This window comes from Marinimicrobium agarilyticum DSM 16975 (assembly GCF_000423345.1).
In the GTDB taxonomy this organism is placed as follows: Bacteria; Pseudomonadota; Gammaproteobacteria; order Pseudomonadales; family Cellvibrionaceae; genus Marinimicrobium; species Marinimicrobium agarilyticum.
This window is the reverse complement of record NZ_AUHU01000014.1, coordinates 1-57671: the sequence shown is the minus strand read 5'-3', so window position 1 is coordinate 57671 and position 57671 is coordinate 1. Positions and strand designations below refer to the sequence as shown.

General features: G+C 57.5%; 53 protein-coding genes (1 of these 53 running past the window's edge). 22 read left to right on the top strand and 31 right to left on the bottom strand.

The features are described from left to right. From aroK to G547_RS0113845, 3 genes are all read left to right on the top strand, one after another. Positions 1–376, top strand: partial view of a shikimate kinase AroK gene (aroK, locus tag G547_RS0113855; protein ID WP_027330369.1) — the 3' portion only. The gene continues 137 nt to the left of window position 1, outside the view; only the last 376 of its 513 coding nucleotides appear in the window; its start codon lies beyond the left edge, outside the window; its stop codon occupies positions 374–376. Positions 377–446: 70 nt separating this feature from the next. Then, entirely contained in the window at positions 447–1553 is a 1107-nt protein-coding gene (gene aroB, locus G547_RS0113850; RefSeq protein WP_027330368.1) for a 3-dehydroquinate synthase, read from the top strand. 33 nt (positions 1554–1586) lie between these two features. Next, positions 1587–3134: an AAA family ATPase gene (locus G547_RS0113845; RefSeq protein ID WP_051235483.1), complete on the top strand. Its 1548-nt coding sequence runs from the start codon at positions 1587–1589 to the stop codon at positions 3132–3134. A 90-nt stretch (positions 3135–3224) separates the two neighbouring features. On the opposite strand, the gene G547_RS21550 is transcribed toward G547_RS0113845, so the two are convergent. Then, positions 3225–5162 carry an Ig-like domain-containing protein gene (locus G547_RS21550; protein WP_051235481.1) on the bottom strand — a complete coding sequence of 646 codons (1938 nt, stop codon included), beginning with the start codon at positions 5160–5162 and terminating at the stop codon, positions 3225–3227. Positions 5163–5648: 486 nt separating this feature from the next. On the opposite strand from G547_RS21550, the gene gltB reads away from it, so the two are divergent. From gltB to G547_RS0113815, 4 genes are all read left to right on the top strand, one after another. After that, positions 5649–10103: a glutamate synthase large subunit gene (gene gltB, locus G547_RS0113830; RefSeq protein WP_027330366.1), complete on the top strand. Its 4455-nt coding sequence runs from the start codon at positions 5649–5651 to the stop codon at positions 10101–10103. Positions 10104–10201: 98 nt separating this feature from the next. Continuing rightward, entirely contained in the window at positions 10202–11620 is a 1419-nt protein-coding gene (locus G547_RS0113825; RefSeq protein ID WP_027330365.1) for an FAD-dependent oxidoreductase, read from the top strand. A gap of 10 nt (positions 11621–11630) precedes the next feature. Beyond that, a complete protein-coding gene (gene hemE / locus G547_RS0113820) occupies positions 11631–12695 on the top strand; it encodes a uroporphyrinogen decarboxylase (protein ID WP_027330364.1) in 1065 nt (354 codons plus the stop codon). A gap of 200 nt (positions 12696–12895) precedes the next feature. Next, on the top strand, positions 12896–14266 hold the full coding sequence (locus G547_RS0113815; RefSeq protein ID WP_027330363.1) for a cyclic di-GMP phosphodiesterase: 1371 nt from the start codon (positions 12896–12898) through the stop codon (positions 14264–14266). Here the strand turns inward: G547_RS0113815 and asd are convergent. Next, positions 14263–15138, bottom strand: coding sequence for an archaetidylserine decarboxylase (asd, locus tag G547_RS0113810; protein ID WP_027330362.1), 876 nt, complete (start codon positions 15136–15138; stop codon positions 14263–14265). The genes G547_RS0113815 and asd overlap by 4 nt on opposite strands. Positions 15139–15212: 74 nt before the next feature. Here asd and G547_RS21545 point away from each other — a divergent pair, with 74 nt between their 5' ends. The 4 genes from G547_RS21545 to G547_RS0113790 are packed head-to-tail and all read left to right on the top strand — an operon-like array spanning position 15213 to position 19018. Continuing rightward, positions 15213–16778, top strand: coding sequence for a Na/Pi cotransporter family protein (locus G547_RS21545; RefSeq protein ID WP_036188737.1), 1566 nt, complete (start codon positions 15213–15215; stop codon positions 16776–16778). Between the two features lie 5 nt (positions 16779–16783). Continuing rightward, positions 16784–17908, top strand: a complete 1125-nt coding sequence (locus G547_RS0113800) for a GNAT family N-acetyltransferase/peptidase C39 family protein (RefSeq protein ID WP_036188735.1) — start codon at positions 16784–16786, stop codon at positions 17906–17908. A gap of 27 nt (positions 17909–17935) precedes the next feature. After that, positions 17936–18619: a M48 family metallopeptidase gene (locus tag G547_RS0113795; RefSeq protein WP_051235479.1), complete on the top strand. Its 684-nt coding sequence runs from the start codon at positions 17936–17938 to the stop codon at positions 18617–18619. 36 nt (positions 18620–18655) lie between these two features. Then, the gene (locus G547_RS0113790) at positions 18656–19018 is read left to right on the top strand and encodes a DUF2750 domain-containing protein (RefSeq protein WP_027330359.1); all 363 of its coding nucleotides are present in this window, start codon (positions 18656–18658) and stop codon (positions 19016–19018) included. 23 nt (positions 19019–19041) lie between these two features. On the opposite strand, the gene G547_RS0113785 is transcribed toward G547_RS0113790, so the two are convergent. Both G547_RS0113785 and G547_RS0113780 read right to left on the bottom strand, forming a co-directional pair. Then, complete coding sequence (locus tag G547_RS0113785; RefSeq protein WP_027330358.1) at positions 19042–20169, bottom strand: FAD-dependent oxidoreductase; 1128 nt, start codon at positions 20167–20169, stop codon at positions 19042–19044. A gap of 66 nt (positions 20170–20235) precedes the next feature. Further along, positions 20236–20580, bottom strand: a complete 345-nt coding sequence (locus G547_RS0113780) for a hypothetical protein (RefSeq protein WP_027330357.1) — start codon at positions 20578–20580, stop codon at positions 20236–20238. 397 nt (positions 20581–20977) lie between these two features. Between G547_RS0113780 and G547_RS0113775 the strand changes: the two genes are divergently transcribed. The 4 genes from G547_RS0113775 to G547_RS0113760 are packed head-to-tail and all read left to right on the top strand — an operon-like array spanning position 20978 to position 25129. After that, positions 20978–21406, top strand: coding sequence for an LEA/WHy family protein (locus G547_RS0113775; protein WP_051235478.1), 429 nt, complete (start codon positions 20978–20980; stop codon positions 21404–21406). A 22-nt stretch (positions 21407–21428) separates the two neighbouring features. Beyond that, positions 21429–23681, top strand: a complete 2253-nt coding sequence (parC, locus tag G547_RS0113770) for a DNA topoisomerase IV subunit A (RefSeq protein WP_027330355.1) — start codon at positions 21429–21431, stop codon at positions 23679–23681. 52 nt (positions 23682–23733) lie between these two features. Further along, positions 23734–24000, top strand: coding sequence for a PilZ domain-containing protein (locus G547_RS0113765; protein WP_027330354.1), 267 nt, complete (start codon positions 23734–23736; stop codon positions 23998–24000). 10 nt (positions 24001–24010) lie between these two features. Then, positions 24011–25129 carry a polysaccharide deacetylase family protein gene (locus G547_RS0113760; RefSeq protein WP_084646030.1) on the top strand — a complete coding sequence of 373 codons (1119 nt, stop codon included), beginning with the start codon at positions 24011–24013 and terminating at the stop codon, positions 25127–25129. A 120-nt stretch (positions 25130–25249) separates the two neighbouring features. On the opposite strand, the gene G547_RS21540 is transcribed toward G547_RS0113760, so the two are convergent. The 3 genes from G547_RS21540 to G547_RS0113745 all read right to left on the bottom strand — a co-directional run bounded on the left by G547_RS21540 (position 25250) and on the right by G547_RS0113745 (position 27928). Further along, entirely contained in the window at positions 25250–26125 is an 876-nt protein-coding gene (locus G547_RS21540; RefSeq protein WP_051235476.1) for a glucosaminidase domain-containing protein, read from the bottom strand. 77 nt (positions 26126–26202) lie between these two features. Further along, positions 26203–26874 carry a replication protein P gene (locus tag G547_RS0113750; protein WP_027330352.1) on the bottom strand — a complete coding sequence of 224 codons (672 nt, stop codon included), beginning with the start codon at positions 26872–26874 and terminating at the stop codon, positions 26203–26205. Then, positions 26786–27928 carry a DnaT-like ssDNA-binding domain-containing protein gene (locus G547_RS0113745; protein WP_027330351.1) on the bottom strand — a complete coding sequence of 381 codons (1143 nt, stop codon included), beginning with the start codon at positions 27926–27928 and terminating at the stop codon, positions 26786–26788. The genes G547_RS0113750 and G547_RS0113745 overlap by 89 nt, the downstream gene beginning before the upstream one ends. Positions 27929–28013: 85 nt before the next feature. Here G547_RS0113745 and G547_RS21535 point away from each other — a divergent pair, with 85 nt between their 5' ends. Next, complete coding sequence (locus G547_RS21535) at positions 28014–28811, top strand: class I SAM-dependent methyltransferase (protein ID WP_157209883.1); 798 nt, start codon at positions 28014–28016, stop codon at positions 28809–28811. A gap of 98 nt (positions 28812–28909) precedes the next feature. Here the strand turns inward: G547_RS21535 and cfa are convergent, their stop codons facing one another. Next, entirely contained in the window at positions 28910–30088 is a 1179-nt protein-coding gene (cfa, locus tag G547_RS0113735; protein WP_051235472.1) for a cyclopropane fatty acyl phospholipid synthase, read from the bottom strand. A 173-nt stretch (positions 30089–30261) separates the two neighbouring features. After that, the gene (locus G547_RS0113730) at positions 30262–31035 is read right to left on the bottom strand and encodes an EAL domain-containing protein (protein WP_027330349.1); all 774 of its coding nucleotides are present in this window, start codon (positions 31033–31035) and stop codon (positions 30262–30264) included. A 296-nt stretch (positions 31036–31331) separates the two neighbouring features. Between G547_RS0113730 and G547_RS0113725 the strand changes: the two genes are divergently transcribed. Then, positions 31332–31529: a DUF2061 domain-containing protein gene (locus G547_RS0113725; protein WP_027330348.1), complete on the top strand. Its 198-nt coding sequence runs from the start codon at positions 31332–31334 to the stop codon at positions 31527–31529. Positions 31530–31571: 42 nt separating this feature from the next. Here G547_RS0113725 and G547_RS0113720 read toward each other — a convergent pair whose 3' ends face one another. The 9 genes from G547_RS0113720 to G547_RS0113680 form a co-directional block, all read right to left on the bottom strand. After that, positions 31572–32471 (bottom strand): substrate-binding periplasmic protein, encoded by a 900-nt coding sequence (locus tag G547_RS0113720; protein ID WP_051235470.1) that lies wholly within the window; start codon positions 32469–32471, stop codon positions 31572–31574. Between the two features lie 11 nt (positions 32472–32482). Continuing rightward, on the bottom strand, positions 32483–33973 hold the full coding sequence (locus G547_RS0113715; RefSeq protein ID WP_027330346.1) for a methyl-accepting chemotaxis protein: 1491 nt from the start codon (positions 33971–33973) through the stop codon (positions 32483–32485). A gap of 117 nt (positions 33974–34090) precedes the next feature. Then, entirely contained in the window at positions 34091–34846 is a 756-nt protein-coding gene (gene tatC, locus G547_RS0113710) for a twin-arginine translocase subunit TatC (protein WP_027330345.1), read from the bottom strand. 8 nt (positions 34847–34854) lie between these two features. After that, positions 34855–35340: a Sec-independent protein translocase protein TatB gene (gene tatB / locus G547_RS22785; RefSeq protein WP_084646028.1), complete on the bottom strand. Its 486-nt coding sequence runs from the start codon at positions 35338–35340 to the stop codon at positions 34855–34857. A gap of 35 nt (positions 35341–35375) precedes the next feature. Continuing rightward, positions 35376–35648 (bottom strand): twin-arginine translocase TatA/TatE family subunit, encoded by a 273-nt coding sequence (gene tatA, locus G547_RS0113700; protein ID WP_027330344.1) that lies wholly within the window; start codon positions 35646–35648, stop codon positions 35376–35378. 11 nt (positions 35649–35659) lie between these two features. Further along, on the bottom strand, positions 35660–36028 hold the full coding sequence (locus G547_RS0113695; RefSeq protein ID WP_036188728.1) for a phosphoribosyl-ATP diphosphatase: 369 nt from the start codon (positions 36026–36028) through the stop codon (positions 35660–35662). A 30-nt stretch (positions 36029–36058) separates the two neighbouring features. After that, positions 36059–36466, bottom strand: a complete 408-nt coding sequence (gene hisI, locus G547_RS0113690; RefSeq protein WP_036188725.1) for a phosphoribosyl-AMP cyclohydrolase — start codon at positions 36464–36466, stop codon at positions 36059–36061. A 147-nt stretch (positions 36467–36613) separates the two neighbouring features. Further along, entirely contained in the window at positions 36614–39085 is a 2472-nt protein-coding gene (locus G547_RS0113685) for a YbcC family protein (RefSeq protein ID WP_027330341.1), read from the bottom strand. After that, positions 39082–40662, bottom strand: a complete 1581-nt coding sequence (locus G547_RS0113680) for an NADH-quinone oxidoreductase subunit L (protein WP_027330340.1) — start codon at positions 40660–40662, stop codon at positions 39082–39084. The genes G547_RS0113685 and G547_RS0113680 overlap by 4 nt, the downstream gene beginning before the upstream one ends. A gap of 100 nt (positions 40663–40762) precedes the next feature. Between G547_RS0113680 and G547_RS0113675 the strand changes: the two genes are divergently transcribed. After that, positions 40763–41662 carry a LysR family transcriptional regulator gene (locus G547_RS0113675; protein WP_027330339.1) on the top strand — a complete coding sequence of 300 codons (900 nt, stop codon included), beginning with the start codon at positions 40763–40765 and terminating at the stop codon, positions 41660–41662. 57 nt (positions 41663–41719) lie between these two features. Beyond that, positions 41720–42988: a lipid IV(A) 3-deoxy-D-manno-octulosonic acid transferase gene (waaA, locus tag G547_RS0113670; protein ID WP_027330338.1), complete on the top strand. Its 1269-nt coding sequence runs from the start codon at positions 41720–41722 to the stop codon at positions 42986–42988. A 1-nt stretch (position 42989) separates the two neighbouring features. Here waaA and G547_RS0113665 read toward each other — a convergent pair whose 3' ends face one another. The 4 genes from G547_RS0113665 to G547_RS0113650 form a co-directional block, all read right to left on the bottom strand. Beyond that, complete coding sequence (locus tag G547_RS0113665; RefSeq protein WP_027330337.1) at positions 42990–43601, bottom strand: flavin prenyltransferase UbiX; 612 nt, start codon at positions 43599–43601, stop codon at positions 42990–42992. Between the two features lie 162 nt (positions 43602–43763). After that, positions 43764–45128: a UDP-N-acetylmuramate:L-alanyl-gamma-D-glutamyl-meso-diaminopimelate ligase gene (gene mpl, locus G547_RS0113660; RefSeq protein ID WP_027330336.1), complete on the bottom strand. Its 1365-nt coding sequence runs from the start codon at positions 45126–45128 to the stop codon at positions 43764–43766. Between the two features lie 92 nt (positions 45129–45220). Further along, a complete protein-coding gene (gene msrA, locus G547_RS0113655) occupies positions 45221–45790 on the bottom strand; it encodes a peptide-methionine (S)-S-oxide reductase MsrA (RefSeq protein ID WP_051235467.1) in 570 nt (189 codons plus the stop codon). 147 nt (positions 45791–45937) lie between these two features. Further along, on the bottom strand, positions 45938–47038 hold the full coding sequence (locus G547_RS0113650; protein ID WP_027330334.1) for a histone deacetylase family protein: 1101 nt from the start codon (positions 47036–47038) through the stop codon (positions 45938–45940). Between the two features lie 136 nt (positions 47039–47174). On the opposite strand from G547_RS0113650, the gene G547_RS23460 reads away from it, so the two are divergent. Continuing rightward, positions 47175–47456 (top strand): hypothetical protein, encoded by a 282-nt coding sequence (locus G547_RS23460; protein ID WP_157209882.1) that lies wholly within the window; start codon positions 47175–47177, stop codon positions 47454–47456. A 163-nt stretch (positions 47457–47619) separates the two neighbouring features. Here G547_RS23460 and G547_RS23690 read toward each other — a convergent pair whose 3' ends face one another. From G547_RS23690 to G547_RS0113615, 7 genes are all read right to left on the bottom strand, one after another. Then, the gene (locus G547_RS23690) at positions 47620–49380 is read right to left on the bottom strand and encodes an RICIN domain-containing protein (RefSeq protein WP_084646026.1); all 1761 of its coding nucleotides are present in this window, start codon (positions 49378–49380) and stop codon (positions 47620–47622) included. Positions 49381–49866: 486 nt separating this feature from the next. Beyond that, a complete protein-coding gene (locus G547_RS0113635) occupies positions 49867–50127 on the bottom strand; it encodes a DUF2164 domain-containing protein (RefSeq protein ID WP_027330332.1) in 261 nt (86 codons plus the stop codon). Between the two features lie 350 nt (positions 50128–50477). Continuing rightward, positions 50478–50894 (bottom strand): GFA family protein, encoded by a 417-nt coding sequence (locus G547_RS23440; RefSeq protein WP_211224563.1) that lies wholly within the window; start codon positions 50892–50894, stop codon positions 50478–50480. A 472-nt stretch (positions 50895–51366) separates the two neighbouring features. Continuing rightward, positions 51367–51867 carry a hypothetical protein gene (locus tag G547_RS21520; RefSeq protein WP_051235465.1) on the bottom strand — a complete coding sequence of 167 codons (501 nt, stop codon included), beginning with the start codon at positions 51865–51867 and terminating at the stop codon, positions 51367–51369. A 39-nt stretch (positions 51868–51906) separates the two neighbouring features. Next, positions 51907–52380: a hypothetical protein gene (locus G547_RS21515; RefSeq protein ID WP_051235463.1), complete on the bottom strand. Its 474-nt coding sequence runs from the start codon at positions 52378–52380 to the stop codon at positions 51907–51909. Positions 52381–52456: 76 nt separating this feature from the next. Beyond that, positions 52457–52948, bottom strand: a complete 492-nt coding sequence (locus tag G547_RS0113620) for a hypothetical protein (RefSeq protein WP_027330331.1) — start codon at positions 52946–52948, stop codon at positions 52457–52459. A 131-nt stretch (positions 52949–53079) separates the two neighbouring features. Then, the gene (locus tag G547_RS0113615; protein WP_027330330.1) at positions 53080–53736 is read right to left on the bottom strand and encodes a hypothetical protein; all 657 of its coding nucleotides are present in this window, start codon (positions 53734–53736) and stop codon (positions 53080–53082) included. A gap of 579 nt (positions 53737–54315) precedes the next feature. Between G547_RS0113615 and ltrA the strand changes: the two genes are divergently transcribed. Together ltrA and G547_RS23850 are read left to right on the top strand one after the other, a co-directional pair. Continuing rightward, on the top strand, positions 54316–55227 hold the full coding sequence (ltrA, locus tag G547_RS21510; RefSeq protein WP_245573487.1) for a group II intron reverse transcriptase/maturase: 912 nt from the start codon (positions 54316–54318) through the stop codon (positions 55225–55227). Positions 55228–55239: 12 nt separating this feature from the next. Continuing rightward, positions 55240–55641, top strand: a complete 402-nt coding sequence (locus G547_RS23850) for a group II intron maturase-specific domain-containing protein (protein WP_281167776.1) — start codon at positions 55240–55242, stop codon at positions 55639–55641. A gap of 68 nt (positions 55642–55709) precedes the next feature. Here G547_RS23850 and G547_RS0113605 read toward each other — a convergent pair whose 3' ends face one another. Together G547_RS0113605 and G547_RS0113600 are read right to left on the bottom strand one after the other, a co-directional pair. Further along, complete coding sequence (locus tag G547_RS0113605) at positions 55710–56051, bottom strand: ribonuclease E inhibitor RraB (RefSeq protein ID WP_027330329.1); 342 nt, start codon at positions 56049–56051, stop codon at positions 55710–55712. A gap of 93 nt (positions 56052–56144) precedes the next feature. Next, on the bottom strand, positions 56145–57263 hold the full coding sequence (locus G547_RS0113600; protein WP_027330328.1) for a hypothetical protein: 1119 nt from the start codon (positions 57261–57263) through the stop codon (positions 56145–56147). Positions 57264–57671: the final 408 nt, after the last annotated feature.

Sequence of the window (57671 nt, the reverse complement as noted above, 5' to 3'; positions counted from 1 at the left end):
GTGGATTTTCGACGTCGAGGGCGAGTCCGGCTTTCGCGATCGTGAGTCGGCGGTACTCGCGGAGCTTGCCGAGGAACCCGGTGCGGTCATTGCCACTGGTGGTGGCATTGTGCTTCGGCCGGTCAATGGCGAAGTGATGCACCGCTCGGGTCGGGTCTGCTATTTGACCGCGTCCATTGAACAGTTGGTTGAGCGCACCGCCAAGGACAAGAAGCGCCCGCTGCTGCAGGTCGACAACCCCCGGCAGAAAATCATCGATCTTCTCAATCAGCGCGACCCCATCTACCGGGAGGTGGCAGACTGGGTGGTGAGCACCGACCGTCGTCCCCCCAAGGCCGTTGCCCGGGACATCGCCGAGCGTATGAGCCACGCCTGAGACGCCGCCCCAGACGCGGGCGGTATGCTAAGATGATGGCTTGTCTTACCACTCAGATGCCGTGTGAATTATGCAAACTCTGACCGTCGATCTGGCCGATCGTAGCTATCCGATTTACATTGGCGAGCAGCTCCTGGAAAACGGGGAATTGCTGCTCCGCCACCTGCGCTCCAATCAAGTCTATATTGTCACCAACGAGACGATCGCGCCGCTGTACTTGCCCGAATTGATCAAACGCTTCGAAGCCTACGAAGTGGATACCACCGTGCTTCCGGACGGTGAGGCGTTCAAGAACCTCGAAACGTTGAACCAGGTGTTTGACGGTCTGCTCGAAGCACGTCATAACCGCACCACTACGGTTTTGGCGCTCGGCGGCGGCGTTGTCGGCGATATGGCGGGTTTTGCCGCCGCCTGTTACCAGCGGGGCGTTGACTTTATTCAGGTACCCACCACGCTGCTCTCGATGGTCGATTCCTCCGTGGGCGGTAAGACCGGCGTCAATCATCGCCTGGGTAAAAACATGATCGGCGCTTTCTACCAGCCCAAGGCGGTGATTGCGGACATGTCGGTGCTCGAGACTCTGCCTCCGCGCGAGCTGTCTGCTGGCATTGCCGAGGTGGTGAAGTACGGTCTGATTGCGGATAAGGAATTTTTCCAGTGGCTGGAGTCCAATATGCCGGAGCTTCTGGCCAAAGACCCGAAAACCCTGGCGTATGCGGTAAAGCGCTCCTGTGAGAACAAAGCGAGAGTGGTGGCTCGGGACGAGAGAGAAGGGGGCTTGCGCGCCATTCTGAACCTGGGGCACACCTTCGGTCACGCCATTGAGACCGCCCAGGGCTATGGTGTCTGGCTTCATGGGGAGGCCGTGGCGGCCGGAATGGTCATGGCGGCGGATCTTTCCTGGCGCCGCGGTGCCATCAGCGAAGACGAACTGAACCGAATTATTCGTTTGCTGGAGCGTGCTCACCTGCCGGTCAAAGCGCCCGCGAATATGGCACCGGAGGACTTCCTGAGACTGATGGGCGTGGACAAAAAAGTCGTGGACGGGCGGCTTCGCCTGGTCCTGCTCAGCAAGCTCGGTGAGGCGCTGATTACCAGCGATATTGAACAGGATTTATTGCAGGAAACCTTTGCCGCCTGTCGGGCGGATGAGCGAGATGCGCCGCCGGGCGCCTGATCGCAGTCACAAACCCCGGGGAGTAGCACCATCATGCACAGCGCCGATACCGAAGCCTCGGACACCGCTTTAGCCGACTATCGGCAGTATTACGGTTTGACCGAAGACCCCTTTCAGGACGATGTGGAGTTCACGTTCTTCGGAGGTGCCGGCCGTCGCGCGCTGCTGGAGCAGCTTCAACACCTGTGCCAATTCAGCGCCAGCTTTCTTGCGGTACTCGGCAAGCCCGGCGTGGGTAAAAGCCGAGTCGCGCTAGAGCTGGCGAACAGCTTCGAACCGGATGACGAGATCTGTCTACTCAACGCCGAACCCGGGGTTGAGGCCGCTGATGTGCTCGGGCAGATGGTGCGCCACTTCTCGTTGCCGTTGGAAGGCGAGCCATCGATTGGGCGGCTGTTGGCCGCGCTTCGGCACTTTGCCCAAGTGGCCGACGAGGAAGACCGGCTCGCGCTGACCATCATCGATGACGCTCATCACCTGGACGAGAAAACCCTCGGGGCGTTGATCAGTCTTCTCCAGGGGCAGGACGCCAGCGGTCGTCGCCTCCATATCGTGTTGTTTGCCGAGCCGGAAATGGTGACGCGACTCGATCAGTTCAATATGCACGATGTTCTGATCCACGACTTTGAACTTGCGTCCTTCTCTCTGGAAGAAGCCACCGACTATCTCAATTTTCGCATGGAAATGTCGGATTACATGGGACCGGAGGTTTTCACGGAAGAGCAGGTGGAGCCCTGGTGGCGGCGGGCGGAAGGTCGGTTGCCCCGGCTTCATCACCAGGCGCGACAGTGGCTCCTCGAATCTGTGACCCCCCGGCAGAGCAAACCAGGCGGTCGTCCGCCCCTGCCGGTGGTGCACATCGTGGTAGTGGCGGTATTGTTGGGGGTGCTGCTGATGGTCTTTCTCTACAGGGGCGACGCTGAAGAGGAGGCCACCAGGGAGACGGTATCTGCGCCGAGAGAGGCTCAGCCGGTGACGCTGCCCGCCAGAGAAAAGCGGCTGGAGGCAGACGCGGGCGCCGATGTGGTGGTGCCTGCGGAGGAGAACCATAGTCTCACATCGCTGCCGTCGGAGATGCCGTCCCCCGAGACGATTGAGGTCGAACCCAGTACGTTACCATCAGAAGGAACGGATGGTGACTCTTCAGCTGAAGCATCGGAGGCGCCCGTCGATAAGACGGTACAGAGCCAGCGGAGTGCTGCTTCCAAGCCCGGCTCCTCCGAATCTTCCGCCGCACCCGCCCCCAAGGCATCGGCCTTGCCCGATATTCCGGAAGACGAGCAGGTCATTCTCTCCTGGCGCCCCTCGGACTACACGCTCCAGCTGTTGGGCGCCAGCTCCCGGGAGTCGGTTCAGCGTTACTTGTCTGAGCAGCCCAACCGTGCGCAATTGCTGAGCTTTGAAAGCCGCCGCCAGGGAGAGCCCTGGTTTGTCGTTGTGACCGGTCGATACAGTAGCTCCGAAGCAGCCCGCCAGGCGATCACTCAGTTGCCTTCGACCCAACGCAGCGCTGGACCCTGGCCGCGTGTGGTGGAAGATATACAGGGTGAGATCAAGGCTCTGAGAAATCTTTCCAGATAAAACTGTTGTTTTATAGCTTTTGGTTAATTGTTTGATGATACAAAAACGGGGCTTTTGAGCCCCGCTTGGAAGTCGTTCATAACTTTTAGTTTAGGGGCTTGGAGCCGGCGCCGCCGAAACACCAATCGCTGCTGGAATAGTGCCTACATCTCCGCCTGGAGTGGGAGCGGTAATCTCCATCAAGATCGCTCCACTGGCAGGTTCTTCGTCGTCCGCAGTGATGAAAATGGTCACAGTGGCTGGTTCAGAGCTGCCCACGAGTTCGTTGCTCAGACTGGTATCTGCTTCGAAACCATCCCCCTGAATGTTGAGGTCCATGGTCGTTCCTGCAGGCATGCCATTACCGTTGCAGTCTGCCAGCAACACGGTCACCGTGGTCGTCTCCCCTGGGGAAAGTGTCACGTCGTTTTGTCCGGGAAGGCGGCCGTCGGCCATGGTGTAAGGAGTGTGACAGCTCATCACTAGCATCAAATCATCGCGAATGGTTACAGCGTCGCGATTGCACTCCCCTGCTTGTTGGGATGCGTCGCTGCACAATACACCGTTATAAATACCGTCTCCGGCTGCGTAACTGGAGCCATCGCTGGCTTCGGTGTCCGACAATACTACGATTTCTTCGTTACTGTCATAGTCCTCATTAAAGTTCTTATCAAGATACGCGCTTCCCAGGTCATCGCACCCGTCTTCGTCAACTTCGGCGTATGGGGCAGGGCGGTTGGGGGCACATTGGCCCTCGCTATTGTCTGACAGGAAAATGTCGGTGCTGTGATCGTAAATACCATTACTATTCAGATCGGTAAACGATTCATTGCCCAAGGCTGTAGCGAGAACTTTTACACGTCCGGGGCGGCAAGCGCCATCTGCTGTTGGTCCACAGATAATGGCCATGTCATCAGTAATCTCGAAGCCTGCGGAAGGGCGCGGGCGAGGGCTTTGGCTGCGCCAAGTCACTGTGCAAGCACCTCCTTCAGTGGTGCAACTCGAATCGATGGCACCGCCGCTACTGGTAAACGTCACGGCTGTGCCGTCTGGGGCAGGGTTGTTAAATGCGTCGGCCAAGCGAATGGTAATTTGACTTTCTACGCCGTCATAGTTCCAGGAGACAGGGTGAAGGTCTGATGCGGCTACACTGATACTGTTTTGATCGGGTATCCCTGTAGATACCACCAGGCGACTGGACTGTGTGGAGATGTTGCCCGTCTCTGCCTCGATAGTGGCTGTGACCCGCACGCTGGTAGCAAACGTCCCGGACTGCACCGTGGTGCTGACTTCGCCCGCCGCATTGCTGGTAGCAGTGGTGTTCACCAGTGATAAGCCGCCTATTCCCGCAGGTGTCAAAGAGAAGTCAACGTCGACATCCCGAACTGGGCTTCCGGTAGAGCCAAGTACCCGAAACGTTACAGTGGAGGTTTCTTGTGTGCCGGTGCCTTTCAAGCCGATCACTTCGGGCTCTGCTCCAACAAACTCCACGGTCTGCACTGTGTCCGAGGCCACATCAATCGTTGCCCTAGCGCTGCCCGCGCTAAGTCCCTCATATGTAGCGCGTGCGGTAATCTGATCGGCTCCGACACAGCCATTAGCTGAGTACGTTACCTCGGCTCGGCCATTGTTGGTGCTAACGGTGGTGCCCACTTCCTCTCCGTTGGAGGTAAGTACTGATCGACCAGATGCTAGACAGTCGGAGTTGAAACTGACATCTACGGCACTCGTAACCAGCTCCCCATTATTATTTACCATCGTCACGACGAGCGTTGTCGTGCCTCCAGGGGCGAGCGAGCTTCCCTCAGGGAGTCCAACTTCTATCTCTCCGGCTACAAAGCTATCGGCACTGCCTCGGCCGAGTTGCGCTGGCTCATTTTCACCCACAGGGCCGTCGTCTCCCCCGCCATTGCCGCCGCCGGTATTGCCGTCATTGATATTGTCCAACCGCGAGCCGCTGTCGCCTCCGCCACAGGCGGTGAGGGTCAGCCCCAAGAGCAGGGCGGCGAGGGTTTTCAGGGGGAGGGTCCGAGATTCTGGTTTATGCATGGTGTCTTCCTGAAGTGCCAGTTCTTTATGATGGTTAAAGATGTGTCTAACTTAGCCCAGTTTGGCGTCGGAATAAAGCGCGTTGGCCCCGGATTACGGGCCTTTCGGCGGATTATAGGTATTTTCCTGGAATTGTGATACGTTGATGCTGTGTTCCTATCAAGGCGCCGGCCGGGCAGGCCGAAGATATGTCGCTGATATAGGGAAACAATCCGGTCGGGCGGTCGCTCGGACGGTTCACTGGAAGCCCATCACTATAAGCAGGTGTTTGCTGATAAATGGCAACATATCCCAGCATTTGGCGTTGATTTCGCCGATTTTTGTCTAAATTGTTCGGCGCTAAGTAACTCGCTCGTCTTGCCATCGGGGCGACTTGCGGGTAATATGCTGCGCCCATTTGCCCGGCCCCTTTATGCAGGGGCTTTTTTGTCTGGAATGTGAGCTGTGTCACACTCCGGGTTCTATCGGTATCGAGAGAGACAGCGTATGACCACGGGCCTCTACAGGTTAGATGAGTTTAAAGACAACTGCGGATTTGGTTTGATTGCCCATTTGAAGGGCAAGGCCAGCCATCGCCTGTTGGAAACCGCCATTGAATCCTTGACCTGCATGACCCACCGCGGTGGTATTGCCGCCGATGGGAAAACCGGGGATGGGTGTGGCCTCTTGCTGCAGAAGCCCGACGGCTTCCTGCGTGAGGTGGCCAAAGAGGCCTGCGGCGCTGAGTTGACCGATGTTTACGGTGTGGGCTCCATCATGCTCAGCACCGACGACGCCCAAGCGCAGAAAGCGCGGGAGGTCGTCGAGGAGGAGCTGCGTGCCCAGGATTTGAGCCCGGTGGGCTGGCGTGAAGTCCCCGTGGACAGCAGTTGCCTGGGCCCCATCGCGCTGGAATCCCTGCCGCGCTTCAATCACCTGTTCATTAACAATGACAGTGATATCAGCAAAGAAGAGTTCAGCGCGCGTCTGTTCCTGGTGCGCCGTATGGCCGAGAAGCGTCTGGCCGATGACAAAACCTTCTACATCGCCAGTTTCAGTGCCAGCGTTATCTCCTACAAAGGCCTGATGATGCCGGTGGACCTGCCCCGCTTCTTCGCCGACCTGGCGGACGAGCGGCTGGAAACCGCCATCTGTGTGTTTCACCAGCGCTTTTCCACCAACACGCTGCCCCAGTGGCCGCTGGCCCAGCCGTTCCGGATGCTGGCTCACAACGGCGAAATTAACACCGTCATGGGCAACCGCAACTGGGCGCAAGCTCGGACCTCCAAGTTCAGCACCCCGCTGTTGCCGAACCTTGAGCGAGTCGATCCGCTGGTCAACCGGGAAGGTTCGGACTCCTCCAGTCTGGATAATATGCTGGAAGTTCTTATTACCGGGGGCATGGAACTGCACCGTGCGGTACGCATGCTGATACCGCCAGCCTGGCAGAATGTCGAGCACATGGACCCCCAGCTGCGCGCCTTCTACGAATACAACTCCATGCACGTCGAGCCGTGGGACGGCCCGGCGGGTCTGGTCATTACCGATGGCCGCTATGCGGTCTGTACTCTGGATCGCAACGGCCTGCGTCCGTCGCGCTGGGTCATTACCAAAGATGACATTATTACCGTGGCTTCGGAAGTGGGCGTGTACAAGTACAAGCCCGAGGACGTGGTGGCCAAAGGGCGTCTCGGTCCCGGTCAGATCCTGTCGGTGGATACCGAAACCGGCAAGCTCTTCCACACCAAGGACATTGATGAACTGCTCAAGGGACGCCAGCCCTACCAGCAGTGGCTGAAAGAAAAGGCGCTGCGGATCGAGTCCACTCTGGAAGAGGATGTGGCCGAGAACGGGCTGGATGAAGCTGAGTTGAAAGCTTTCATGAAAATGTACCAGGTCACCTTTGAAGAGCGTGACCAGGTGCTGCGCCCCTTGGCGGAAGGTGGTCAGGAAGCGGTTGGCTCCATGGGTGACGACACCCCGATGGCCGTGCTTTCTGCCAAGCAGCGTCCGTTATACGACTATTTCCGCCAGCAGTTTGCCCAGGTGACCAACCCGGCCATTGACCCGTTGCGCGAAGCGATCGTCATGTCTCTGGAGACGTGCCTCGGTCGCGAGCTGTCGGTTTATGAAGAAACAAAAGAACACGCTGATCGCGTGATTCTGCGCTCACCGGTGCTCTCTCCGGCCAAGTTCCGGGCGTTGCTGGATGTTTCTCGCCCGGGCTACGAGTCTACGATTCTCTCCCTCAACTACGACCCCGAGCAGTACAGTCTCAAGCAGGCGATTGCCAAGCTTTGTGATGATGCGGCTGAACGGGTGAAAGCAGGTAAGGTGCTGCTGGTGTTGAGTGACAACCACCTGGAAAAAGGCCAGTTGCCGATACACGCCCTGCTGGCGACCGGCGCAGTGCATCACCACCTGACCAAGGTGGGTCTGCGCTGCGATGCCAACATCATTGTCGAGACCGGCACCGCACGTGATTCGCATCAGTTGGCGACGTTGATTGGTTACGGCGCCACGGCGGTTTACCCGTACTTGAGCTACTACGTGCTCAACAACCTGATGGATACCGGTGAACTGCAACTGGACACCGACAAGGCCTATAAAGGCTATCGCAAGGGCGTTGATAAAGGTCTGTTGAAAATCCTGTCCAAGATGGGGATTTCCACCATCACCTCCTACCGTGGCGCCCAGCTGTTTGAAGCGGTGGGCCTTGCGGACGAAGTGGTGGACACCTGCTTTACCGGGACCCAGTCCCGCATTCAGGGTGCCGGCTTTGAAGACCTCGAAGCGGACCAGAAGATCATTGCCCAGACCGCGTGGCTGCCTCGCAAGCCTCTGGTTCAGGGTGGGATTCTCAAGTACGTCCACGGGCAGGAATATCATGCCTTCAATCCGGATGTGATTCAGACTCTGCAGCGCGCCGTGCAGACCGGCGAATACGCCCTGTGGCGCGACTACTCGGGCCTGGTTAACGAGCGCCCGGTGGCGACTCTGCGCGACCTGTTGAAAATCAAAGAGGGCGACGCCAAGCCGATTTCACTGAGTGAGGTCGAGCCGATGGAGGCGATCATCAAGCGCTTTGACTCCGCGGGTATGTCCCTGGGGGCATTGTCTCCCGAGGCGCACGAGTGCCTGGCCGAAGCCATGAACCGTCTGGGCGGTCGCTCCAACAGTGGTGAGGGTGGTGAAGACCCGGCCCGCTTTGGCACCAACCGAGTCTCCAAGATCAAACAGATCGCGTCCGGCCGCTTTGGTGTTACCCCGCATTACCTGGTAAACGCCGAAGTACTGCAGATCAAGGTCGCCCAGGGCGCCAAGCCCGGTGAAGGCGGCCAGTTGCCCGGTGGCAAGGTCAATGAATTGATTGCCCGGCTGCGTTACTCCGTGCCCGGTGTGACTCTGATTTCGCCACCGCCGCATCACGATATCTACTCGATTGAGGATCTGGCGCAGCTGATTTTCGACCTCAAGCAGGTCAACCCGGATGCCCTGGTGTCCGTGAAGCTGGTGTCCCGGCCCGGCGTGGGTACCATTGCCGCGGGCGTGGCCAAGGCCTATGCCGACCTGATCACTATTTCCGGTTACGACGGTGGTACCGCCGCGAGCCCGCTGACGTCCATCCGTTACGCCGGTTCGCCCTGGGAGCTGGGGCTGTCCGAAACCCATCAGATGCTGCGGGCCAACGACCTGCGTGACAAAGTCCGCGTTCAGACTGACGGCGGTCTCAAAACCGGTCTGGATGTCATCAAGGCCGCCATGCTCGGGGCCGAGAGCTTCGGTTTCGGGACCGGGCCGATGGTTGCGATGGGCTGCAAGTATCTGCGGATCTGCCACCTGAACAACTGTGCCACCGGTGTGGCCACCCAGCGCGATGACTTACGCCGGGATCACTACATCGGCACCGTCGATATGGCGATGAACTTCTTCAAATTTGTGGCCGAGGAAACCCGCGAGTGGCTCGCGCGTCTGGGTATGCGCAGTCTCTCGGAGCTGGTCGGTCGTGTGGACTTGCTGGAGGCCATCGAAGGTCAGACCAGCAAACAGAAGCGCCTGGATCTGAGCCGGATTACCCATACCGACGACTTCCTCAAGACCAAACCCCAGCAATGCGGCGTGAGCCGCAACGAGCCGTTTGACAAGGGTGAGTTGGCTGAAGCAATGGTGAAAGAAGTGCTCCCGGCCATCGAAAACAAAACCGGTGGCGAGTACCGCTTTACCGTCACCAACTGTGACCGTTCCATGGGAGCGCGTATCAGTGGTGAAATTGCCAAGCGTCACGGCAACCAGGGCATGGCGGATAAGCCTATTACCCTGAACCTGACCGGCGTGGCCGGGCAGAGTTTCGGTGTCTGGAATGCCGGTGGCCTGTATATGTACCTCGAAGGCGATGCCAACGACTACGTCGGCAAAGGCATGGCCGGGGGCAAGCTGGTATTGCGGCCACCACGCAACTCCAGCTTCAAGTCTCACGAGACCAGCATCATGGGCAACACCTGCCTGTATGGGGCGACCGGCGGTAAGCTGTTCGCGGCCGGTCAGGCGGGTGAGCGCTGCGGCGTGCGCAACTCCGGTGCTCACGTTGTGGTGGAAGGCGCCGGTGATCACTGCTGTGAGTACATGACCGGCGGTATGGTAGCTGTTCTGGGTCGCACCGGCGTCAACTTCGGCGCGGGTATGACTGGTGGTTTTGCCTATGTGCTGGATGAAGACAACAGCTTTGTGGACCGTTACAACCACGAGCTGGTGGATATTCACCGGGTCGACGGCGAGTCACTCGAGGCGCACCGCAACCATCTGCGCGGAGTCATCACCGAGTTTGCCGGCGAAACCGCCAGTGAATGGGGCCAGCACCTGCTCGATAACTTCGATGATTACGTGGGTAAATTCTGGCTGGTTAAGCCCAAGGCGGCGAACCTGTCCAGCCTGCTCGACGACATGAAAAAACGCGGCGAGTAAGCAGCAGGGGCGTCTTTGCGCGCACACGCAGATACTAGAACGAAAGAGGGCCCGGCTGACTGATGCCGGGCCCCAACCGATTAGCTGAGGCAGTGATTATGGCCGGACGTTTGAACAACAACTTCCAGTTTATTGATGTAGGCCGCCAGGATCCGGCGAAAAAAGACATGGAAGTGCGCAAGCACGAGTTTGTGGAAATCTACGAGCCTTTCGATGAAGAGCAGGCGGCCAGCCAGTCACACCGTTGTCTGCACTGTGGTAACCCTTACTGCGAGTGGAAGTGCCCGGTTCACAACTTCATTCCCAACTGGCTGAAACTGATTTCCGAAGGCAACATTTTCGAAGCGGCGGAGCTGAGTCACCAGACCAATTCCCTGCCGGAAGTCTGTGGTCGCGTTTGCCCCCAGGACCGTCTGTGTGAAGGCGCCTGTACGCTGAACGATGGCTTCGGTGCGGTCACCATCGGCAACGCCGAGAAGTACATCACCGACACGGCCTTTGCCATGGGCTGGAAGCCCGATATGTCCAAGGTCGCCTGGACCGATAAAAAGGTCGCCATTATTGGTGCCGGCCCCGCGGGTCTGGGCTGCGCTGACGTGCTGGTGCGTAACGGCGTCAAACCGGTGGTGTTCGATCGTTACCCCGAAATCGGCGGCCTGCTGACTTTTGGTATTCCCGAGTTCAAATTGGAAAAGGGCGTCATGAGCCGTCGCCGGGAAATCTTTACCGAAATGGGTATGGAGTTCCGTCTCAATACCGAAGTCGGCAAAGACATCAGCATCGATGAGATCATGAACGAGTTCGACGCAGTCTTCATGGGTATGGGTACCTACACCTACATGAAGGGCGGTTTCCCGGGTGAGGACCTGCCGGGCGTGCATGACGCCTTGCCGTTCCTGGTGGCCAGCGTCAATCGCAACCTGGGCTTTGAAAAAGACCCTAGCGAGTACATCAGCGTGAAAGGCAAGCGGGTGGTGGTGCTCGGGGGTGGTGACACCGCCATGGACTGTAACCGTACCTCCATCCGCCAGGGCGCCGAAAGCGTTACCTGCGCCTACCGTCGCGACGAAGAAAACATGCCGGGCTCGCGCCGTGAAGTGGCCAACGCCAAAGAAGAAGGCGTACAGTTCCTGTTCAACCGCCAGCCGGTCGCCATTGTCGGGGAAGACAAGGTCGAGGGTGTGAAGGTGGTGACCACCGAGCTGGGTGAGCCGGATGAAAATGGCCGTCGCCGCCCCGAGCCCATTCCGGGCAGTGAAGAGGTTCTGCCGGCGGATATGGTCCTGATCGCTTTTGGCTTCCGTCCGAGTCCCGCCCCCTGGTTTGACGAGCACAATATCAACGTGTCCGATTGGGGCGGTGTGGAAGCGCCGGAAACCCAGGAATTCAAGTTCCAGACCTCCAACCCTAAGGTCTTCGCCGGTGGCGATATGGTCCGGGGTTCCGACCTGGTGGTTACGGCCATCTGGGAAGGCCGCGAAGCGGCGGACGGCATCATGGACTACTTAAAGGTATAAACCCCCGATTATGACCGAATTGAAAAACGACCGCTTCCTCCGCGCTCTGGCGAGAGAGCCCGTGGATGTCACGCCCGTGTGGATGATGCGCCAAGCCGGTCGTTACCTGCCCGAGTATCGCGCCGCGCGCGAGCGGGCCGGCAACTTCATGGGCCTGTGCGGTAACCCGGACATGGCCTGTGAAGTCACGCTTCAGCCCCTGGAGCGTTACCCGCTGGATGCGGCCATTCTGTTTTCCGATATCCTCACCATCCCCGATGCCATGGGGCTGGGGCTCTATTTCGAGCCCGGTGAAGGGCCCAAATTCAGGAAACCGGTGCGCACCGAGGCGGACATCAATGCGTTGAAGGTCACCGATCCCGACGCCGACCTGCCCTATGTGCTTGATGCGGTCAAAACCATCCGCCGGGAGCTGAACGGGAGCGTGCCGCTGATCGGTTTTTCCGGCAGTCCCTGGACGCTGGCGACCTACATGATTGAGGGTGGCTCCAGTCGAGACTTCCGCCGGGCCAAGCAGATGCTGTATAACCAGCCCGAGCTGATGCACCAGTTGCTAGATACCCTGGCACAGTCGGTTATCGCCTATTTGAACGGCCAGATTCGGGCGGGCGCCCAGGCCGTGCAGATTTTTGACACCTGGGGCGGTGCCCTCTCACACAATGCCTATCACGACTTCTCGCTCCGCTATCTGAGAAAGATCGTCGGTGGGCTGATTCGTGAGCAGGAAGGCCGTAAAGTGCCGGTGATTCTGTTCACCAAGGGTGGCGGCCAGTGGCTGGAAGCCATGGCGGAGACCGGCGCCGACGGCCTGGGCCTGGACTGGACGACCGATATCGGGCGAGCCCGAGAGAGAGTGGGGCACAAGGTGACCCTCCAGGGCAATATGGACCCGACCATTCTTTATGCCAGCCCGGATCGCATTCGGGCGGAGGTGGCGGATATCCTGGCTTCCTATGGTAAGGGGCCCGGCCATGTGTTCAATCTGGGCCATGGCATCACCCCGGAAGTGGATCCGGAGCACGCTGGCGCATTTATTCGCGCGGTTCATGAGCTCTCAGCGCCATACCACGAGTGAGCGATGCCCTCTTGGCGAGGGATTGAAAGCAGGCTTTAATGTGGGGTTTGGTGTCACGCGTATCGGTGTCAGACTTCCCGACAGGGGCTTGACTCCCGCCAATCCCTTGCCCCACTATCTGTGGTATCCGGCCTGGTTTTTGTCTAAACTGGCGCCATAGACGGATTTGACGCCGCCGCGCCGGCAGCTGAGGGCACACCGTGGGAATCAAACAAGTCAAAGTTGACGTCAACGAAGTGACGGTGGGCATGTATGTCTCCGGTTTGGACCGCCCGTGGACTCAGACGCCCTTCCCGCTGCAAGGCTTTTATGTCCGGGACCTGGACGAAATCAAACAACTCAAAAGCCTGTGCAAGCACGTCTATATCGACGTCATCAAAGGTCGCCCGCCGGTCTCCTCCGATTTAAAAACCCTTCACGCCGAGAGCCTTCGCAGCCGTATCAGCGCCCGCGAGAACGCCCAGACACCGGCCAATGTCAAAGTGGCCCCGCTACGCATTCAGCGCAACCAGTATCCGCCTGCTCAGCCTCTGAAAAAGGAAATAAAGCGGGCCCGCCAGCTGCATCAGAACGTGTACCACGCGGTAGGTGAGGTGTTGGATTACTTGGGCAGCAACGAGTTGCATCGGGTACCGATTGTCGAGACCAAGCGTTTGGCCAGTGATATGGTCGACAGCGTGCTGCGCAGCCCGGATGCCTTTACCTGGTTGTCCCGCGTGCAGGAGAAAGACGAATACACCTACAGCCACGCCATCCGCTGCTCGGTCTGGGCCATTCTGTTCGGCCGCCACATCGGCCTGCCCAAGCGGGACCTGGACGTGCTCGCCATGGGCGTGCTGCTCAAGGATGTGGGCAAGGTGAAGCTGGATCAGGGACTGCTTGCCAAAGCCAAGCGCACGCCCGAGGAAGAGCGCGAATTCGAAACTTTCGTGGAGAAAGGCGTCGATATCCTGCGAAAGACCCCCGGGGTGGAGCCGCGGGTGATCAGCGTGGTCAAAACCCACTGTGAACGCCTCAACGGCAGTGGCTACCCGTTGCATCTGCAGGGAGACAAGATACCGTTGCTGGGGAAGGTCGCGGGTATTGTCACCTTCTATGACAACACCACCAACCCGCGCGGTGCGCGCCAACCAATCGCCCCCTCCAAAGCCGTCAGTAAATTGTATGAGCTGCGTAACACCCAATTCCAGGAGGAACTGGTGGTGGAGTTCATTCGCGCTATTGGCCTGTACCCCACCGGCACCTTGGTGGAGCTGAGCACCGGTGAGGTGGGCGTCGTCGTCGAACAGAACTTTGAACGCCGCTTGAAACCAAAAGTGATGCTGGTGCTGGATGCCACCAAGTCACCCTTGCGCTCGCCCCAGCTGCTGGATCTGGCGGAGGATGAGAAGCGCAAACAGGCTCAGATTGACTCCGGCAAGAAGACGGCCGGTGAGGTGGAAAAAATCGAAATCGCCCGCGACCTGGAGCCCGGTACCCTGGACGTTGATATTATTGCCGTGCGCGACAACTACATCATGAAAAAGGAGAAGTCCGGGCTGATGGCGCTATTGGAAAAGTTTCAGCCTTAAGGTTTTTGATGATCGGTGGTGCTCTGCCGGACGCCCAGCTTCTGCCCCATCCACGTAGGGGAGCCGGCCTGAAAGGCGCTCTCCCAGTTCACCTTGTTTCTGCCGAACAACACGATTGCCGTGGAACCCAGCTTGAAGCGGCCCATTTCTTCGCCTTTGTTGAGGGTAATGGGCGACTTCGGACGGAAATCCAGCGTCTGCACCTTCCGGCGGATGGGTGCGACCTCTCCCCCCCACACGGTTTCAATGCCGGCCACAATCATGGCACCCACCAGAACCACGGCCATGGGCCCGAGGTCAGTATCGAAAATCGTCACTAACCGTTCGTTGCGCGAAAACAGCCTCGGCACCTGGCGGGCGGTGGCGTTATTGACGGAAAACAGCTCCCCGGGAACGGCCACGGTAGTGCGCAGCTGGCCTTCATAGGGCATGTGCACACGGTGATAATCCTTGGGCGAAAGGTAAATGGTGGCGAAGTGACCCTGGTCGAATTCCGCCGCCAGGGCTTCGCTGCCGCCGAGCAATTCCCGAGTGGTGTACATCTGGCCCTTGGCCTGGAAAATACGACCCTCTTCGATACGGCCCAGTTGGCTTACGGAACCGTCGGCGGGACAGACAATCGAACCTTCCGTGGTATCGATCGGACGGGCGTCGGGTTTCAGTGCCCGGGTGAAAAACTCGTTGAAGCAGCGGTAGGCCCTCGGGTTCTCCTCCAGGGCTTCGCTCATATCAACGCCGTAGCGCTCGATAAACCATTCGATAAACCGGTTCTTGATCCACTCAGTGCGCTGGTTGGCCAGCCAGCCCGCCGCTCGGGAGAGGGAGTGTTGCGGGGTGATATACTGAAGGGCGGCAAATAACTTTTCGTTCATGGCGTCGTGGATCACTCGTTGGGTTTCAGTGGCGCCATCTTAGCAAATATCCTGGAGTTCGTCGGCGAGTCACCATGGAGTCAGTGAAGGTTTTTTTGGAAGTCCTGGGCGGCCTCGGTCTGTTCCTGCTTGGGATGACGTTGATGACCGAGGGGTTGCGCGCTATGGCCGGAGATGCCATTCGCCAGGGTCTGATGCGTTTTACCCGGAGCCCCGTGAGCGGCGTGATGACCGGCTTGGTCAGCACCGCCGTGCTGCAGTCTTCCACCGCCACCATTGTCGCCACGGTCGGGTTTGTGGGGGCCGGTCTGCTGGAGTTCTCCCAAGCCCTGGGCATTATATTCGGCTCGGCATTAGGCACGACCTTTACCGGCTGGCTGGTGGCGCTGATCGGTTTCAAGCTTGAGCTGTCGCTGTTTGCAGCCCTGTTTGTCTTTGTCGGGGCGCTGTTCAAGCTTTTTGCCCGCCGCTCGCTCGGGGGCCTGGGCTTCGCGCTGGCGGGGTTTGGCCTTATTTTCATCGGCATCGATGGAATGCAAAACGGACTGGAAGGGCTGCAGGATGATGTGAATTTCAGCCAGTTTCCCGCAGACAATCTGTGGGGCAAATTCAAGCTGGTGTTGCTCGGGGTATTGTTTACCGTCATTACCCAGTCCTCGACCGCCGGTGTGGTGGCAACGCTGGCAGCGTTGCACACCGATACGGTAGCGTTTGAGCAGGCCGCCTCGCTGGTGGTGGGAATGAACATCGGCACCAGTTTCACCGCTGCTGCGGCCACCATCGGGGGTAACGTGGCCGTGCGGCGCACCGGCTTTTCCCAGGTGGTGTACAACACCAGCGTCAGCGCGCTTGCGCTGTTTCTCGTGGCGCCCTACGTCACTCTCTGGCAGAGTTTCGCGGCGGACGCTTTTGAGCGCCATGAGGAATTCGCGCTGGTGGGCTTTCACACCGGGTTCAATCTGCTGGGCGTGCTCTTGGTATTGCCCTTCGCCCGTCAATTCTCCCGGCTGATTGAGCGGTTGTTCCCGGAGAAGACCTTTGGCTACCAACAGATTCTGGATCGCGGTCTGCTCAAGTATCCGGAATTGGCGCTAACGGCGGTACAGAAGGTGTTGAACACTCAGCTTGAACGGGCCGCTCAGCAACTGGGTTATGTCCTGGGGGAGACCAAGCGTTCGGCTCCCCTGGTGGATATGGCCCAGGAACTGGTTGATATTCAACAGTACCTCGACGCCATCCATGTGGACCAGGCCAGCGGTGTGCAATGGGAACGCCTGTTGGCGGCGATTCACATTGTGGAGCACCTGCAGCGTCTGCAGGAGCGTTGTGAGAACAAAAGTGTGGCCATGGCGTTGCGCAATGGGGATGACCTGCCCGAGGGCCGTGAATGCCTCAAGCGTCTGGTGCATTTGCTCTCTGGAAAACACCCCATGGAGAGTGAAGAAGTGAAACAAACCCTCGCGCAAATGACGCAAATCGAGCAAACTAGCCGTCAGGACACCATGAAAGATATCGCCCAGGGTCGTCTTGAATTGAAACAGGGTGTAGCGCGTATGGAGGTGGCTCGCTGGTTGCAGCGGGTGGCGGTTCATATCAGCCGTATTGATCTGCATCGTCGAGAACTCAACTACCAGCAATAATTGTTATGACCTCTTCCCCGGCGCACGCTGAACTCCCCCTTACTCCCGCCCGCTCCAGTGACCTGGATAGTCTCGTGGCGCTTGAGCACCGTTGCTTTGCCAATGACCGGCTCAGTCGCCGCAGCTTCCGCCGCTGGTTGGACAGTGATCACTGTGTGTTCATGGTCGCTCGGGATGGTGACAGCCTCGCGGGCTATATCCTGGTGTTGTTTAATCGCGGGACCCGGCTGGCCCGCATGTATTCCCTGGCCGTGAACCCGGACTACCGCGGGCGGGGGTTGGCTCGCCGTCTGATTCTGGCCGGTGAGGAAGGGGCGCGGGACAGTGGCCGCTTCTACATGCGCCTGGAAGTCAGCAGTGAGAACCGTGGCGCGATTACGCTCTACGAGAACCTGGGTTACAAGCAGTTCGGTCTCTACCAGGATTACTACGAAGACCACACCGACGCTCTGCGCTACCAGAAGCGTATTCGGGTGGTCAGCGACACCGCGTATCATCGGGCCATTCCCTGGTTGGCCCAAAGCACCCGGTTTACCTGCGGTCCGGCGTCGCTGATGATGGCCATGGCGGCGCTGCAACCAGACTATGAGCCCTCCACCACCGAGGAGCTGCGCCTCTGGCGTGAGTCCACCACCATTTTCATGACCTCTGGCCACGGCGGTTGCCACCCCATGGGGCTGGCCCTGGCGGCGGATGACCGGGGCTTTCGTCCCGAGGTGTGGGTCAATCAGGAAGGCGCGCTGTTTCTCGATGGCGTGCGCGATGAGACCAAAAAACCGGTCATGACACTCGTTCATGAGGATTACCGGGTGGCCCTGGAGGCCAGGGGCATTGCTGTGCATTATCGGGAAGTTCGCCAGAACGACCTGATTGCGGCATTCGACCGGGGAGATTTGCCGCTGATCTTGATCAGCACCTACCGCATGGATCGCAAGAAGGCCCCTCACTGGGTGGTGATGAGTGGGTATGATGAGGAGTGTATCTACGTCCACGATCCCGATCCGGACAGCCAGGGACAGACCGCGCTCGATTGTCAGTACTTACCCTTGGCCCGGGCCGACTTTGAGAAAATGACCAGCTTTGGTCGCAGCCGCCTGCGCACCGCTGTCATTCTCTCCAAGCTCAAATAAAGCCAGCTCTAGAAGATGAGGTCCACCGTGCAGTACCGGATTAAACGCTCCGCCCGCCGCCGAACCGTGAGCCTGGAAATCCGGGACGCGCAGCTGCTGGTCCGCGCCCCAGTAGGGGTTTCAGAGCGGGATCTGGAGCGTTTTGTGCGGCAGAAATCCCTCTGGATCGACCGCAAGATCAGCGCTCAGCGGGCGCTGCTGGCGAGAGTTCCCGAGTATCGTTATGTCTCCGGCACCTGTTTGCCCTTTATGGGGGAGGAGCTGACATTGGCGGTGGCTGAAGGGGCCGCAGGGCGAGTCGAGCGGCTCGGTTCAGTATTATCCGTGGCCACCTCCCGGCGCAGTCGTCGACCGGCGGAGGAGCAGGCGCGCGCCCTCGTGGAGGGCTGGTATCGGGCCCAGTCACGCGAGCGTCTGACCGAGAAGACTCGGGCGTTGAGCCGCCGTATGGGGCTTGAGTGCACCGCAGTGACCATACGGCGCACCAAGAGCAAATGGGGCCACTGCACCAGCCGAGGCGAGATTCAATACAACTGGCAGATTCTGCTGGCTCCGGAGCCGGTTGTAGACTATCTTGTCGCTCACGAAGTCTGTCACCTGCGTCATCACAACCACAGCCGGGCCTTCTGGCATCTCGTGGAGCAGGTATGCCCGGACTACCGCCGGCAGCGGGATTGGCTCAAGGCCAATGGCCGCTGCCTGGTGCTGTAAATTCGCAAAAAATGACACTCCAAAGAGAACTCCTCCATGACTCCATTAAGCGAAGACCCCGCTGAAAACTTTGACCGCTTTATCGTCGAGGCGATGGAGAACGGTTGCGTCTTTGGCCTGGAAGGGCCCGAAGGCTGGGCCCTGTGTCCCTCCGACAAATACGAGAGCAGTGATGTCATGCCCCTGTGGTCGGCGCTCGAGTTGGCGCAGGTGCACTGCCGCGAGGAATGGGCGGATTACCAACCGGTGGCGATCGAGCTCGAAGAGCTGCTCGATGAGTGGCTGCCGGGAATGCACGACGATGAGCTGCTGGTGGGGGTGAACTGGGACTCCGCCCTTGAGGGTGAGGAATACGAACCCTTGGATCTGTTGGAAGAGTTCGAGCAGGAGCTGGAGTAGCCGCTCAGCCGCACAGGAGGCGTTTATGCGCGGGGAAAGCTCGCCATGACCTTCTGGTCCCGCCGTCGGCGCCAACGCTCTACCCACTTGCCGCCCCACACCCAATTGCCGTAACGCGCCAGCCCGTAGAGGTTGCTGGTGGTAATCAGCGAAAGGACGCGCGCGTGGGGTTTGAAGCTTCGCATAGACTCCTGGGTGAGCGTGCGGGCCAGGTTGGCCGCCAGTACCGGTGCCTGGCGCAGCGCCAGGGTGGCGGCACAGCCGTTGCTGGCAGCGCCCGTAACCGAGGCCAGGGCGCCCGCGGCGAACACCCAGGGGTAATTGACCGACTGCAGATGGGGGTTGACCTGAATCAGCCCGCGATCATTGAGCGTCAAGCCGGAGTCTTTGACCCAGGGCCCGGGCCTGCCCGAGACGCAAGAGACCACTTCATCCATTGGCAAGTGCTGGTGACGTTCGGTCTGTATCCGGTGGGCTTCGATGCGATTGACCTGAAAGAGCGGATGCTCGCGAATTTCGTGTTGTTGGAGCAGTTGCGCGGTACGCAATTGGGCCGCGAGCGGAAACTCGGGCAGCAGCTTCCCGCCGGCATGGATCAGGTGCACGGTAACCGGTGCCTTGATGAGTTCGTCCCGCTTGACGCGTTCCCGTATGGCGAGCGCCACTTCCACTCCGTCCACATTTCCGCCAATCACCCCGAGGTGGGCGGGGTCGTTGCGCTCGCGCCCGCGCAGCCGTTCCAGGGTTTCCTGCCACTGGGGCAGGAACCGGCTGATGGGACGGATGCTCATCCCGTGCTCTTCCAACCCCGGTATGGGCACGCCGGGTTGCAGGCCGGTATTGAGCGATAACAGGTCGAAGGCGAGGGTTTCGCCACTGTCGAGTTGAATTTCGCGCTGTTCGGGGTCGAGCCGCTCAATGCGGCCGAAGGTCAATTCTGTGTCGGTGGCCCGGCAGAGCTGGCCGAGGTCGATGTGGCAGTCGCGAAAGCGGTAGTGCCCGGCGATCAGGCCGGGGAGCATGCTGGAGTAGGGCACGAAGCGTTCGGGTGAGACGAGCACGACGCGAACGTCGCCAGGCAGCAGGCGACGGGCGTTTGCCAGGTAGAGGGCATGCGTCAGGCCGCCACCGGCCAGAAGCAGTGTTCGCATAGGATCGACGCTCGTGTAAAAGCGGTGAGCATAGCGAACAGTGACGCCAGCGTCTATGACTGACGGTTATTCTGACAGTCCGCCGCTGCTGACGATGTCTTCGTCGACGAAGCCGAATAGGTAGTTGTGGAGTATGTCGACCTGGTGCAGGTGGACGTAGGTTTCGAGTTGTTCGACGGTGGCAAACGGGGGGCTGATGGCGGCGGTGGGGGTGAGCCGGTAGTCTTTGGTGACGAGCACGAAGGATTTGTTGGCGGTGGGTACGGGGGTTTTGTGCAACAATTGCAGGACGCGGAAGTCGAAGTCCATGCACAGTCGCATCAGGTTGGGGTAGTTGGTTTCCTGGCGGTCGATGAAACGAATTTCCCGGCTGCCCATGAGTTCGTCAGCGCTGAGCGGGTGTTTGGGCATAGACTACCTCTGTTGATATTTCTGTGCCCGGCCAAACCCCGGCCGGGCCAAGGCGGGATTAGACCACAGCGCGGGTTATAGTCATGTGACCGGTCTCACAAAAGCTTTAGGGGCCGTCACGGTATTCCACCCGCTGGTGTAATCTGGCTGAAAAGGGTTGGTTGGACCGACATTTATTGGACTGAATAGGAGCGTTATTCGCATGTGGCATCAGCTTGTTTCCGCAACAAGAAGTATCGTAGAGGCGTGTCGCCCGGCCCTGTGTGAGGCAGACCGTTCCAAGACACGCCATAAATACATCCCTGTAGGCTCGCAACCGCGAATCCCGCGCTCTACGGTCTTGAAACGGTCTGCCCCACACAGGGCCTCCGTGCTTCGAGGCGTTCTTTTGGGCGGAATGGCTCTGGTCGTCGCGGCCTGTTCGCATATTCCTCTCGGCATCGAAGAGCCTAGCGTCAAAGTGACCGGTCTTGAGCTGTTGCCGGCCCAAGGCATGGAGCAGCGTATTGCCGTACACTTGAATATCACCAACCCCAATGGGCGGGATTTGTCCGTCAGGGGGATCTCTTATAACATCGGCATCGAAAACATCGATGTCTTGAGCGGGGTGACCAGCCAGGTGCCCACCCTCAAGGCCTATGAAGAGACGCCGGTGACGGTGGAAGTCTCCGCCAATCTGCTGTCCATCGCCCGACTGGTGCAACACTTCAGTCAACGGGAGGTGAGTGATCGGGTCAGTTACAACTTTGACGCCAAGCTGGACTTCAGCCAATGGTTGCCGTCCATGCGCGTCGAGGAGAAGGGCGAGATCAAGCTGCAGTATTAACGAATAACGACCAGGAATTTGCATGAACGAAGTCGTAGTATCCCCTGACGCCGAAGAGCGCATTCCTCTCAAGGAGTATACCGAGAAGGCGTATTTGGATTATTCCATGTACGTCATTCTCGATCGCGCTCTGCCCAATATCGGCGACGGGCTCAAACCCGTGCAACGGCGTATCGTGTACGCCATGAGCGAGCTCGGCCTCAAAGCCACCGCCAAATTCAAGAAGTCCGCGCGTACCGTTGGTGACGTCATCGGTAAGTTCCATCCCCATGGCGATAGCGCCGCTTATGAATCCATGGTGCTCATGGCCCAGAGTTTTTCCTACCGCTACCCGTTGGTAGATGGTCAAGGTAACTGGGGCTCGCCGGATGATCCCAAATCCTTCGCCGCCATGCGCTATACCGAATCGCGCTTGGCCCGCTACAGCGAAGTTCTGCTCGAAGAGCTGGGACAGGGCACGGTCGACTGGCAGCCAAACTTTGACGGCACCATGGACGAGCCCGCCGTACTGCCCGCTCGGGTGCCCAATGTGTTGCTCAATGGCATCACCGGCATTGCCGTGGGTATGGCCACTGACATCCCGCCCCACAATCTGCGCGAAGTGGTCAGTGCCTGTGTTCACCTGTTGGACAACCCCAAGGCCACTGTGCAGGAGTTGTGCGAGTATGTGCACGGGCCCGACATGCCCACAGAGGCGGAGCTGATTACGCCACGCGAAGATCTGATCAAAATGTACGAAACCGGCCGCGGCAGCCTGCGCATGCGCGCGGTCTGGAGCAAGGAAAGCGACACCGGCGACTTGATTGTTAACGCCTTGCCCCACCAGGTGAGCGGTTCGAAAATCCTGGAGCAAATTGCCGCCCAGATGCAGGCCAAAAAGCTACCGATGGTCACCGACCTGCGGGATGAATCCGATCACGAAAACCCCACACGGCTGGTGATTACCCCGCGCTCCAACCGCGTGGACGCCGAACAGTTGATGCAGCATCTCTTTGCCAGCACTGATCTGGAAAAAACCTACCGGGTCAACATGAACATGATTGGCATCGACGGCCGGCCCGGTGTGAAGAGCCTCGATAAGATTCTGTCCGAATGGCTCGAATTCCGCACGGTCACGACTCGTCGTCGTTTGGAATTCCGGCTCGATAAAGTTCAGAAGCGCCTGCACCTCTTGGAAGGCCTGCTGATCGCGTACCTGAACATCGATGAAGTCATTCATATCATCCGCACCGAAGACGAACCTAAAGCGGTGTTAAAGGAGCGCTTCAATCTGACCGACGTTCAGGCCGACTACATTCTGGACACCCGCTTGCGTCAGTTGGCCCGCCTGGAAGAAATGAAAATCCGGGGCGAGCAGGAATCGCTGGAAAAGGAGCGGGACCAGTTGGAGAAAACATTGGGCTCTGCGACCCGCCTGAAAACCCTGATTCGCAAAGAATTACAGCAAGTGGCAAAAGATTATGGGGATGATCGTCGCTCGCCCATCGTCCGGCGTGGCGAGGCTCAGGCGTTCAGTGAAACCGAATTGATTGGAGTCGATCCCATCACGGTAGTGGTGTCGGAAAAAGGCTGGATCCGCTCGGCCAAGGGCCACGATATCGACCCCGCCGCCCTTAACTACAAAGCCGGTGATGCCTTCAAGTTTGCCGTGCGTGGTAAAACCAACCAGAGCGTGATGCTACTCGATTCCACCGGGCGCAGTTACGCCATTGCCGCTCACAACCTGCCCTCCGCCCGAGGCCAGGGGGAACCTCTCAGCGGGCGCCTGAACCCGCCCAACGGGGCGAGTTTCGAGGGCGCTCTGATGGGGACCGACGACCAACGCATCCTGTTGGCCTCGGATGCGGGCTATGGTTTCGTCGCCAAGCTTGGCGATCTGTACAGTAAAAATCGCGCGGGTAAAACCATGCTCACCGTGCCCAAGGGCGGGCAGGTATTGTTGCCGCAACCGCTGGACAATCCGGAGCACGATCTATTGGCTGCCGTCAGCAACGAAGGTCGGCTGCTGGTCTTCCCGGTGACAGAGCTGCCGGAGCTGGCTCGTGGGAAAGGCAACAAAATCATGAACATTCCCTCGGCCCGGGTACAGAGCCGGGAAGAGTACGTGATTGCGGTGTGCGTGATTGGTGAAGGCCAGGCGTTGACCCTGCATGCTGGCAAGCGCCACCTCACACTCAAGGCCGGGGACCTGGATCACTACCGGGGCGAGCGTGGCCGGCGGGGGAACAAATTGCCGCGAGGCTTCCAGAAGGTCGATCGCGCCGAGGTGGTTTAGACGGGATATTGTGAACAATCAGGCGCAATAATAATGACAACGAGGGTTAGTGATGAGTGACAAACGGCAATTTGTGCGCACCCCATTTGCCTGCCGGATCAAGATTCAGCATGAATCGATCGGTGAGTTGATGGTGAAGACCCGGGACATTTCCGATGGGGGTGTGTTTGTCATCCTGGACCCCGACAAAGTACCACCCATCGGCTCGATCGTGACCGGTCAGGTGCAGGGCATGCCTGGCGAAGCCCCTGTGTTGGATATGGAGGTTGTGCGCGCGGAGCCCGACGGTGTCGGGTTGAAATTTCTTTCGGAAGAATGAGGTGCAGGCGATGAAACGGACATGGTTCCAGCGGAAATGGCTACTGGGTTTTTCTGCCGTGGCCGCGTCGCTGCTGGCGGCCGTGGGGCTGGTCCAGTCCCCGTCGGCGACGGCGGCGGTGGTGCTGCAATATCATCACGTAAGCGAGGACAGCCCGCCCTCCACCAGTGTGACGCCGGAGCGGTTCGAGAAGCACATGGACTATCTGGCGAACCATGACTTCACCGTGGTACCGCTGGAGCAACTGGTTTCCGCCCTAAAGGCCGGGGAGGCCTTGCCCGACAAGACCGCCGCCATCACCTTTGATGATGCCTATGAGTCGGTTTACACCCATGCGCTTCCGGTGCTGAAAAAGCGCGATTGGCCCTTTACGGTATTCGTGAACACCAACCCCCTCGATGAGAACAAACCCGGCTTCGCCTCCTGGGATCAGCTCCGCCAAATGGCCGAGCAGGGCGCGACCATTGCCAACCATTCTACCGCCCACAACCACCTCCAGCGCTTCAAGGCCGGGGAAAGTGCAAGCGAATGGCGCGAGCGCATTCGCCACGAGATCGTCAAGGCCGAGCAGCGTATTGAAGAAGAAACCGGGCAAAACCATAAAATGTTGGCCTACCCCTACGGGGAGTACAACAACAAGGTAAAGGCTCTGTTGGAAGAGTTGGGCTTCGTGGCATTCGGCCAGCAGTCGGGTCCACTCGGCCCGCACAGCGATCTGCGCGCGCTGCCGCGTTTTCCCTTTGGAGGGCCCTACGGCAGCCTGGAAGACTTCGCCACCAAAGTGAAGACACGCCCAATGCCGCTCACGGAAACCGCTCTGTATTCCGACTGGTCCCTTGAGCAGCCGCTTGATGAGGTAGTGGTGAAGGAGGGCGCGCGGCCGGTATTGGCAATGACGCTGGAGGATGCCTCACTGGCGGACCGGATCAGCTGTTTTGCCTCCGGCCAGGGCGCCATTGAAACTCGCGTGGAGGGAAACACGGTCGCCACCCGGGCTAACAAGCCACTGACCCCCGGGCGCACCCGTTACAACTGCACCGCCGGCACGGGCGAATCCGGCCGCTTCTTCTGGTTCTCCCAGCAGTGGCTGGTGACCGGTGAAAATGGCGAGTGGCAACACGAAAATTGAGGCCGATCAAACCGGGTTCAGTGCCAGTAAGCTGTAGGGTAGGTGAGCGAAGCGCCACCTACCGCAACTGGCTCAAATGGTAGGTGGCGCTTCGCTTACCTACCCTACCGTTTACCCTGCCTACGGTGACGGCTCAGGCGCTTGCGCCTCTTCCTCTTCCTCCGGCGCCAACCAAACCTCTTTGACCTGCTCCAGGTCGTTGTAGTGAATCAGCTCCTTGAGCTCCTCAATATACGCCTGCCCGCGGCTGGAGTAGCGGTGCAGGCCTTCCACCATCGCCAGCCCTGAGGGGGTCTGGTCATTTGTGCGCTGCTGCGCACGAATCTGACGCACCTCCAGGTAGGCCCGGTTGGTGTTGATGTTGCGAAAGTAGGTGGCGACGGCGTCGTTGACGGTATCGAATTTCTGCACCTCGTGGCTGGCATCCGCCGAGCGTGCGTTGGGCACCAGGCCGCAGCCCTTGCGGTAGCACCATTGCCCGAACAGATTGTTGGCTTGGCGGGCAAAGCGGGACGTCCCCCAGCCGGATTCAGCGGCGGCCTGAGCCAGAACCATTTCCCGGGGAATAATGTCGACACGACGCCGGAGCACTTCAAGTGCCTCCTTCGTTTCCGGGTAGTTGTCCTCGGTCACGCGAAAATGAATACGCAGCTTTTCCAGTTCGCGGGCCTGCTCGTCGGTCAACTTCGCGCCGCTGGCCAGGGTATCTATCATGGCCTCAACGTCAGTGCGCAGTTGCCGCAGCTGGTGATTGCGCCATTCCACCATCGGCATCAGCATGCTGAAAAAGGCGCGCTTGCGCTCGGGTATATGGTCGATCTCGACAAAATTGGGTAGCTTCTTCACGATGTCTGGCCGCGAGATGCCGGGTACCTCTTCGGCGGGCTCCAAAGGTTGAGGCAGGTGATGGGCCAGAAACAGTGCCAGGACCAGGCAACCGCCGGCAAAGGCCACTAAACCGAGTCCCAACAACCATTGGGTCACACCTTGCTTCATAGAATCTCCTTCATTCTTGCGGGCTATCTATTGAGTTACGTATGGCTACTGGGTTACGCATGGAAAGTGTGGGGGGATCAGAGGTCCAGCTCGCGGCGCAGCGCTTCCATACGTTTATGGTTCTCTTCCGCAGACAGCGGCTTTTCGGTACTTTCGGGCAGCGCGGGGGGTTGCGGCACCGGCAGTTTAGCGCCGTTCATCACCCGCTCACACAGCCGTTGGTAGTGTCGTTCGAACACGGGGAAGGCCACTCTCTCGGGGCTACTGGCAAGGAAAAACCAGTCACTGGCGAGGCCGGCGTGGTACACCGCCGGGTGACTCCAGCGCTGGGCGGCCTTCGGGCTGGGCGCGCGGCAGGCTTCCACATAGGCGCTGTGGGTGTCGGGCAGCCCGTAACTCTCTGGATCACCCTGACAGGCGCGAATCATCCGGTTGAGCGTGGGCAGAAACTCCGACTCCTCGATGACCTTGCGGGCACCTCGGCGAAGTGTCTCGGGCTCGAATTGGGTGAGGCTGTCCAACCAGAGCTTTTTGATCTGGTTGAGTACCTGGGTGTCGCTGTAGGCCTTGTAGTACTGATTGTGATAGTTGATGCGAAACAGCGCGAATGCCTCGTTCAGGGCGTCGATGTGTGCATCGGTCGCGGGTTGGCGCGCCCGCTCACCGGGCCCAGCTTCGGTCGGTGAGGTCTTGGACGAGGCTGCGATCGCGTGTTGTGCCTGCTCGACGAGAGTCTTGCTGTCTTGCATCTTGGCCTGCCTGTGCGTTGTCGGTGGTCAGTGCGTGTTGGCGCGCCCAGTGGAACTTCACATGCTGCAGGAACTTGGTGTTCCAGGAGCTGTGCACTTGGTTGCTGTCGCGCCAGTAGAGCACGAACTCCGGCACCTGCCTCTGGGCGAAGGCCAGATCGATATTGGCCAGCTTCAGGACGTCGTATACATCCCGGCTGGGCTGCCAGTCCTCGGGAATCCGACGGGGCTCGGTATCGTGCTCCAGGGCCGCATTATACCTGAGCCACTGGCGTTTGACGTGCTGGATGAACTTGCTGTTCCAGGTGCGGCCCACGTCGCCTCTTTCCTTCCAGTAAAGCACAAATTCCGGAATGGCGTCCTCAATAAAGGCCAGGCTGATATTGGCGTGCTTGACCAGCACCTCAAGGGCATCCCGGCTGGGGCGCCACTGGCTGTGCATGGCGGCCTCGTGATCCCGCCGGCTCTGGTGTTCGGTCTGGGCCTCGCGCCACTGGCGCAGCAAATGCTTCAGGAACTTGGCGCCCCAGGCGTGATGGCTCTCCCCCCGTTCGCGCCAGTAGGCGATGAACTCCGGCAGCTGCTCCCGAACGAAGTGTTCGGGAATATTGTGCTGGGCAATGTGCCGCATCAGCTCCCGGTCGGGCTGCCAACCGGGGCCGATCCGGTTGGCGCCGGTGGCCGGACCGCTCGGTCCAGGCGGGGGTGACGGTGGGGTTTGAGGCGAAGCGCCGGCCTGCTCATGGGCACCTTCGTTGAAGGCGAAGTGCAACTGGCGACTTTCACTGTAGGGCGCGGAGTCGAGCAAGATGATGCCCTTGTCTCGCAGGCTTTTGCTCACTCGCTGCAGATCAAGGTCGTTCCAGAAGGGCAGCAGGTTCTCCAGTTGCGCCCCCTCCAGCCGATGCCAGTGATGCCCCTGCCGGTACTGACCGGGCAGGTAATGCGCGACGTCGTTCAGGGCGCTGAGCAGAATCGCCTCCTCCAGGCCAATGGTGGCAGCCAGGGAGGGCGAAAACAGGAGGGGTTTTTCTGAAATCAGGGATGACGTCATGGGCGCTACTTTAGCACTGTTTGTGGCCGGGGTGCATTGGGCTGTTATTATAGCGCTTTTGCGTCTGGGAAGGCCGGAGGTCATTTTGCCGAAGAACAAGTCCAAGCCACGTTTTACCGCTCGAAACTCGGATCGTCACGATCTGTATCAGCGCAGTGTTCAGGCGCCGGAATTCGAAGTGGAGTTCTTTGACAAGACCTTCAAAAAGCTGCGCAAACGCCGCCCGTTCTCGATGCGGGAGGATTTCTGCGGTACGGCGTTGCTGTGTGGTGAATGGGTCGACAGCCACAAAAAGCGAACGGCGCTGGGAGTCGATATCGACCCCGATGTGCTTCAGTGGGGCATCGACAACAACCTGGCCCCGTTGGACGAGCCGGGCAACCGGGTTCGCCTGGCGCAGCGCGATGTGCGGACCGTCACCCGGGAAAAGTTTGACCTGGTGAACGCCATGAACTTCAGTTACTGGATTTTTCAGGAGCGCAAGGAAATGCTGCGCTACTTCAAGGCGGTGCGCAAATCGCTGGTGAAAGACGGTGTTTTCTTTCTGGACATGTACGGCGGCTGGGAATCCCAGGAGGTAATGGAAGAGGCCCGTAAAATTGACGGTGGTTTTACCTACGTCTGGGATCAGCACAGCTTCGACCCGATGACCAATGAAGCAGTGAATTACATCCACTTTCGTTTCAAAGACGGCAGCGAAATGAAACGGGCCTTCAAGTACGTGTGGCGCGTCTGGGCCCTGGTGGAAATCCGGGAGCTGTTGGAGGAGGCGGGTTTCAAGAAATTGCACATTTATTGGGACGTGGCCGACGGCAGCTTTCGCGAACGCAAGAAAATGGACAACCAGCCGGGGTGGTTGGCGTACATCGCGGCTCTGGTCTGATGGATGGGGCCCGGCGGATGCGCTTCGCTTATGCCGCCCTACGTCGGACCTGTAGGGCGGCATCAGCGAAGCGCATCCGCCGACTCCCAAGCGCCGTACTACCGCAAGCTGCGATATTCCCGATTGCTGTCCGTCTTGCTGTACACAATCTGCCACAATTGCCCTTCGCGCGAACGGAAATAGGCCGCGCAACTGAGCAGGTAATACTGCCACATCCTGTAGAAATTGCCTTGACCGTACTCCCCTTCGAGCTCCGGCCAAGCCTTTTCAAAGTTTTCCCACCAGGCCATCAGCGTCCGGTCATAATCCGGGCCGAAGTTGTGCCAGTCTTCCAGGCGGAGCAACCCGAGGCTGCTGTCGTTGATCAGGCGGCGACAGGGGATTTCCCCATTGGGGAAAATATACTTCTCGATAAAGGGGTCAACGCCGTTCTGCTCCCGGTCGGTGCCAATGGTGTGCAAAAGGAACAGGCCGTCGTCGGCCAGCAACCGGCTGGCGGCCTCGAAATAGGTACGGTAATTCTTGTGGCCCACGTGCTCGAACATGCCCACGGAGACGATGCGGTCGAACTGTCCTTCCAAAGCGCGATAGTCGACCAGTTTAATCTCCACGGGAAGCCCTTTGCAGTGGTCCTGGGCGAGCTTTTGCTGCTCTTTGGAAATGGTAATGCCGGTAACGTGAGCCCCGTAGTGGCGGGCGGCAAACTCTGCCAGGCCGCCCCAGCCGCAGCCGATGTCCAGGAGCGTCATGCCCGGTTCGAGCTTGAGTTTGCGACAGATCAAATCCAGCTTCTGATATTGGGCCTCTTCAAGGTTACTGGCGTTGGCCCAGTAGCCGCAGCTGTAAATCATGCGTGAGTCGAGCATGCGTCGGTACAGATCGTTACCGATGTCGTAGTGCACCTCGCCAACTTTGAAGGCCCGGTTGGGGTCTTGTTTATTGATGACGGCGGCACTGAGGTAGGCTTTCAGCAGCTCAAGGGTGCCGAACTTACGTAGTTTCCTTTCAAGATGAGCCTGCAGGACGCGGGTCATCATTTCGTCAATGCGTTCGCAGTCCCAAAGCCCGTCCATATAGGCCTCGGCAAATGCCAGCGGCGCTCCTGAGGAGAGGGCTCGAGACAAGAATGAGGGGTCGTAAACGCGTATGTCCCAGGGGCGGTCGCCATTAATCCGGATATCGGCCTCGGCGGCTAGCTTGATAAAAAAATCCTCGGCGGCAGTGCGCTTGTGAGGCACCTTTTCCGCTCGTTCGGCTGCTACTGTGTTGTTCGCCATAATCCATCATACTCCTGTGGGTGAGGGTACAGGGTGGCGGCACTGCGCTGATCCGCTGGTACTGCAGTCTCACCGCCACAGTCGGTCAGGCCCTTTTTAGAACCTAAAAGCTTCGGGCGGTGTAATCCAATAGATAAAAGTAATTATGGTAATTGTCAACTGAAATAGTGGTTTCAGTTGGCATCCAGGGCCGGGTAATTCACCTCCGGCAGCTGTTCCACAGCGGGCCGGGCGAGCAAGTAGCCTTGAAAGAACCGGATGCCGATGCCACGCAGTGCGGCCAGTTCGCCCACCGTCTCTACGCCTTCGGCGATCACCTTGATGCCGAACTCGTCGCAGGTATTACAGACCCCCCGCACAATGGACTGACGGATTTTGTTGCTGTCGATGTTCCGGATCAAGGCCATATCCAGCTTGATGATTCCCGGCTGGAAGTCCGCCAACAGGTTCAGGCCCGCATGTCCAGCGCCAAAATCGTCAATGGCGGTGGTGAAGCCCTGAGCATGATATTCTTTGAATATTCGCTCAAGATGACCCGCATCGCCCACGGGCTCGGATTCATTGACTTCAAAAATGATGCGATCACAGGGAAATTGATATCGCTCGGCGGCGTCCAGGGTCGCCTTGATACAGCTCTTGGGCTCGTACACGGCATTCGGCAGGAAGTTGATGCTCAAACCGCAACGGATATTAAGCCTCGCCGCGAGCTCAATCGCCTTGACCCGACAGGCCTGGTCGAACTGATAGCGGTTGTCGTCGGTAACTTGGTTGAGAATGTCGTAGGCACCTTCTCCGTTGACGCCCCGGACCAACGCTTCATAGGCAAAAACCTCGCGCGTTCCGATATCGACAATCGGCTGAAATGCCATGGTGAAATCAAATGGTAACGACGGCAGGTCCCTGCAGCGGCTGCAGCCGCTGGCCGTCTGTGGTTCAGAATCTGACATGAAATCTAGCCCTTGCTTGCGTTCGGAGGCGCTCTTTGGGCCTCTCTTTTGTTCAGTCGGTCCCGGTCTCAGTAGAGGCAGGTGCCCCTTAGTATAGCCAAACTCAACGGCGGGCGCGCCAGCCCAACCGACAAAAAGTGTAAAAATGCGCCAATAGCACTATTATATTAGGCTCAGACTATCAGGGCTATGTTTTAAATTAAGTTTTATAAATGAATGGGAATCATTATTATCAGCGGTATGGGGTAAGTCTCTGATTTACCCGTCCGTTTAACGATCCCGAAGAGGTGACCACCATGAGAAAGACAGCGACGTTTGCTGTGCTCCACTTCAGTGTAGCGTTTTGTGTCGCCTACGTACTGACCGGTAGCTGGGTCGTAGGGGGCGCAGTGGCCCTGATAGAGCCGGCGATCAATACGGTGGCGTTCCATTTCCACGAGCTGGTGTGGAAACGTCTGGAAAATAGATCCAAAATAGTGCCGGGCGCTGCTTAGCTGACAATTTTGAAGCCAGTCCGGGCGTGTCCCGGTGCTTGGTCAAAGGTCGTCCAGCGTCAGCCAGTAGTCGTCCCTCTCCAGCGGTGTTTCCTCGCTCAGGGACGGGTTTTCAAGCGGAAAGGGCTGGCGGTTTTTCAGGTTGGAACGGGTCAGTGCGTCTTCAATCATATCGGTACCGTAAAAGTACTCGTCGAAGCGGCCTGAAGCCAATGCCTGATCCAGTCCCTCTTGAATGGCTTGCGCCAATTCCGGCTTGTCGCGACTGACGAACAGGTAGAAAGGCAGTTTGTATACCAGCACCAGATTTTCCTCTACCGTCAAGGGTAGGTCCGGGTGGGCTTCCAGCTCTGTCCAGGGCTCCAGCACGCCGCGGGGGAAGGCGTCGAAGCGGCCCCCTTCGACCATGTAAAACAGGTTGTCGTACTTACTGGTGGTGATCACTTCCAAGCCGTTGCTTTCCAAAACCTTGATGTCCGGCCACCCGGCGCCCTGCCCAAATGTCAGTTGCTTGAGGTCCTCAAAGCTCTCGACTTGGTCGAAGCGGGCCTGTCGTTCGGGGTTGATGATAAATATCCGGTATCCGAGCAGCCCTTTGAGTAGCGGGAAGCGGATGGGCAACAACCGCTCTTCGACCTCCCGGTTCGAGGACAGCCACATGACATCCATCTGGTCCGTTTCCAGGCGCTCGATTGCACGCGTCTGCGTAATGGGGTCGTCGGCCACCTCCACTTGATAGTCGCCCTCCATGTATTCCAGGGCAACTCTCAGCGCGCCCACGGCGTAGGCATCCAGTGGGTGGTCTGTCTGGTTGACCCGCAGAACGGTCTGGGCTGAGGCGCAGAGCCCGGTGCCGCCGAGTAGCAGTGTCAGGGTAACGGCCGACAGGGCTTTCAGGCCGGGTGCCGGAACGCGTTTACAAACCGAAAAGAGCGACAACATGGCTGACAACCTCAGATCTTGAATTTGTGCATCCGCTCCTGCAGCTCGTTGTTCTCCTGAAGCAGTTCGGAAGAGCTGGAGCGCATGGTGTGAGCGTGGTCCGATACTTTTTCGGACAGTGAGGACAGGGCGGTAATGAATTGGTTGACCTCGTTGGCCACGGAGCTTTGCTCCTCCGCGGCGGTCGCCACCTGGTGGTTCATGTCATTGATGGTGGTGACGTGCCCTTGGATGCTATCGAGAACGGCTTCCACCCGCTTTCCGGTTGCCACTGTTTCTTCGGCCCAGCGGGTATTTTCGGCCATGGCATCGTGGGCTTGATCAGCGTCGGACTGCAGTTGTCCCACGATCTCTTCAATCTCCTCGGTGGAGGATTGTGTGCGCTGTGCCAGCGTTCGCACTTCATCGGCCACCACGGCAAAGCCCCGACCCTGCTCCCCCGCGCGCGCGGCCTCAATGGCGGCATTCAGGGCCAGCAGGTTGGTCTGCTCGGCAATGGCCCGGATCACTTCAACGACTTTGCCGATGTTCTGGCTGCTGGCCTTGAGCGAATCAATTTTGTGGGCGGTGGCCTCAATCTGCGTGGTTAGCCGTTGAATGTTGGCCTGCGAGGTGCGCACCACCTGAGAGCCCTCCTCGGAGGCTTTCTGGGTGTCGCGGGTCCGTTCGGCGGTCTCACCGGAGGAACGGGCGACCTGCTCGGCGGAGGCGGCCAGTTGGTTGAGGGCGGCTGAAGCCTGTTCCAGTTCTCGCAACTGTTGTTCGCTAGAGTGGGCGGTATCGTCAGAGGCGCCGCTCATTTGCCGAACATGCCCGTCAAAGGTATGGGTGAGCTCAACCACGCCACCGATAATGGACGCGATCTGTTCGATCACTCGGTTGTAATTGTGTGCCAAGTGAGCGATCTCATCCCCGCTGTCGGTGGGTAGGCGACGGGTCAGATCTCCACCGCCCTGGGCGATGGCCGCCAGATTGTCGGAAATCAGGTTCAGGGGCCGAACGATAATGCGCCGGGTTAGTATCGCGAGGGTAACCAACACGGCCAGTATCAGGGCGATCACAATGGCCAAACCCATGGTGACCTGGTTGGAGAGAACCGTCTGCATTTGCGCGGAGGAAAACACCACATCGTATCGGCCGATCACATCGCCGTCCCGCACGATCTCCAGGCCGGTGCGACGCAACCGCTCGGCATCTCCGCTTCCGGGGTTGCCGGCTTCCGCCAACGCCTTGCCGCGGTGATCGGTGACCACCAGCCGTTCGATCAGCGCGGTATTGACCAGAGACTGGGCAATGGCTTCGATTTGCTGGAAGTCGTAGGCAAACGCGGGTTCAAGCAAGGAAGAGTGGATCAGCTCGATGTTGCTCTGCACCTCCTGCTCAAACGTGGCCTGCTGTTGAGCCGAGATGGTGTAATAGCTGACGGCCATGATCAGAGCGGCAACGGTGAGCATCAGGGCCGTCATGGCGACCATGAGTTTGGTGGACAGTGAACGTAACATTCAGGCAACCCCAAGCGGACTATGTAGCTTATAGTGATTTTCACTATTTATAGCATATGGGCGCCAAAAGTACAGCGGCGATACTTTGACGCTCAATGAATGGAGTTTATTGCCTGGCTAGTCTTCGGCCTCTTCACGCCGCCGGTCTCGCCGGTAGACGAGGCGCCCGAAGAATACCCCGACTTCAAACAGCAGCCACATGGGCACCGCGAGCAGGGTTTGAGAGATGATGTCCGGTGGCGTCAGGATCATGCCCAGCACAAAGCAGCCCACCACTACATAGGGTCGTTTTTGGGCAATGCCATCGGGGGTAATAATGCCGGCGTGGATCATCAGGATGGTGGCGATCGGGATTTCAAAGGCCACGCCAAACGCAAAAAACAACTTGAGAACGAAATCCAGGTAACTGGAAATATCGGTCATCACCGCGACGTCTTCCGGGCCGACACTGGTAAAAAAGCCGAAAATGAGCGGGAAAACGACAAAGTACGCAAACGCCATACCACCGTAGAACAGCACCACGCTGGAGGCCAGTAGAGGCACCGCCAGCTGTTTCTCATGCTTGTAGAGGCCGGGGGCGATAAAGGCCCAGATCTGGTGGAGGATAAACGGCGCTGACAGCAGCACCGCCACAAACAGCGTCAGCTTGAACGGCGCCAGAAACGGGGAGGTGACATCAGTGGCGATCATGCCGGTGCTTTCCGGCAGGAATTTCTGCAACGGCGCTGCCGTCATGCTGTAAATGTCGTTGGCAAAGTAGAACAGACCGGCAAAAATCACCAGCACAATCACCACGATGCGCAGCAGTCGGTTGCGCAGTTCAATCAGATGCTGGACCAGCGGTAGTTCTTTGTCAGTCGAGGTTACGGTCATGCTCGGGCTCAGGAAGACGGATGGCGCGGTTTGTCGGTGTCGGGTTCGTCCGGCTCGGCGGTGTCTGTTTCGGGGGCCTGCGCCGGCTCGGCGGCGGTGTTGGCTTCACCACTTTGGGTATCCCGCGTGTGGGCCGAGGATTCAGCGGTATCTTTTGAGCGGTCCTGCTCCTCGCTGTGGGCGTGATCGGGCAGCTCGGGCTCTTCCCGGTACTGCCGCTTGGGCTTGTTCATCCCGCCTTCATTGACCGCGTCCTCCACCTGCATTCGGGTGGCTTCCAGGCTGCGCATGACTTCCTCATTGTGCAGTTGGCGTCGGATGTCGTCAGCGCCCAGCTGCCGCTCCAGCTCGCTACGGGTGTCGCGCAGGCTGCGTTTTAGTCGGCCAATCCACAAGCCTACGGCGCGAGCGGCTTCGGGGAGGCGTTCGGGGCCTATCACCACCAGACCGACGATGGCGATGATCAGCAGCTCAAAGAAGCCGATATCAAACACTCAGGCGTCCTTCATCAACAGCAGTCATAAGGGAATCAATGCCGGGTTTTATCGTCGGCGGAGGCTTTTTCCGATTGCTTCTCGGTGCCTTCGGTCTTGTCTTCGACGTTGCGCTTGGCGTTGCTGTCTTCGCCGTCGTCCGACTCGGTCGAGGCTTCCGCGTCGTCATCTTTCACGGATTTCTTGAAGCCCTTGATTGCCTTGCCCAGGTCGGTGCCGATGCTGCTCAGGCGTTTGGTACCAAACAGCAGCACCACAATGGCGAGAATGATCAGTAATTGCCAGATGCCAATACCACCAAATCCCATAACCTTTTCCTCTACTTATCAGTGTGGGCCCGCGCGGCTTTTTCAGCGTGGCCGGATAAATCAAAGCGCCGAGCCAGCTCAAGGAGCACGGCGTCTGCATTCTCGCCCAAATGCGACAACATGACCAGACTGTGGAACCAAAGATCGGCGGTTTCCGCAATCAGATGCTCACGGTCGCCTCCGGCCTCGGCATCCTTGGCCGCCAATATGGTTTCGGTGCACTCCTCGCCCACCTTTTCCAGAATCTTGTTCAGGCCCTTGGCGTGCAGGCTCGCCACATAGGAGGAGGTGGGGTCGGCCGCCTGTTTGCGGGCCTCCAATACCTGGGTCAACTCCGCCAGGACGTTTTTGGTCTGTATCGCTGTGTTCACTGGTCGCATCAAGCCTTTCTGTCAGGGTGCGTTTGTGGGTCAGTAAATGTCTTTCGGGTCTTTCAATACCGGGTCCACGGTCTGCCACTGGCCATCGTGCAGCTCACGGAAAAAACAGGACTCCCGGCCGGTGTGACAGGCAATGCCGCCGAGCTGTTTCACTTTGAAGACGATGGCATCGCCGTCGCAGTCCAGATAAATGCCTTTCAGCTCCTGCACATGCCCGGAACTTTCGCCCTTTCGCCACAACTGCTGGCGCGAGCGGGACCAGTACACCGCACGGCCTTCGCGGGCACTCAATGCCAGCGCCTCGCGGTTCACCCACGCCATCATCAGTATTCGTCCGGTATCGGCATCCTGGGCAATCGCGGGGGCGAGGCCGTCCGCGGTCCATTCTACCTGTTCGAGCGATTCTTCGGTGATATTTGGTGAGCTGTTTTCGGACATGCGTGGCCTTGCTGTGTGCTGAGTGGGAGCCGAAGTGTAGCAGGCCAGCACAGATGGCGTCACGACTCGCCCAAACGAATGCCTCCGGGCCTTTCAGTCGCAGAGCTCCGGGGCACAGGAAGGGGCCGTCCCTGGCTCCGGCGGGAGTTAGGCCGCTGTCCAGCGATCCTGAGCATACCGATGAATGTCTCCGTCCTGGTCATTCAACTGGAAGATGTATAGCCAGCCATTGTTCACCAGCGACCGGAGGGTGTCGTGACGCTGGATGACCGACTCGATCGCCTCTTGTGGCGCCGCCAGATAGACGCTCAGGCGCAAGGGTTCGTGCATCCAGCGCTCTCCGTTGTGCAGCGACTGCAGGGGCAGCCCGATACGCAGATCGCCGCCGTTGCCTTCAAACACGCCGATGTGGCCTCCCACCACATTGTGCAGCACCTTATTGCCGCTGCCGAACTTGCGGTTATCCAGAGTCGAGCTGTTGTACTGCATGTTGATCCAGTGTGTCACCACCATGGGGGCGGTCATGATCAACTCCAGACGCTGGAAATCGCGGTCGGTGCGCCAGTCGTAATCGTGCAGGAAGCTCCTCCCCTCCAGGTCGAGGGGCGCGGTGACTGAACGCGGCGCGACGATAAAACTGGCGTTGTTGGCCAGGCCCCACTCCGGGCGGGTTTGGGACCAGTCCGCGCCTCGCCGCTCGAGCCTATCGGAGAGCGTCGCATCGTCCGGTGCCAGCCCTTGGGACACTGCCCGTGCGCGCCGCGCCTGGTTGCTGGCCTGTTCAAGCCACTGTTGTTGGGTTTGGGGGAGCCCCTCGCGGTCTTCCAGAAGCTCGATCCGGTCCGTGATGGTGTGGTGCAACGCTGGCACAAAACGGCTCTGTGCTGGAATTTCAATGCCGGCCTCGGCCAGTGCGCTCCGAATGGCGGGGTCGTTGAGTAGCTGGGCGAGGGCCCGCACCGACACCTCCCCGGATTGACCGCCGCAGGCCCCACACTCCAGACCGGCCGCGTGGGGGTTGTTGCTGCTGTGGCTGCCATGTCCGACTAACAGAATCCGCGGTGCGAACCGCTCGGTCAGCCCCATGGCGCTCAATACGGTATGGGCAATCTCAGCCTTGTCCGCGATGCTCAGTGGTTTGCCCGTCTCTCGCCACTGCCAGGTCAGTGATTCCACGGTCTGCGGGGCGTGCGTGGCTTTGGGGGCAAGAGAGCGGCGCAACAGTTTGCCGGCGTACAGCAGACCCCCAGCCTCCACAGCGGTGAAGGTGGTCGTCGCGGTCTGGCTCCACTCCTGAAGGCGCGCCCGCCAGTTCAGCTTTTGCGCTGAACGCCGGGCTCCCTGAAGGGATTCGTCTTTCAGTGTGATTTGTGGTGCCAGCAGCCCCGGCAAGTGCGGCTGTGCCAGCGACGCGCCGGCGGGGCAGTAACTCAGCGGCAGGCCGAAAAAGCCCGCAAAGCCGAGCGTCTGGATGGCCCCGCTCTGCTGCTCCAGCGCCCGACGCAGTGGCTCGGAGCGCACATCTATGCAGAATACCGCCTGTAGCGCCGGCTCGGTGGTCGCCGGGGGTGAGGTCCTTACCGAGTCGCTCAACGCTTGCTGCAGTGGCTGTTGGTAGGCCAGTTCAGCAGCGGTTTGCCACACCCACAGTGGCTGCTGGGCGCGCCGGTGGCGCTCGAGCAATTCCGGCACCTCCTCTAGCTCCCGTTGCCAGAGGGTGCGCAGGCGTTCAGCCTGATCCGGCCGTTCGTTGGCGGTATAGCGCCACAGCACCAGCTCCCAGGCCAGCCGAATGGCGAGCAGGCTGCGCATGGAGGCCGAGCCTGTTGCGGTGTCAGGGTTGGCCAGTGCCTCCTGCCAGTCCTGATAGGCCACCCAGGCGGCCCAGCCGTTGATATCCAGAAGCAATGCCTGGGCATAGTCGCCCAGCCGACTGGCTTCGATCCCCAGTTCTTCAATGGCGGCCCGGAATAACCCGTCCTCGGTCTGGGGCAGGTTGCGGAGGTATCGGTCGAGCCCCGGCTCATCCATCAGGATGGCAATCCCCCGGTCCATGTGGGTGACGGTCAGCCAGTGCTGGTAAAGGCTCTGGGATGGCTCAATACTCAGACGTTCGGGATTGAGCGGACCATCCTCTTGAAAATAAGCCGCGCAAAACTGACTGATCTGGTGAGTGATCTCATCCCGCCAGGCCATTTTGTGTTGTCGGTCCCGGCGCGCGTCAACCAGGTCACTGATGTTGTGCCAGTGGGGCAGCCGGCTCAATGTCTTCACTACCTCAAGCAGATTGCGGTAGCCGCCTTGATAGTCGAGCTGCTCGGCGGCGAGCGTCAAATGCGCTTCGGTGATCAGGCCTCGCTGCCACCGATCCAGATAATGGCTCGGAGGCATCAGACAATGGGTGTAGGCCAGTGCTGAAAGCCGGGCAGCAACCTCCTGGAAACGTTCGTCGCGCATGGCCCAGAAAGGGCTGACGGCGATCAAGCGGTCCAGTGGCCAGCTCGGCGCCACGCTGGCGCAGGCCCGCTCAAGGGCCCGTTCTTGAGCGGGCGTCAGACCATCGAGGGCGAGGCTTGTTTCGGTTGCCTGTTCGATAGAGGCTTTTTCGTGTGCGGTCATGAGGACACCTCCTGAGACGCCGGTTGCAGTTGTTTGGCCCGAATACGGCCGGGCAGCTTGTGGGGCCAGAGCCTTAGCGTGGTTTTGGTGACCCACTCATCCAGGTAAAAACCCGCGTAGAAATAGATGTTCAGAGCCTGAATCCGGCGACGGTGCAGCCCATAGCGCTGCAGAGCGTAGCCAACAAACAGCAGAACAAACAGTGTGCTGATCCAGAGGTCGGCCCAGAGCGAGGGCGTGTAGTCATGGGCGGGTAAGAGCGTTGCAAAGAGCGACTTCAGAGCGAAGTAAGCGGTCACAATCAATGCGGCCAGTGCGAAAAACGCGACGCCAGAGTCGGGTGCCTGTCGGCTGCGCCGCTCCGCCAACAGGGCGGTCAGCGCGAGGGTCATCAGCACCCAGGGGCTGAAGGCGTCGAAGGCTGATGAGTCGGTGTTGGCTCGGACAAGTACACCCAAGCCTGCCACCATTGCGAGACTCAGCGCTCCGGCTCCCAGCCACTGGGCCGCGGAAGGGCGCACGGAAGGGGCTTGGCGTCGTTGCAGGTTTTGTTGCACCGCCTCCCCGGAACTGAGGAAGGCGTAGGCCTTGTAACAGGAGTGCGCCAGCAGATGCAGCAGGGCCAGCTCCACCAGACCCAGCGCGATCTCCACCAGCATGAGCCCCATCTGGGCACTGGTGGACCAGGCCAGGCGAACCTTGATGCTGACGCGCGTCATCATGATCAACGCCGCCAGCACGCTGCTGATGCCGGCTACGACCAGCACCAGCGCCTGGGCCGGGGCGGACTGCAGCAGAAGGGGAGAGAACAGCAATAAAAGGTAGCCGCCAAGATTGATCACCCCGCCGTGCAATGCCGCCGAGACCGGTGTCGGTGCCTCGACCACCTGAATCAGCCAGCCGTGTAGTGGCAGTTGGGCGCATTTGATCAGCGCCGCCAGGGCGAGCAGGCAGGCCGCGACCTGCTCGCTGGCCGATAGAGCGCCAGTGGGGCCGGGGTAGGCTTGCACGATCGTACTGATCTGAGCGCTACCGTGGTGGAGGTAAAGCAGGGCAAAGGCCACCAGTGCACACAGCTCGGCAGCACGAGCGAACAGGAATTTTTTATGGGCGGCGAGAGCGGCCCGAGGGCGATCGGGATAGAACATTAACAGTTGATGCATGGCCAGACTGATGCCCAACCAGGCCGCCAGAAACAGCAGGAGGTGATTGCTGAGCACCGTCACGCTGACCGCCGCGAACACGGCCTGTACGAGTCCGACAAAGCGTTGCTCCCGGGGCTCGCCTTGCAAATAGGTGGCGCTGTAGCGCACCACCACAAAGCCGATGAAGTTGGCGAGCAACAGCATGATCAGGTTCAGCGGCGCGGCTTGCCACCAGGCGGAGTCCGCTGGCAGTGCGTCCAGTAGCCCAAATACCAGCAGGGCCGCCGACAGCAGCAGAGCGGTCAGGGTCGTGTTTCGGGCGATATGCCAGGCGCGTGCCGGGTTCTGTCGTGCGCCGATGAGGGCGCCCAGCGCCAAGGTGGCTGGCACCAGAGAGAGTAAGAGGGTCGGTAACAGGGGGCTCCAACTCATTGAATCGCTCCGTTGATGAATGGAGCGCAAAGTATCCGGCAGAGCTTGTTTCAAGTAAAATAGATATAAATTGACCAATTGTTCACTAAAAAAGAATGATATGAGCCGACTCAACTACCATCACCTGTATTACTTCTGGCGGGTGGCGGCCGAGGGCAACCTCACCCGAACCGCCGAATTACTGCATGTGTCCCAAAGCGCCCTTTCAGCGCAGATTCGCCAGTTGGAGGAGCGGATGGGCAAACCGCTGTTCGAGCGGCGCAACCGGGCTCTGGTGCTGACCGAAGCGGGGCGGCAGGTGTTCAACTACGCCGAGGTCATTTTTGCCAAAGGGGAGGAGCTGGAGTCGCTGATCAGCCGGGGCATTGAGCCTGAGTATCAGCGCCTTCGCATTGGCATGCTTTCCAGTATGTCGCGCAACTTTATTGAGGGGTTCATCGAGCCGTTGCTCAACCGCACGGATCGGAAAGTGCACTTCAGCCTGCACGCTCGGGGTTTGGCCAACCTGCTCGACGGCCTGGCCCGGCACGAGTTTGATGTGGTGCTGACCAACACCCAGCTGCAACCGTCCGGTTCGCCGGAGGCCGCCTGGCAGAGTCAGCTATTGGCACGCCAGCCACTGTCGATCATCGGCCCGCCTCAGTGCGAGCCAGCCGCCGCCTTCCCCGAAGGCTATGACGGTCTGCGCTGGGTGTTGCCCGGGGAGCATCACGAGATACGCCGCGGCTTTGACGGCTATTGCAGTCTTCACCAATATCGCCCGGATATTCTCGCCGAGGCCGATGATATGGCCATGTTGCGGCTGCTGGCTCGCGACAGTGGGGCGCTGAGTGTATTGCCCGAGGTGGTGGTGAAAGACGAGTTGGAGCAAGGGCGGTTGAGGCGCTTTGAGCGGCTGCCCAATGTGTACGAAAACTTTTACGCCATCACGCTGCCCCGGGAGTTCATGCCCAGCCTGGTGTCGGAGTTACTCGCTCGCCCGCTGAAAGAGCTGACTTAGCGGTCGCCCGGGTGGGAGTGGTATCCTGTGGCGGTCACGAGGTTTAGGGTTGTACGCATGCGCTGGTTGTATTCTCTGCTGTTGTATTTGTTGATGCCGTTGTTATTACTGCGCCTGCTGTGGCTGGCGCGGGGTAATCCCGCCTGGCGGCAACGTTGGCGGGAGAGGTTGGGCGCGGTGGAGCCGGTGCGCACGGACAGAACACTGTTGTGGCTGCACGCGGCGTCGGTGGGTGAAGTATTGGCGGCTCAACCTCTGATTCGGGCCCTCGAGCAGGAACCCAACATTGCCTTACTGATCACCACAACCACGCCCACGGGTTCCGAGCGGGTCTCGGCGCTGTTTGGTGATCGGGTCTATCATGTCTATGCCCCGCTCGACTTGCCTGGCGCGGTAAACCGTTTTTTGCGCGCGGTTGAGCCTCGGCTGCTGCTGATGATGGAAACCGAACTCTGGCCCAACCTGGTGGCGGCCTGCCACCGTCGTGAAATCCCGACACTGTTGATAAACGGCAGGCTCTCCGAGCGTTCCGCTCGCGGTTACAGCCGCTTTTCGGCGCTGACCCGGCCCATGCTGCGGCAGTTGACCGAAGCGGGTATTCAAAACCGGGCGGATGCCGAACGGTTTCAGGAGCTCGGCCTGCGGCCGGAGGCGACCCATATCACCGGGAACATCAAGTTTGATCTGACGCTGGACGACAGTGTGCGCCGGCAGGCGGAAGCCCTGCGTCGGCAGTGGCGTCCAGAGCCGGGCCGGCCGGTCTGGGTTGCCGCCAGCACCCATCGTGGTGAGGACGAAGTGGTCCTCGATGCGTTTGCCCGGGTTCGGGCCCAGATGGCGACCAACCCGCTGCTGGTACTGGTGCCCCGCCACCCGGAACGATTCGACTCGGTGGTCGAACTCAGTCGCGAGCGCGGTTTCAGCGTCGCGCGCCGCAGCGAGGATTCGGCGGTCGGAGCGGAGATTTCGGTCCTGGTGGGTGATGTGATGGGAGAGCTGCTGGCCATGTACGGGGCGAGCGACCTGGCCTTCGTCGGCGGCTCCCTGATTCCCAATGGCGGGCACAATCTGGTGGAGGCTGCCGCCTGGGGCCTGCCGCTGTTAAGCGGGCCCAGCCAGTTCAACTTTGCCGAAGTCTGTAAGCTGCTCTCCGATGCCGGCGCCCTTAAAACCGTGGGCAACGCCAGCGAATTATCGGAAGCGGTCATTGAATTGCTGGATATCGATGAACTGCGCAGCGCTCGGGGTCACGCTGCGCGAGAAGTGGCAGAAGCCAATCGCGGCGCGCTGGAGAAAACCCTGAACCTGATCCGACGCTACTTTTAAACTACTCCTCGCCCCAACGGGGCATCAGATCCTGCTCCAGCCCCAACTGGTCCAGCAGGCGCGCCACGATAAAGTCCACCAGCTCCTCCACTCGGGTCGGCTGCATGTAAAATCCGGGGCTGGCGGGCACCACCACCGCGCCCATGCGAGTGAGCTTGAGCATGTTTTCCAGGTGGATCTCCGAGTAAGGCGCTTCGCGAGGGACCAAGAGCAATTGCCGGCGCTCCTTCAGCGCCACATCCGCCGCCCGCTCGATCAGGTTGTTACTGGCGCCGTGAGCAATGGCCGACAGGCTCCCGCCACTGGCGGGGCAGATAACCATAGAACTGGCCGAGCTGGAACCGGACGCCACCGGAGAAAACCAGTCCTCCCGGCCAAACAGCAACAGTTGCTCATCCTCCGCCCCGAACGTCTGGCTCAACATCAACTGCTGCTCCTCCAACGTTTCCGGCAACTCCAGATTGGTCTCGGTGCGAATCACCACCTCGGCGGCTCTGGACAGCAACAGATACACCCGACAATCCGCCGCCAGCAGACACTGCAACAGCCGCAAGCCATATTGAGCGCCGGACGCCCCGGTCATGGCTAAGGTAATAGTGCGTTGATAATCCATGATGAATCCTTATGTGTTGCTCGATTTGGAACTGAGGTCCGGGGAGGGTAAGACCTTTCAGGACCGTGGAGCGGGGGACCCGCGATTCGAGCCCCCAGGGATGGGTTTACGGCGTGTCCTGAAAGGTCTTACCCTCCCCGGACCGGACTACGGAGAATCACTCTACAACGCATGCCGATTCAACTGATCCACCAACTTCTGATGAATGCCCCCGAACCCGCCATTGCTCATAATCACAATATGAGTGCCGCTCTCCGCCAGCGCCAAAGCGCCGTGAATCATCTCATCAATGGAGTGCTCCAACTGCGCCGGCACAGAACTGTGGTTCACCAGCGCTTCCAGATCCCAGTCGCTGTCTTTCGGCTGGTACCACAATACCGCATCGGCATCCGAAAACGCATTCTTCAGCGCATCCCGGTGGACACCCATCCGCATGGTGTTCGAGCGCGGCTCAATCAGCGCGATGATCTTGTCCTCGCCCACCTGAGCCCGCAACCCGGCCAGGGTCGTCTTGATCGCCGTCGGATGGTGGGCAAAATCATCGTACACCCGAATGCCGTGCACATCCGCCAGACACTCCATCCGACGCTTGACGCCCTTGAACTGCGCCAGTGCCTCTGCGCCGATTTCGGGTGTCACGCCAACGTGGCGAGCGGCGATCAGCGCGGCCAGGCCGTTCATCACATTGTGCTGGCCGGTCAGCGGCCAGCGCACCTCGGAGACGGCTTCGCCCTGGTGGAGCACCTCAAACGCGCTGCCATCGGTATTCAACAGGCGAAACTGCCATTCAGCGCCCTCGCTTCCAAAGCGCTGGCGCGGCGTCCAACAGCCTTGCTCCAACGTCTGTTCGATCGCCGCCTCGTCGCTGGGGGTGATGATCTGCCCGCCGCCGGGTACGGTGCGGACCAGATGATGGAATTGCCGTTGAATGGCGGCCAGGTCCGGGAAAATATCGGCGTGGTCATATTCCAGGTTGTTGATCACCAGCGTGCGGGGCCGGTAGTGAACAAATTTGGAGCGCTTATCGAAAAAGGCGCTGTCGTACTCGTCCGCCTCCACCACAAAAAATGGGGTGCCGCCCAGGCGCGCGGACTGGGGGAAATTCTGGGTGACGCCGCCAATCAGAAAGCCCGGCGCCATATGGGCGTACTCGAGAATCCAGGCCAGCATGCTTGAGGTGGTGGTTTTGCCATGGGTGCCAGCCACGGCCAATACCCATTTGCCCGGCAGCACCTGCTCGCGCAACCATTCGGGGCCGGAGGTGTAGGGCAGGCCAAGCTCCAGCACCGCTTCCACCTCGGGGTTGCCCCGGCTCAAGGCGTTGCCGACCACGACCAGATCGGGGGCCGGCTCCAGGTGTTCGGGATGATAGCCCTCAAGCAGCTCGATGCCGGCGTCCGAGAGCTGTGTACTCATAGGAGGATAGACGTTGGCGTCACTGCCGGTGACACGGTGGCCGAGCTCGCGGGCCAGCAGCGCCAGGCTGCCCATGAAGGTTCCGCAGATGCCGAGAATATGGATATGCATAGACGTCGTTTGCTTGCCTGAAAAGGGCTAAGTGTACGCGCTCAGCGTCGGCGGGAGTAGAGGCCGCGTGCGGCCTAAACCCCCTAAGTGTGTCAGTCAGCCCACAATTCATCCAGCCGCGCTTCCCGGCCGCACCGAAACTTGTAGTACTTGAAGCGCACCGGGTTCTTCTCGTAGTAGTTCTGGTGGTACTCCTCGGCCGGGTAGAACTCGGAGGCCTCAAGGATCTCGGTCACGACCGGCTGCTCAAAACGCGCCTCCACCGGCTCCTTGCTGGCACGCGCCAGTCGCTCCTGTTCGGGGTTCCGGTAAAAGATGGCGGCTCGATAGGAGTTACCCCGGTCGCAAAACTGGCCACCGGCATCCAGCGGGTCGATATTGCGCCAGAAGACATCCAGCAAGGTTTGGTAGTCGACCTTTGACGGGTCGTAGGTCACCTTTACCGCCTCGTAGTGCCCCGTACCGCCGGCCACCACCTCTTGGTAGCTGGGGTCCTCAACATGCCCGCCGGTGTACCCGGAAGTGGTTTCCAGCACACCGTCCAGCTCGTCGTAGGGTGGCTCCATACACCAGAAACACCCGCCGGCGAAGATGGCCTCAGCGGTGTCCTCGGCCAAAGCAAAAGGGGATAACAGCATCAAAAGCAACAGCAAACGGCTCATATGAACCTCCGGTTTCGTGCAAGTTTCACTCTGACACTGAATACGCCCGATTATTCGCCAACGATGTGTGTCGGGGATAACTTAAGCCCCGAGGCTACACTCTACGTTTTAATGTCCCGGTTTATGGGGGGTGCCTTCGCAACCTCGTCAGTCATCCTCAACAAAGGCTGAACGGTGGAATTCGGCCGCTTCCGCGACTTCCTTCACGCCGCACTCTTGCAGCTCTGGCGCCTCGCCGCCGGTCAGTACCTCCAATACGGCATGCACCCCGTGGGCGAGCGATGTCAGGTTGTAGCCGCCTTCCAACACCAGCGCTAGCCGGCCATCACAATGTCGGTCGGCAATGCTCTGGACGATCTGGGTGATCACCTTGAAGCCGTCATAGGTCAGGTTCAGCGCCATGTCATTGCGATGCGGGTCGAAGCCTGCTGATACCAGTACCAGGTCCGGTTCAAAGTGCTCGGCGGCCGGAACCAATATATCGCGGAAGGCTTTTTCAAAGGCAATGTCGCCGGCGGTTTCGGGAAGCGGCACGTTAATGGTGTAGCCCTCGCCGAGCCCCGCGCCCACCTCGTCCAGGTGCCCGGAGCCGGGGTAAAAGGGCGCGGCACAATGGGTATCAAAGAACAGCACGTCCGGGTCTGCCCAGAAGATATCCTGGGTCCCATTGCCGTGGTGGGCATCCCAGTCAATGATCAGAATACGCTCACAGCCCAGCTTTGCCTGGGCGTGGGCCGCCGCCACCGCGACGTTATTGAGCAGGCAGAACCCTCGGGCCCGAACCGGCTCGGCGTGATGGCCGGGCGGGCGCACCAGGGCGAAGGCGCTCTGTGCCTCTTTGTTCACGACACTTTCCACTGCGGCGATAGCGTTACCAGCCGCTGCCGTCGCCGCCTTGATGCTGTCGGGCGAGACGGCGGTGGTGTCCCTGTCCAGCCAGGCGTGTTGACCGGCCAATGAGAAAATGTGGTCCAGGTAGGAGGTGGTATGAACGCGGCTCAACTGGTCGTAGGTGGCGCTGGGGCCTGAGGTGAAGTGAGTGTTGGGAACGGGGTTTTCATCCAGATATGCCTTGATGGCGCTCAGCCGCCCGGGGTGCTCGGGATAGCTCCATTTGAACTCCAACTGCTGCAGAAGGGTCCTGACGCGTTTCTCCACCCGGCTGGGCAGGTAGGGCACATCTACCTGCGGGTCGTGGCCCAGCATAATCTCGTCGAAAAAGACGTTTACCTTGCGATCACCTATCACTCCGTACCCCCTTTTTGGTTGACTGTTCAACTCTACTATAGCGGGTCGTTGGCTACCACCCGCATCGGGTTGCGCACCACCCCAGCGGATTCAAACGCGCCGTCGCGGTCCATGCTGTCAGCCAGCCAGGCCGGTGATGAAACGGTTCTATCTTTCTCTGGGCAACGCCGGTAAACTCATTAACGGTGGCGCTGCATGCGCAACATCTCACCCGGCTTGGGTCGGCTTTGCTGATGTGCTCACCGAGCAGAACCACCGGGCAGTATCCTGCCCCCGATCCTCCCCGTTTGGGAACTTCGATATGAGCAAAGAACATAGAAGCAACAAAGAAACGAAGAAAAAGCCGGCTTTATCCGCCAAAGAGAAGAAGGCCGAAAAGAAAATGAAGAAAGGCGGCAAGACCGCGGCCGATTTGTAAGGCCGAAGGGAATTCTGGAGAGCTCCAAAAATGTAAGTGCACGCACTTTGCCGTCGCGTTCAAGTACAGTGCTATTCATAAATGAAATAGCCCCGACCAAGTCGGCCGGGGCTATTTCAACAGGCAATTCGACCTACCTCATAGGCCGACATTATTCGCTCGGTCAGAACTGCATAAAGAAGTCCCAAGCCTCGGCGGGAATCCATGATTCCGCCGCGCCGGGCTCCCGATGGTCGTGAATGTGACCGCCGTCGAAGGTGCACACTTTCACGGGATAACCCTCGTCACAGCCTTGCATATCTACGCATAGGTGCCGGGAGGGGCTTCCTGGAACCCAGGTCTCAATGTCGTTTGGTACGTTACATCCGTTATCGCGCGCTTTTTCCAAAGCGATGTACTTCGCACCGCGTCCGCCACCAGCATCCCAGGGAGTGGTGGGGTCTGACATGCCGGTTGTCTGCATCCAGGCGATGGGATCAGTGCCTTTGGGGTTGGGCAACCAAATATTGAAGTTCGCGGGAGACATCCCGAAACCGGCGCGGATGACGTCCTGATGATTGGTGGACAGGGAATAAGAGATCATCCCCCCGAAGCTCATGCCCGCGACGAAGACGCGCGTGGTATCGACACACAGGTTATTCTTGGCGAAGTTGGTGATGTCATCAAACAAAGCGTGATCGCGTTGCGCCCACCGGTCGATGGCCGTCGGCGCGATCCAAATCGCCGGTACATCATTCCTGAGCGCTTGGGTTCTCAAGCCAAACCAGTTCAAAAAGTCGGTGTTATAGACGTGTTCGCCAACCCCACCTAAACCGTGCGAAACGTAAAATAAACGGTAAGGCTCATTCGGGTTGTAGTTCGAGGGAAGGGTAACGAAATACTCACGCTCAACACCGTTGCTAATGATGGTCTTTCTACCGTTTGTCAGCGATAGGGGGTTGCCGCAACCCGCGCTCATTTCGGGTGGGTTCTTCACTCCGCCCGAGCCGGAACAATCACCGGCACTGACGGCGCTGCCCGTTACTGTCAAACTGTCGACATTACCCAGACCCGCAGCAGTCGTTGCCTGCAGACGAATGGTGTGGCTACCCTGATCCAGCCACAACTCGACGGTGTCGCTGTTGTTCCAGGTTGTCCATCCCCCTGTGGTCGCTTGAGCGAGTCCGGCGTACTGGACGTTACCATCAACAAGCACATCAGCGGAACGCCCACTCGCAGCGCCATTGGCATAGCGCCATTGCAAGGTATAGCTCCCAGCCTGACCAATCTCAACGTTCCAGGTGATACCCGCGCCTACGTTGTTGTCAGTGTTGGCAAAACCGGTACCGTTGAAGCCGGAGTGGTTTGTGTCAACGCTACCCTCCACGTCACAAAAACCACCGTCCTCTTCAAAGGTGACACTTATAGGGTCTGGGTTGTTGCCTCCCACCAGATCGAGCGCCCACAGCTGGGTGTCTCCACCCCACCATTCCCACTGTGCGATGTTTGCCCCATCAGAGGTGTCCCAATCTAACAGGTCGACGCTTTTGCCGCTGTGTTTATTGATGAAGCTAAAAAAACCATCGCCCTGCTCGGTGATGGTCCATGTTTGTGGCTCGCCACCCCAGTATTCCCACTGAGTCACGTTACCGCCATCGGCGGTACTGAACTCATACACCTCCATGGCCTTTCCACTATTCACGTTGACGACAGAGTAGTCATCGCCCCCGACATTGGAAATTTCCCACTGCTGAGTGGCGCCGCCATTGGCGGCCCATTGAATTACGTTTGCCCCATCGGCGGTATCGGTGGAAGCCACCTCTACCACCTTTCCACTGTACTTGGACGTGATGGTATAGACGCCATCATCAATGGCCCAACTGAGCTGGGCGCATGAAAGCAACGCTGTTAGCGACGCCAGTCGCCAGACTGTATTTTTAATCATAATTTGTTTCTCGCTTTTTGGTCGGGGTTAGACAACTCGCGCCTAAAGCGGACAGAACCCGTCGGTGAATGTTTTTATTGAATACAACCGTGTAACGACTCTAGATCTAACTGGAGTCGGGGTGCCGATAATATCTGATATAATATGACCATACTAGGATTGGCCCGAACGAGATTCCCAAACTGCGCACAAGTTCTAGAAATTGGGAAAATATCGATAAGGCAGATAAATAGTCAAAATTGGGAGGGATTTGTGCAGGGGAAACGCATCAAAAATCGATTATGCGATGCAGGCTTTAGGCGAAAGGCCGTCGCAAACGATATTTCTCGTGCCATTTATGGGGGTGTTGATGATAAGCGCGCCAGTCGGGCGTAGCTCTTTCCGGCCTTCTGTTTTTTTGTGCACAGCCCCACGAGGCCATAGGCGTTAATCTGGCTTCTAATACTTCGCCGGTTATGTGGTGCGATGCACTGCGCCGCCTTCATGTTATGCCTTGCCAACCACCGAGACAGGCTTTTCAAGCTGGAGCAGCTGATCTGAAATTTCCGAAACCTTTTCCGCGATCATCGTTTCAGCATCATACAGGCCTCGATTGTAGAAAAAGCCACCCATTTCCTCAGCAAAGAAATCAATAAGGAATTCGGCATCAAAGTTGCCAATATCTTCATTCAGCTCATCTTGAAAATATCTCTTGACCTTTTGCGTCATTATTTCCTTTTCTGCTTTTGAGAATTCGATTTTACTCATCATTAACTCCTTGAATCACATGACGTCAGCGCTCTCATGGGGGTTGAGCTGTCAACTAGTCGACGTACGTTTCCAGCACTGTTGCCCCAAGTGACAATGTGGCCGTAACATGAAATTTTCGAAGCCTTCATTTCGATCAGGACGGATTCGCCATGGTCCGACCGCGAAACAAGAACGCCTCCGCGGTTATCCCACCATCCTAGGCGCAAGCAGAACAGCCACGAAAGCATAGGGCCTAAACGTGGATATCATGGTGCACACTCCATAATGCCGCTAAACTTTGGCATCTGCGTTTTGAGATCAGCGAAGAAAAAATACGTCCCACTGCCCTGGATTGTTGATGGAAACTCCTATGGTTGCTTGTCAAAAACCTTTACGCCGGAAGGTATTTGATACCAATCTTGTTTTTCGCTTACCCAGACGTGAATCGTAGGGCTGATAATGCTTGTATCTGATAGATTGCTAGGCTTGAGCTTCAGTTTATCCGGTTCATTTGGGTCAAAATGGTAAATCCTGTTTCCGCAGGTGGGGCAAAACTTTGCTCCACTAGTGTTTCCGCTATCCGCAATCCGACTCCAGCTTTTCATTTCACCTTGAAACTTAACGCTATTCGTCTTCACCATAGCAGTTATGCTAAATGCGCTGGTTGATAATTTCTGACACTCTTTACAGTGGCAAGCAGCAACGAACAGCGGTGGCTCCAGCAACTCATACTGTACGTTACCGCATTGGCAAGAACCCGTAATTGGGTATTCTATTTTACTCAAAATATCCTCCTGATAACGTTGAGCTAAGCCGACGCCGAAGGCGGTCGGCTTGAGCGACGTGTTAAGCGCGGAAAAGCCGTGAAGACAGCCCAATAGACTACGAGGCTCGCAAGCCCGGATAGAGCTGCTAGCACGGAAAAAGCAAGCCAAGTTGAAAAGACTGATAGATCTCCTCCAGGGAGCAGAGAGATAAGGCTTACAAATCCCGGCCATAGGACGGCGGACGATAAAACTGATAACACATGAGCCGTCCTTACACTGAAACGCTTAATGAAGTAGAACGCGTACAGCACATGCCACAAAACTGTACAAATAATACCAAACATCCCCATTCCGAATAACACGACCGTAACGGCGGTACTAAGCCAAAATCTTTCAGGAAAAGCCATGATGAGCGCTACAGCGCAGCAAGCGATAAAAGTGGATATTAGCTTTTTCAGAAATTCCAACATATTTTTGCTTAACGCCGCAATCACGCGCTTGTCGCGTGCATTTCCTTGTTAATGGCCTCTTCGCTGAAACCATCAAATATCTGCCTTGCCAAGGCTCGGTGTTCCTCGCTTGACTCGTGAAAATGAATCTCAGTTTGGAACTTTGGCCACTGATCGAATGCAAATCTATACAAGTACACGACCTCTGACTCAATGCACTCCAGTGCGTGAAACTCGTCTTCTTCGGGGCAATCTTCGAGAACCCATATATGTAAGGCAGATTCTTGTAAATCTCGTCTCCAGCGATACCCCCAATAGCCACCTGTTCCGTCCGCCTTAAATCCAAGCCGCATACGTGCACTCATGCCTTGAACAGTTTGCCCGATATAGATCAGCGCACCTTCGTGAGCGAAGACGTAAATCTTAGGGCCGCGCGTAGTAACCGGCGCTACAAAATTGGACTTCCCATGAGGGCTCACTACAGAATATCGGTCACCTTCCTCTACGGAGACCTGGTATATAAACGGACCTATAAGTTTCAACTCAATACTCCTTGGACCATTAACAGTATATTATATGGCTTACCCACCGCTGGCCTCTATAAAAGCTTTAAAAATCAAGATTACGCCGCTGATTGCAGCCACCCAAATGGGCGTATAGAACGTCCAACCCAAGGATCGTCGAACTTCTCGATCATGAAGCTCAATAGCAAGTTCCATAAGCCTGTGAACAATGGAATTATCGAACGGTTTATTTTTTAATTCAGGGGATGTTTTATGGGTGTGCCTGCAAATGAGAGATATAGGGTAGGTTTTGCTCTCATCTACCCTGAAAAATTCAGGATGGTCTTTTGCCACCTGCAGCCAAGTCTGTGCTGAAGATGGGATTGCCTTCAGCTCATGCCTCAATCCACCGTCAGCCTCTTCACCATCTGCTCCGGACTCCGATCTATAGACTAAACTATCCAAGCCCAGGACTTGAAGAAGACCTAGAACATCTGCCAATCTCCCCGGCTTTAAATACGGACTTTGTTCAGAATTTCGGAACATCCACATGACCTTTCTTGGCTATATAACGTCGCCAGCAGAGGCCGAGCGAAGCAAGGTCCTGCTGACTGGCTTTGTTAGAATACTACTCTACCGCGCGCCACCCATTGTCAGTCTTCCTAAACTTGTATTCACTTGGCTCCACCAGAGAAAACACATCTCCTTTAGCGAGGGTGCCTTCTGGATCATCAGGAAAGCTAAGCTCGGAGACAAGGTCCTGCTTGGTAATCTCGCCGGCATCATATTTCTTAGTCAACTCATACATTCTAATCACTTGCAAAGGATAACCAGAATGCATACCCAGACTTTCTTTGATTCGCGAAATCTCACTTTCGTCAATATTCTTCTTAATGCGTATTCTAGCGATAGCGTCTAATACGTAGATATTTCCTTCCTCGTATGAATCGATAATTTCCCAGCTCGCAGGCTCCATGTATTCGCTCATATCAAAACCTACAGCCTCAAAACCGGCGAAGGCTTGAATAAAAGTCTCGGATAGATCCTCATCCGATGGTTTGCCGCTACAGCCGGAGAGAACTACCGCAAGAACTAGAGCGAGGCATTTCTTGTAAATCATAAGTGCTTCCTATTTTATGGTTGGTTTTTGAGATTCTAACGCCCCAAGCAGGGGAATATTTTGCGTTTTAAGCGCAGCGAAGCAAAATATTTCCCGCTGCCTTGGCTTGTTATCACCGCCGAACTTGGATATTAAGTTCGGCACTCTTTTCCATAGTGGTAGGCTTTTAAGTATATGGAGCTGAAATCAGTAGTCTCATATAGAACGACACCCACCATGCTCTCCTGCCTTTCTCTTCTTAATTCATCTGGAGAGGTTCTATCAATTCCGATCAAAGGTGTGTTTGTAAGGCCTGATATTTTCTCTCTCTCAAGCTCTTCGAATGTCTTCTGCATAAATCCTTGAAATCCATCTCTTTTCAGGAATTCGTTTAAATCATCCAGAAAGCAGTTCGCCGTTACATCGATCGCCCTCCTAAAGTTGGAAAACGATATTTTTCTATCTAAATACGCTATAAAAAGGTTGGCAATAACTTCCGATTTTTCAACATCTGTTTGCGTCTCCAAAGCCAAAAGTATCTTTTGGCTTAGCTTATCTGATTCCATTTCTCTAGCTGAAATCGACTCCTTCATTCTATCTTTCTGCTCCATGGAAACGTCAGAAAGACAAAAAAGGAATCTATTTATTTTGGCAGCATACAGGCGATCTCTTATAGAACCTCCGATACCATAGAGCTTGACTAACGTCCCAACGAACGGAACATCTTTAAGGACGCTATCTTCTACGCATTGTTTAAGAGCTATCTCTGCTCCTTCCAGCACTAGCTCTACAGATTCTCGCTTAGCCATGACATCCTCAAGTGATAACGCTTAAATCAGCCGACGCGTTAGCGGTCGGCTGCATTTACTTGTGTACGCCCAGCATGGGCATGAACTAATGGGGTGAGAGTCCCCTGTAGGAAGATCACCGTTAAAGGTCAATTTAACGCTAACTACTAGCGAATGGCAAGGGCTCCGCCGCGAGGCTGGGTCTGGAGGAAGCCGCTAGCAAAGCTGCGAGCTGATGAACAAGAATCTCATATGAGGCGTAGGCTGGAGGCGAGCTGGCACAAGACAGCGAAGCCACGTGATCTGACGGCCACCGTAAATGAGGCAGTTGCGCAGTGAAAGTTCATGTTCTTATCTGGGGAGATCTGCTTAACAAGCGATCGGTAGGAAACCAGTAAGGCCCTGGTCTACAAGTGCCTTGGCTCCCAGGCCTCATCAACCGGGGAGAGCAAACCGATGAAAACCGATAGCGTCCACAGGGGCAACCCTGTGGGTGATTAAACAGAAGTCAGCAAAGGGCATAGTAGCCAAACGCCAGTCGTAATGGGCTGGACACGGTGAAGGCCCGAACATTCAGAGAAAGGAGGAGCCTTGTCACACTTGAACACACGAATGCCGACCGGCAATGACGTGACTCAGCGTATTGACCCGAAGCCAGCCTTTAGCGACGCTCTGTTCGAGCAGATGCTCCAGCCTGTGAATTTGCATCGGGCATGGAAACAAGTTCGAGCCAATAAAGGAGCCGCAGGAGTCGATGGTATGTCCATCGACGAGTTTCCAGCATGGGCAAGATCCGGTAAATGGGAGATGGTGAAGTCTGAGCTTCGTTCAGGTAAATACTGCCCACAGCCGGTGCGGCGCGTTGAAATCGAGAAGCCCGATGGAGGCAAGCGACCGCTTGGCATTCCAACGGTGGTTGACCGTATTATTCAGCAAGCCATTGCCCAAGTGCTCACACTCATTTTCGATCCGAGCTTTTCCACACATAGCTTTGGATTCAGGCCGGGTCGAAATGGGCAACAAGCGGTTAAGCAGGTACAACAGATCATCAAACAAAAGCGGCGCACTGCCGTGGATGTTGATCTGTCGAAGTTCTTTGACCGGGTCAATCACGACTTGCTGATGTCGTTAGTGGGCCGACGGGTTCACGACAAACGAGTGAAGCAGCTGATCGCCCGGTATCTACGAGCTGGGCTTATCGATAACCAGTTCTTCCACGAGACACGGGAAGGTGTCCCACAGGGCGGTCCAATGTCGCCCCTGTTGGCCAACATCATGCTCGATCCCTTGGACAAAGAACTGGAGCGACGCGGCCACAAATTCGCTCGCTATGCCGACGACTTTATCATTCTGGTGAAAAGTCGGCGTGCGGGGGAGCGAGTATTGCGCAGCGTTACTCAGTATCTGCAAAACCGGTTGAGGCTTGTGATCAACACGCAGAAAAGTCAGGTGGTCAAAACCAGTGAGAGTCAGTTCTTGGGTTTCACTTTCAAGAGCGGGCTCATCAAATGATATCCGAAAACGCTGCTAAAATTCAAGCAGCGAATTAGGGAGCTAACCAATCGAAACTGGGGCGTAAGCATGCGCTACCAGCTCTTTAAGACCAGCCAGTTCATCCGTGGTTGGATCAACTATTTTGGTATCGCCAACGGCTACCAGCAATGCTGCGATCTGGATCACTGGATACGCCGAAGAGTTCGAATGGCTTACTGGCGACAGTGGCGTAAGCCTCGCACCAAAGTACGAAACTTAATGAGGCTCGGCGTGCATGTCCAGGCCGCCGTGGCATGCGGCATCACAAGCAAAGGCCCGTGGCGCAGCTCCAAAACTCCAGGAATCAATCAGGCATTATCCAATGACTTTTTGAAGAAGTCGGGCTTAGTGTCGCTGCGTGATGGATGGATCAAGCTTCACTACTCTGAGTGAAACGCCCTGTGCGGACCCGCATGCAGGGTGTTGTGGGGAGGGCGGGCTAAACACCCGTCCTTACCCGATTACGTGGTTTGCAGGACACAGCCCCACCCGTCATATTCCACGCCAAAGAGTTGAGCTATGCATGCCATCAGCCCAGATGTACAACAGATGACGTGTTGCGTTGAAGGCATGTTCACTACCACGCGCACTACATAATTATCGCCTTGCGTTGAGATAAACGCTGATCCGTAATTGTTGTCACTAACGAAGCCGGCTACGGTATCTGCTTTTTGCTTGTCTGTTGTATAGAAAACAAAATCTACGTCACGAGGGATCTTGAAGTCATCACCTTTCTCATCATTGACTATGAGAAGTTGGGTATCTTGATATGCATTATCTAGTAGTGCGTCCACTACACTCATTGGTGACTCCTTAGATACACGTAACGCCTTGCTCACCGGAAAATTGGGAGCGCAGCGAGTAATTTTTCCGAGTGCAGCAACTTGTTAGAGCATTTAGCTGAAAGATACTGTGATGATTGAGCCAACAAAACCTCCTAATGTCGCAGCTAAAACAACAATACTTAGCTCAAAAACTTTACTTGTCTTTTGATCAAAATATCGCATTAGCTCTACTGTTTCTTCCACAGGGTATGTAGCATGTTCAGAGATTTCTTTATCAATGAACTCTTTAAGATAAGTAGTGTGTTTGCCTGAATCATATATTGAGTTGTAGTGATTACTGATTGCACTCTGATCAAATATATTTTGGCCTTTAAAAAAACCAATATCCTTGAACACTTTTCTAAATAGCTTAGGTTTCTCGAAAACTCTATCTTTTAGTGACTTCTTAGAGCTTTCATTTTCGAAATCCAATATTGAATGCATAACTTCTTGAATTTCAAACCACCGGTGCATTTGACCTGAGGCTTTTTGGTTTAGGTCATAGAAAAATGCCACTTCCTGTGCCAACTCTTCGTAAAGAGCGGAAAGCCCGCTATCCTCTGATGAAAAAGCCTCTTTAGAACAAGTAATTGTTATTCTGTCATATCCAGGCCTTTTGTTTACTTGAACATTAAAAATTCCATCTTTACTTTGGGTCTCATCATTAATTTCAAAGAAGAAGTCAGCATGAAACGGAGACGGCCCCAGAAAGTCCGGCACAAGATATGTTTCAATCTTAGATATTTCACGACAGAGATACTCCCTTACAACTTGGACGGATGTTGATGGCTTCGCGTCAGTTCCTCCGCCCAAAGGCTCAACATAGGTTAAGGGTCCATGCCAGTCGTGAACAATTGTTACTTTAAAGTTCTCACTCCCGGTATCTAAATATTCTTCAGGTATGTCGATTAGTTCAGCTTGGATCCTACTTGGAATATATATGTTAAATTCAAGATTTAAGAATGGTATTTGAGGGAAACAGCCGTCGCCGTCCTTCATTAGCAGGTTTGGTGGTGATATATCTAGCTCTTCACTTTTAACAGACTCATCATAATCGCATTGGACATCAGATACTGTCGTGAGCGATTCCAGTGTTTGAACAATTTCAGCTATGTAATCCTTCACTAAAATTGTTTTTAACTCTGTACTATTCACTGAAAAGTGAAAACAACCCACACCAAAAGCCTTCATTATTTCTCCATGGTTTTACTTGCTCTAACGTTGCGCACACCGGCGCGAGCTTGCGAGCGTCCGACAGCCGAAGGCTGTGTAGTGCTGCGCCTTGTATGATGGAATTTCTCTTATTTTCACCGTTTACCCCAAGCGATATAGTGAGACCCAAACCTGCAGCAACAGGTTTTCAGCATGGTAGCTCGATGCTTGCGCTCGCGCAGACAGTGTCTAGCCCGTTAACCAGCCTGAGCGCCATGCTGACTCCAATTTGAACTCGAACAGTCGAAGGGGCCTTGAGCCCGAATTTAGCAAGGGTGAGCCATGAATACAACTACCAACGCTAAAGCCAGAAACACCGAGCGACACGTCGGCATTGATGTCGGTAAAGCCATGCTCGATGTCGCCATCTATGAAGTCGACCTTTAC

Bases quoted from the DNA above. Each gene is read 5' to 3' on its own strand.
- G547_RS0113680 (WP_027330340.1), bottom strand. From the start codon at position 40,662: ATGAGTTGGAGCCCCCTGTTACCGACCCTCTTACTCTCTCTGGTGCCA.
- G547_RS0113800 (WP_036188735.1), top strand. From the start codon at position 16,784: ATGACCTCTTCCCCGGCGCACGCTGAACTCCCCCTTACTCCCGCCCGC.
- G547_RS0113675 (WP_027330339.1), top strand. From the start codon at position 40,763: ATGAGCCGACTCAACTACCATCACCTGTATTACTTCTGGCGGGTGGCG.
- G547_RS21515 (WP_051235463.1), bottom strand. From the start codon at position 52,380: ATGTGGATGTTCCGAAATTCTGAACAAAGTCCGTATTTAAAGCCGGGG.
- cfa (WP_051235472.1), bottom strand. From the start codon at position 30,088: ATGGCGAACAACACAGTAGCAGCCGAACGAGCGGAAAAGGTGCCTCAC.
- G547_RS0113790 (WP_027330359.1), top strand. From the start codon at position 18,656: ATGACTCCATTAAGCGAAGACCCCGCTGAAAACTTTGACCGCTTTATC.
- G547_RS21550 (WP_051235481.1), bottom strand. From the start codon at position 5,162: ATGCATAAACCAGAATCTCGGACCCTCCCCCTGAAAACCCTCGCCGCC.
- G547_RS0113825 (WP_027330365.1), top strand. From the start codon at position 10,202: ATGGCCGGACGTTTGAACAACAACTTCCAGTTTATTGATGTAGGCCGC.
- G547_RS0113615 (WP_027330330.1), bottom strand. From the start codon at position 53,736: ATGGCTAAGCGAGAATCTGTAGAGCTAGTGCTGGAAGGAGCAGAGATA.
- G547_RS0113725 (WP_027330348.1), top strand. From the start codon at position 31,332: ATGAGAAAGACAGCGACGTTTGCTGTGCTCCACTTCAGTGTAGCGTTT.
- hisI (WP_036188725.1), bottom strand. From the start codon at position 36,466: ATGTCCGAAAACAGCTCACCAAATATCACCGAAGAATCGCTCGAACAG.
- tatA (WP_027330344.1), bottom strand. From the start codon at position 35,648: ATGGGATTTGGTGGTATTGGCATCTGGCAATTACTGATCATTCTCGCC.
- G547_RS0113730 (WP_027330349.1), bottom strand. From the start codon at position 31,035: ATGTCAGATTCTGAACCACAGACGGCCAGCGGCTGCAGCCGCTGCAGG.
- G547_RS0113845 (WP_051235483.1), top strand. From the start codon at position 1,587: ATGCACAGCGCCGATACCGAAGCCTCGGACACCGCTTTAGCCGACTAT.
- G547_RS0113785 (WP_027330358.1), bottom strand. From the start codon at position 20,169: ATGCGAACACTGCTTCTGGCCGGTGGCGGCCTGACGCATGCCCTCTAC.
- G547_RS0113715 (WP_027330346.1), bottom strand. From the start codon at position 33,973: ATGTTACGTTCACTGTCCACCAAACTCATGGTCGCCATGACGGCCCTG.
- tatC (WP_027330345.1), bottom strand. From the start codon at position 34,846: ATGACCGTAACCTCGACTGACAAAGAACTACCGCTGGTCCAGCATCTG.
- G547_RS0113685 (WP_027330341.1), bottom strand. From the start codon at position 39,085: ATGACCGCACACGAAAAAGCCTCTATCGAACAGGCAACCGAAACAAGC.
- G547_RS0113620 (WP_027330331.1), bottom strand. From the start codon at position 52,948: ATGATTTACAAGAAATGCCTCGCTCTAGTTCTTGCGGTAGTTCTCTCC.
- G547_RS0113760 (WP_084646030.1), top strand. From the start codon at position 24,011: ATGAAACGGACATGGTTCCAGCGGAAATGGCTACTGGGTTTTTCTGCC.
- G547_RS0113635 (WP_027330332.1), bottom strand. From the start codon at position 50,127: ATGAGTAAAATCGAATTCTCAAAAGCAGAAAAGGAAATAATGACGCAA.
- gltB (WP_027330366.1), top strand. From the start codon at position 5,649: ATGACCACGGGCCTCTACAGGTTAGATGAGTTTAAAGACAACTGCGGA.
- parC (WP_027330355.1), top strand. From the start codon at position 21,429: ATGAACGAAGTCGTAGTATCCCCTGACGCCGAAGAGCGCATTCCTCTC.
- asd (WP_027330362.1), bottom strand. From the start codon at position 15,138: ATGAACGAAAAGTTATTTGCCGCCCTTCAGTATATCACCCCGCAACAC.
- G547_RS0113605 (WP_027330329.1), bottom strand. From the start codon at position 56,051: ATGAGTGTAGTGGACGCACTACTAGATAATGCATATCAAGATACCCAA.
- G547_RS0113780 (WP_027330357.1), bottom strand. From the start codon at position 20,580: ATGCCCAAACACCCGCTCAGCGCTGACGAACTCATGGGCAGCCGGGAA.
- G547_RS0113775 (WP_051235478.1), top strand. From the start codon at position 20,978: ATGGCTCTGGTCGTCGCGGCCTGTTCGCATATTCCTCTCGGCATCGAA.
- mpl (WP_027330336.1), bottom strand. From the start codon at position 45,128: ATGCATATCCATATTCTCGGCATCTGCGGAACCTTCATGGGCAGCCTG.
- G547_RS0113665 (WP_027330337.1), bottom strand. From the start codon at position 43,601: ATGGATTATCAACGCACTATTACCTTAGCCATGACCGGGGCGTCCGGC.
- hemE (WP_027330364.1), top strand. From the start codon at position 11,631: ATGACCGAATTGAAAAACGACCGCTTCCTCCGCGCTCTGGCGAGAGAG.
- G547_RS21540 (WP_051235476.1), bottom strand. From the start codon at position 26,125: ATGAAGCAAGGTGTGACCCAATGGTTGTTGGGACTCGGTTTAGTGGCC.
- G547_RS0113695 (WP_036188728.1), bottom strand. From the start codon at position 36,028: ATGCGACCAGTGAACACAGCGATACAGACCAAAAACGTCCTGGCGGAG.
- msrA (WP_051235467.1), bottom strand. From the start codon at position 45,790: ATGAGCCGTTTGCTGTTGCTTTTGATGCTGTTATCCCCTTTTGCTTTG.
- aroB (WP_027330368.1), top strand. From the start codon at position 447: ATGCAAACTCTGACCGTCGATCTGGCCGATCGTAGCTATCCGATTTAC.
- G547_RS21545 (WP_036188737.1), top strand. From the start codon at position 15,213: ATGGAGTCAGTGAAGGTTTTTTTGGAAGTCCTGGGCGGCCTCGGTCTG.
- waaA (WP_027330338.1), top strand. From the start codon at position 41,720: ATGCGCTGGTTGTATTCTCTGCTGTTGTATTTGTTGATGCCGTTGTTA.
- G547_RS0113720 (WP_051235470.1), bottom strand. From the start codon at position 32,471: ATGTTGTCGCTCTTTTCGGTTTGTAAACGCGTTCCGGCACCCGGCCTG.
- G547_RS0113750 (WP_027330352.1), bottom strand. From the start codon at position 26,874: ATGCAAGACAGCAAGACTCTCGTCGAGCAGGCACAACACGCGATCGCA.
- G547_RS0113745 (WP_027330351.1), bottom strand. From the start codon at position 27,928: ATGACGTCATCCCTGATTTCAGAAAAACCCCTCCTGTTTTCGCCCTCC.
- G547_RS0113765 (WP_027330354.1), top strand. From the start codon at position 23,734: ATGAGTGACAAACGGCAATTTGTGCGCACCCCATTTGCCTGCCGGATC.
- G547_RS23690 (WP_084646026.1), bottom strand. From the start codon at position 49,380: ATGATTAAAAATACAGTCTGGCGACTGGCGTCGCTAACAGCGTTGCTT.
- G547_RS23460 (WP_157209882.1), top strand. From the start codon at position 47,175: ATGAAACGGTTCTATCTTTCTCTGGGCAACGCCGGTAAACTCATTAAC.
- G547_RS0113600 (WP_027330328.1), bottom strand. From the start codon at position 57,263: ATGAAGGCTTTTGGTGTGGGTTGTTTTCACTTTTCAGTGAATAGTACA.